Source organism: Streptomyces sp. NPDC031379 (genome assembly GCF_055569615.1).
This window is the reverse complement of record NZ_JBVIIT010000030.1, coordinates 22230-78865: the sequence shown is the minus strand read 5'-3', so window position 1 is coordinate 78865 and position 56636 is coordinate 22230. Positions and strand designations below refer to the sequence as shown.

The following is a 56636-nucleotide window of genomic DNA, read 5'->3' as shown; positions in this document are numbered from 1 at the left end:
AAGCCGGCGCCCCGGTCCGCGAGGCAGCCGAGGACCTCGTCGACCGGGCAGGCCTTCAGGGCGAAGCGGACCTGGAGGCCGGGCAGTTCGCGCAGCAGGGTGTCGTACTGGGTCTCGATGCCGGTGAGGTCGTAGACGACGCGGTCGCTGCGCGCGGCCCTCAGTGCGGCGGCGAGGGGTGTGCCGGCTCCCCCGCCGGGTGCGGTGCTGTCGTTCACGCCGGTCCGCCTCCGGGGGCGAGCGCGGTGGTGCGGGCGGCCCGGACGAGTGCGGGCCAGGACTCGACCAGGTGGGCGAAGTCCGTGATGTCCTGTTCGGCCTGGTCGAGTAACCGGCCGCGCTCCTCGGCGAGCCGGTCGGCGAAGGCCGTGTACCGGCCGCCCAGTTTGCGGTAGGCGGTGTCGAGCCGGTCCAGCCGCCAGGCGTTCTCGGCGCGGTCCAGCCCGGCGCTCTCCCGCAGGAGGGCGGTGATCGTGCCGGGGCGGACGTGTCCCGTCTCGTCCAGGAGCCGGTCGCCCTCGGCCGTCATCCGGTCGTAGACGTGGTGGAAGTAGAGCATGGACAGCAGGAACTTCACGAAGCGCCGCTGGTAGGCCGGGAAGCCGGTGTCGGTGCGGCGTTCGGGGGTGTGGAAGTTCTCGATGTGCCGGTTGTGCAGGATGCCGGGCAGTCCCGCGTCGTGGACCAGGTGGAGGAGGAAGTAGTCGCTGCCGATGGTGTCGGTGGCGGGGGGCAGCGGGATCCGCTCGTACACCGCGTGGTCGAAGGCGACGTTGCACATGTCGACGCGCATCGGGTCGACCAGGGTGAGTGTCGCCCGGTCGCCGGTGAAGGGGGCGGTGCCCGCGCCCGTGAAGGACTCCTCGACCAGGTCGCGTTTGCGCTCCTCCGGCCAGTCGCCCGGCGCCCAGAGGCTGACCACGTCGTGGTAGACGCCCTCGTCCAGCCGCCGTATCTCGGCGATGTCGACGGAGAGTTCACCGATGAAGGAGGCTCCGGCCAGCGACACCGGGCGGTGGGCGTGGGCGGGCTCGAGGTCGGTGCGGGCGACGTCCTGCGAGGCCTCGGCGGCGGGCCGGCCGAGCCAGGGCAGCTCGTGGTGGACGGGGAACACCGGTTGCCCGGCGTGGAGTTGGTAGGTGCTGTCGGAGTCCCTGCGGTGCACGGAGCGGCAGCCGAGTGCGGCGGCCAGCAGGAAGGCGCGGTTGGTGCAGGCGCCGTAGGAGACGGCGGGCGGCAGCATGAGGTGCAGCAGCCGGTCGGGCTCCGGCAGGCCCGCCGATCGGATGACCCGGCGCAGGAAGTCCCGTTGGGGTTCCTCGCCGAGGTGGTGGACGGTGACGGACGGATGGGTCGGCAGGCCGGCGACGACCCGTGTGTGCTCGGCGCGGGTGCTGTCGTCGGAGGAGTCGAGGATCAGCAGCCGGACGTCGGCGCCGAAGCGGCGGGCGGCGTAGGCGGCCTCGTCGTGGATCGCGGTGAGGGTGGCGGAGCAGGCCCGGTTGGTGGGCAGGGTGAGGCAGATGCGGGGTGCGGGGCCGGCCTGGTTCACCGTGCCGTCCCCTTCGTGGTCCAGGGGTCCAGGCCGAGCAGTCTGCGGCCGAGCGGGTTGAGGTCGGCGGGGCCGTAGCGGAGGGCCTCCGGTTCGCGGGCGTCGCCGAGCAGGGTGGCGTTCCAGTCGGGGGTGGCCAGGGTGCGCCAGGAGTCCACGCGGGAGTCGCGCAGGGCCGTGTGCTCCTCCAGTGCGGGCATCATCGACAGGTACTGGACGGCTCGGACAGCGTTGTCAGAGAGGTTCGGGGCGACGCCGTGCGCGAGCAGCCCGTTGAAGATCAGCAGGTCACCGGCCTGGAGGTCGGGGCGGACCACCGGGAACTCGGTGCGGTCGGCGCCCGGGCGGATCGGGTCGCGGCCGGCCGGCTGGGCGACGCGCCACTCCTCGAAGCGGCGGAACAGCTCCGGGGCGCACTGGAAGCCGCCGAGTTCGGGCCGGGTGTCGTTCAGCGCGATGATGCCCTGGACGCGCTGCGGGAGCACGGCGAGGGTGGTGTCGACGTCCCAGTGCAGTTCGATGTCGAAGCCCTCGTCGGTGGGCTCGATCAGGGAGCGGGAACGGGTGCGTATGTTGGGCGGGTTGAGGTTGAGCCGGTCCAGGGTGACCCACAGCTCCTCGCAGTCCCAGACGTCCACGAAGGCGTCGTAGACCCGCTGGGACTGGCGGCTGTCCCAGATGAGCTGGTGGTGGTAGGCCTCGACGAAGCCGTAGATGAACAGGTGCTGGTCCAGCTCGGAGCGGAACTCCGGCTCCGTGTACCAGGTCTCGGGGCGGTCGGGGTCGAGGCCCTGGAACTGCCAGGCGAAGTCGAGCAGGCCCTTGGCCTCGCCGGGGGTGATGGCCTCGCGTACGACGACGTAGCCGTACGTCTGCCAGAAGGCGTAGTCCTCTTCGGACAGCACCCTGAGGGGCCGTGCCTTGTCGATGTCGCGCAGGGGTGTCGGGGCGAGGTAGGTCTCGCCGTCGGCGCTGAAGTAGGGGCGGCCGGTCGCCGCACGGTGGAGGTAGGGGGCGGATGTCTGCATGCGATCACTCCGGGGTGATGGTCGAGCACCTTCGGGTCGGACGTGAGACATGTGCCGGTGGCAAGCGCCAGGGCGCGGGGGGCCACCGAGTTCGCTGAGGAGAAGTTCGCTGACGAGAAGTTCGCTGAGGAGCGGTTCGCCAGGACGAAGAAGGAAGAGGTCGGCCGCCCGCGGGGAGGGGCGGGCGGCCGGTGGGCCGGTGGGCCGGTGGGCCGGTGGGCCGGTGGGCCGGTGGGCCGGTGGGTCAGCCGGCGACGACGGCCTCGGCCGCCGCCGCCCCGCAGACCCGGGCGGCGCCGTAGGTGGCGATGTGCAGGGCACCGCGCGGCGGGGCCTGCGGCAGGCCCATCTCGACCACGACGGTGTCGGGCCGGGCGGCGAGCAGGGTGTCCAGGGCGGAGCCCATCCAGGGGTGCCGGTGCTCGTCGCGGAGCACGGCGACGATCCGGCGCCCGTCGGCCGCGGCGAGCGCGGCGGTGCCCGCGTCGGCGCCGGTGAAGGAGCCGGACGTGCTGCCGGGCAGCAGCCGCTCCAGCTCGGCGGCCACCCCCCAGGGGGTCTGGTCGCCGACGGCGATGTTGGGGGCCGGGTTGAACTGGGCGACGTACACCGGCGCGGTGAGCGGCGCGGCAGCGCCGGCGCGGGTCACGGTCAGGGCGCGGCGGGCCGCGACCAGGCCGATCGCGGGATCCGGCTCGGTCCTGTCCGCGCCGCCGCGTGCCTCGGCGGTCCAGCGGGCCAGCCGGCGCACCCGGGCGGCCGCGTCGGCGAGCCGTTCCTCGGGCAGTTCGCCGGAGCGTACGGCGGCCACGAGCGCGTCGCGCAGGCTGAGCACGGTGCCCTCGTCGCACAGTCCGCCGCCGACGCAGATGGCGTCGGCGCCGGCCGCGATCGCGAGGACCACGCCGTGCTCCAGACCGTAGGTGCCGGCGATCGCCTGCATCTCCATGCCGTCGGTGACGATCAGGCCCTGGTAGCCGAGTTCCTCACGCAGCAGCCCGGTGAGGATGCGGCGGGAGAGGGTGCCGGGGCGGTCCGGGTCGAGGGCGGGCACCAGGATGTGCGCGCTCATGACGGCCTGGGTGCCGGCCGCGATCGCGGCACGGAAGGGCGGCAGTTCGCGTGCGTAGAGGGTTTCGGCGTCGACGTCGATGCGCGGGACGGCGTGGTGGGAGTCGACGTTGGTGTCGCCATGGCCCGGGAAGTGCTTGGTGCAGGCGGCGACGCCGGTGGACTGCAGGCCCTCGACCCAGGCGGCGGTGTGCCGGGCCACCAGGTCGGTGCCGGAGCCGAAGGAGCGGACGCCGATGACGGGGTTGTCGGGGTTGGCGTTGACATCCGCGGACGGTGCCCAGTCGAAGTTGACGCCGCAGGCGGCGAGGCGCCGGCCCAGTTCGCGGGAGACGGCCCGGGTGAGGTCGGGGTCGTCGACGGCGCCGAGGGCGTGGTTGCCGGGGAAGGAGGAGCCGGTGCGGACGTCGAGGCGGGTGACGTCACCGCTCTCCTCGTCGATGGCGACCAGCAGATCGTCCCGTTCGGCGCGCAACTGGGCGGTGAGGGCGGTGACCTGGCCCTCGCTGACGACGTTGCGGCCGAACAGGGCCACGGAGGCGAGGCCTTCGCCGAGACGGCGGCGCACCCAGTCGGGCGCGGTGGTGCCGTCGAACCCCGGCTGCAGCACCGCGAGGGCGTCGCGGGTCAGGGTGTCGCCGGCGGAACCGCTGTCCGATGCGGTGGTGGCGAGTGTGGTCATCGGCCGGGTCATCCCTTCACGGCGCCGTCGGTCAGACCGCTGACAGCCTTGCGTTGCAGGAAGATGAAGAGGATCAGGATGGGCAGCGCGAACAGGGACGAGGCGGCCATCGTGGCGCCCCAGTCGTCGCCGAAGGCGGTCTGGAACTGGGACAGCCACAGCGGCAGGGTCTGCTTCTCGTTGGCCTTGTTGAGGATCAGGACCAGCGGGAACTCGTTCCAGGCGGTGATGAAGCCGAACAGCGAGGTCGCCATCAGTCCGGGGGCGAGCAGCGGGAAGATCACCTTGACGAAGGCCTGGAAGCGGTTGCAGCCGTCGACCATGGCCGACTCCTCCAGCTCCTTGGGTACGGCCGCCACATAGCCGCGCAGCGTGAGGATGGTCAGCGGGAGCACCATCATCGTGTAGAAGACGGTGAGCGGGACGAGGCTGTCGAGCATGTCGTTGTCGCGGACGATCATGTAGATGGCGATGATCATGACCTCCCAGGGGGCCATCTGCGCCAGCATGAAGGTCACGATGAGACCGCGCCGGCCCTTGAACCGCATCCGCGCCAGGGCGAACGCGGCGAACAGGGCGATGACGAGCGAGAACACCACCGACAGCAGGGTGACGGTGACGGAGTTGAGGACCAGGGTCCAGAAGTGGTCGGCGTCGACCGCCCTCTTGAAGTGGCTGAAGGTGACGTCGGTGGGGAACCACACGGGGTCGTCGGAGATGATGTCGCCGGTCGGCTTGAAGGCCGTGGCGAACATCCAGTAGACGGGGAACACGAAGCCGACGAAGAGGATGACGGCGGTCGCGTTGGGCCAGAATCGGCCGAAGACCGAGCGCTTCACAGCTCGTCCTCCTCTTGCTTGAGCACCATGCGCAGGTAGTACGAGGTGATGACGAGCAGCACCAGGATGGTCAGGAACGAGATGGCCGCGCCGACTCCGAAGTGCTGGTTGCCGACGCCCTGGACGTACGCGTAGATCGGCAGGGTCTCGGTGAGGTGGTCCGGGCCGCCCGCGTTCAGCGCGAAGATCTGCGCGAACGACTTGAAGACCCAGATGACCTGGAGGAAGGTCGTCGCGTACAGGAACGGCCGCAGGAAGGGCAGGGTCACCGAGGTGAAGCTCTTCCACGTGGTCGCGCCGTCCAGGGACGCGGCCTCGTACAGTTCCTTGGGGATCGTGGTGGTGGCGGCGTAGAGGTTGATCGCCACGAAGGGGATCGACTGCCAGACGATCAGCAGGGTGACCACCGCGAAGGTGGAGAACTGGGTCTCCAGCCAGTTGTGGTCGGCCATGGAGTGCCAGCCGAGCTTGTCCAGGACCCAGTTGACGACGCCGAAGCGCTGGGCGAACAGCCACTGGTAGACGGTGGTGGCCGCGACGATGGGCACGGCCCAGGCGAGGACGAGCCCCACCAGGAGCAGCAGCCGCATCTTCTTGCCGAGCCGCGCGAGCAGCAGTCCGATCAGGGTGCCGAGCAGCATGATCAGGACGACGTTGGCGGCGGTGAAGAAGACCGAGCGCTCGACGACGTGCCAGAACTCCGCCTCGCTCAGGACCTCCCGGTAGTTGTCGACGCCGTTCCACTCGGTGAGGTGCTGGATGAGCTGCCGCGGGTTGAGGTTCTGGAACGACAGCATGCCGTTCTTGACCAGGGGCCAGCCGAGCAGGACCACTGTGGCCAGCAGTGCGGGCAGCAGGAGCAGGTAGGGGGCGGCGGCGCCCCGGCGGGACGGCGCCCGGGCGGTGCGGTCCTCACCTCGCGGCGGCGCCGGCACCCGGGCCTTGCGGACAGCGGGCTCCCCGGCCGTGTCCGTGCCTTTGGTCTGCACTGACATGAATTGCCATCTCTTCCGTGGCCGTACGAACGACACAGGCGAGCCGGGGGCGCCCGTGCGGCGCCCCCGGCACGGTCATCAGTTCTGCTGGGCCAGGCGCTTGTTGATCTCGGCCTCGACCTGCTTGGCGGCGTCCGCCGGGGACTTACCGTTCAGCACGGCGGTCATGTAGGACTTGATCGGGTTCGGGGTGTTCTCCACCGCGGCCCACTCGGGGATCAGCGGGGTGGTGCCACCGCCCGCGGCGGCGGGAGCGGCGGCCTCGGCGACGGCGTTGCCCTTGAGGTTGCTCTCCAGGGACTCCTTGTTCGGGATGACGCCGTTGAGCTTGGCCAGTTCGCCCTCGTACTGGTCGGACAGGGCGATCTTCAGGAACTCCTTGGCGAGTGCCTGCTTCTTGCTGCCCTGGGCGACGGCCAGGTTGGAGCCGCCGAGGAAGACGCCCTCGGGCTTGTCGGCCGTCTCGCCGGGGATGGTGAAGTAGCCGAGGTCCTTCTCGATGGCCTTGTTGGCCGTGACGGCGGTGCCGGCCTCCCAGCCCATGCCGATGAACGCGCCGGTCTTGCCCTTGGCGAAGACCTCGGCCTGCTGCGGGGTGGCCTCGTCCTTGTCCTTGGGGGCCTTGGAGTAGGAGGCGTACTTCTTGTAGATCTCCATGGCCTTGGCGACCTTCGCGTCACCGAGGTTGGAGACGTACTTGTCGCCGTCCTTCTTCACCAGGTCGGCGCCCTGGCCGATGGTCAGGCCGTCGAAGAAGTACCAGTTCTGGCCGGGCAGGTAGAGCGGCTCGGCGTCGGTCTTCTTGCCGATGGCCTCGAGGTCCTTGAAGAACTCGTCCCGGGTCTTGGGGGTGTCCTTGATGCCGGCCTTCGCCCAGACCTTCTTGTTGTAGATGACGACGCGGTTGGCGAAGTACCAGGGGGCGGCGTACTGCTTGCCGTCGTAGACGGAGGACTTCGAGACCGACGGCGTCCAGTCGGCGCCGATCTCCTGCTTGAGATCGCTCAGGTCGGCGAGGCCGCCGGTGGCCGCGTAGGCCGGGGTCTGGGTGTTGCCGACCTCGATCACGTCCGGCGGGCTGGACTCGGAGAGGGCGGTGGTGATCTTCTGCTGGATCCCGTCCCACTTCTGGGTCTCGAACTTGAGCTTGGCGCCGGTCTTCTTCTCGAACGCGGCCGTCACGTCCTTGACCCACTGGTCCGGCGTGGAGCCGTCCATCGCCCACACCGTCAGCGTCTGGCCCTTGAAACTGTCCGGTCCCGCGTTCTTACCGCTGTCGTCCCCGTCGTCTCCGCCGCACGCCGACACGGAGACCATCATGCCCGCGATCACGATCGCGGCCGCAAGCTTGCGCTTCACGCCACCCTCCTCAGGGATGCCACTAACCCCCCACGCCCTCGGCGGTGACCTGCGTACGACGCTGTTGCACGTAGGGCGGGCCTGGCCACTAATGGTGTAGACCAGTACCGTGGAGCTTGGCCTAGACCTTTCGGGGTGTCAAGGGTGGTCCGGGAAGCCGGTTACGGCCGTTACGAGAACGTCATCGGAGCGCGTCCGTCCCCTTCGTCCGGTCTTCGCCCGGAGCGTTCAGTTGGACTAGACCATAGGGCAGTTGGTCGCTATAACGGGAGCCCACCGACACAGCCGGGAAGGCAGGCATGACCACCGACGTCAGCAGCGCCCAGCCACGCAGGGGGGCGCCCGGCCGCACCGCGCGCGTGCCGAAGTACTACCGGATCAAGCAGCAGCTCCTCGCCATGACCGAGGCGCTCGAGCCCGGTTCGGTCATGCCCGCGGAACGTCTGCTCGCCGTCCGGTTCAGCACCTCCCGGACCACCGTCCGGCAGGCGCTGCAGGAACTCGTGGGCGAGGGCCGCCTCGACCGGATCCAGGGCAAGGGCACCTTCGTCGCCCAGCCCAAGCTGTACCGCACGCTCCAGCTCACCTCGCACACCGAGGACATGCGCGCCCAGGGCCTCACGCCCGCCTCGCAGATGCTGGACATCGGCGAGATCCCCGCCGACGAGAAACTCTCGGGACTGCTCGGCATCGGGATCGGCGAGCGGGTGCTGCGCATCGAGCGGCTGCGGCTCGCCAGCGGCGACCCGATGGCGATCGAGACGACCCATCTGTCCGTGCGGCGCTTTCCCGGCCTGCGCCGGTCCCTGGCCACGTATCCCTCGCTCTACACGGCGCTCGCCGAGGTGTACGGCGTCCATCTCACGGAGGCCGACGAGACCATCGAGACCTCGCTGTCCACCCCGCGCGAGGCACAGTTGCTCGGCACCGACGTCGGGCTGCCGATGCTGCTGCTGTCCCGGCACTCCAAGGACGCGGAGGGCACTCCGGTGGAGTGGGTGCGCTCGGTGTACCGCGGTTCCCGCTACAAGTTCGTGGCCGCGCTGCGCCGCCCGGACCTGCGCCTGTCCCCCGTCGCGGTCCGGCGCAGGAGTGCTCCGCCGGACCGCGACGGGCTCAGCGGTACCTGAGCCAGGAGCGCTCTCACTCCTGTTCGAGCGTGATGTCCTGCTCGGTGACCGCGTGGAAGGCCGGCAGCGGCACCAGACCCGAGGGCCGCAGTTCCATCAGCGTGGCCTGCACGTGTGCCGCACCCGCCGCGAGCGCCTCCGAGGAGACCTCGCCGAAGTTCTGCCAGCGGTGTTCGGCACCGTCGCACAGGGCGTCGCTGCCGCCGATGCCGTGCTTGGTGAGGGGGTCGCTCTGGCTGACCGAGGAACTGACGAACACCGGTCCGGTGCCGCCGGTGCAGCGGTAGCTGCCGGAGAGGGTGATCGTGCCGTCGGACGCGATGCGGCCGACGGGGTCGACGGTGATGGTCTCGGAGGGTTCGGCGCCGGCCGGGCCGACGGTGGCGCAGAGCAGGGCTGCGGCGCCGAGGGCCGCGGCGAGGGCGGGGCGTACGGACATGGGGTGCCTCCCGGTTCCGTGGGGTCGGAGGCCTCCACTGGTACCGGGCGGCCGGGTGGGGGGCGGTGACCGTCACTCCAACGGTGGCGCGTCATGCAACCGTTCGGAAGCCCTACGGGAGTACGGCGAAACCGTCCAGCTCCACCAGCGCCCGCTCGTCCCACAGCCGGACGACCTCCACGACCGCCATCGCGGGATAGTCCCGGCCCGCCAGGTCCCGCCAGATGCGCCCCAGCCGGCGGGCCTGGGTGCGGTAGTCGGCGACGTCCGTGGCGTAGACGGTGACCCGGGCGAGGTCGGCGGGGGTGCCGCCGGCCGCGCGCAGCGCGGTGAGGAGGTTGCCGAGCGCCCTCTCGAACTGCTCGGGCAGCGTGGCGCCGGTGACCTTGCCGTCGGGGTCGAGGGCGGTCTGGCCCGCGAGGAACACCACGCGGGAGCCGGCCGCGACCACGGCGTGGGAGAAGCCCGTGGGCGGGGACAGCTCGGACGGGTTGACGCGCTCGGTCGTCACCGGACCTCCCGGTCGTGGGTCATGGCGTACAACTCCTTCGCGATGATGCCCCGTTGCACCTCGCTGGCACCCTCGTAGATCCGGGGCGCGCGCACCTCGCGATAGAGGTGCTCGAGGAGGTGGCCACGGCGCAGGGCGCGGGCGCCGTGCAGCTGGACGGCGGTGTCGACGACGTACTGCGCGGTCTCCGTGGCGAGCAGCTTGGCCATCGCGGCGCGCCCCGGCACACCAGGGGCGCCCTCGTCGTACGCCGTCGCCGCCGCGTACACCATCAGCCGGGCCGCCTCCGTGCGCAGCGCCATCTCGGCGACCTGGTGGGACACGGACTGAAGGTCCATCAGCCTTCCGTCGAACGCCTCGCGCCGGCGCGTGTGGTCGAGCGTGGCGTCGAGCGCGGCCTGGGCCATGCCCACCGCGAAGGCGCCGACGCTGGGCCGGAAGAGGTTGAGGGTGCCCATGGCGACGGCGAAGCCGCGGTCGGCCTCGCCGAGCACGTCGTCGGCGGTGACGGGCACGGCGTCGAAGTCGAGGGCGCCGATGGGGTGCGGAGAGATCATCTCCAGTGCGCTGCCGGTGAGTCCGGGCCGGTCGGCGGGGACGAGGAAGGCGGTGACGCCGCGCGCTCCCCTGCCGGGCGCGGTGCGGGCGAAGACGGTGTAGAAGTCGGCCTCGGGGGCGTTGGAGATCCAGCACTTGGCGCCGGTGAGCCGCCAGCCGCCGCCGTCCGGCTCGGCGGCGAGGGACAGCGCCGCCGCGTCCGACCCGGCTCCGGGCTCGCTCAGCGCGAAGGCGGCGACCGCGCTGCCGTCCGCCACCCGGGGCAGCCACCGCTCCCGCTGGACGGGGGTGCCGTGGGCATGCACCGGGTGGGCGCCCAGGCCCTGGAGGGCGAGGGCGGTCTCGGCCTCGGTGCAGCCCTGGGCGAGGGACTCACGCATCAGGCACAGGTCGAGCGCGCCGGAGGTGAACAGCCGCGCCAGCAGCCCGAGGCGGCCGAGTTCGGCGAGCAGCGGCCGGTCGACGCGGCCCGGTTCACCTTTGTCGGCGAGCGGGCGCAGCCGTTCGGCGGCCAGCGTGCGCAGCTCGGCACACCAGGCGCTCTGCTCCGGTCCGAGTGAGAATGCGGGCACAGCCGGTCCTCCCTCCGGGGACGCCCGACACGACGCCCCCCGTCACCTTCCGGGGACGCCGACACGGCTCACCCCGTCGCCTCACCGGGCGGACCACGGCGACCCACCCGTTCCCTGACGGTCCGGACCCCCGGGGCCCACCCGTCGCCTTACCGACACGAGCCATCACAGCCCCCCGTCGCCTCACCCGGACGGACCACCCCACCCGTCGCCTGGCGGGGTGGGCCGGCGTGGCCCACCCTCGGCTTATCGGGGCGGGTCGGCGAAGCATCTGTTCCCCGGCGAGGCGAGCCGAGTCGGCCCATCCCGTCACTTCACCGGAGCGGGCCCGCCGCGGCTTGCCTCCTCCTCTCGAGGTTATCGCGCACAGTTGACTGCCGTCACCAACACGATACGCTCGAACGGCGAAGCCACGACGCTCGTCACGGCAAGGGGGCGAACCGCCATGCACCTCTCGGCCCACGTCGACACCTTCGCGCGCGATCACCTGCCCCCGCCGGACGAGTGGCCCGAGCTGTGCTTCGACCTGCCGGAGCTGCACTACCCCGATCGGCTGAACTGCGCCGTGGAACTCCTGGCCGGCGCCGCCCCGGACCGCCCGGCCTTCCACACCCCGACCGGGCCCACCTGGACGTACGGCGAGCTGCGCGGGCGCGTCGACCGGATCGCGCACGTGCTCACCGGCCAGCTGGGCGTGGTCCCCGGCAACCGGGTCCTGCTGCGCGGCCCCACCACCCCCTGGCTCGCCGCCTGCTGGCTGGCCGTGCTGAAGGCGGGCGCGGTCGCGGTCACCGTGCTGGCCCAGCAACGCCCGCACGAGCTGGCGACGACGTGCGAGATAGCCCAGGTGCGGCACGCGCTGTGCGACATCCGGGCGGTGGACGACCTGGCGAGGGCCGGGATACCCGGGCTGGGGATCACGGCGTACGGCGGCGACGCACCCGACGACCTCCTGCACCGCCCGGCGCCCGCCACCCCGTACCCGGCCGTCGACACCGCCGCGGACGACGTCGCCCTCATCGCGTTCACCTCGGGCACCACGGGCCGCCCGAAGGGGTGCATGCACTTCCACCGGGATGTGCTCGCGACAGCCGACACCTTCTCCCGGCATGTGCTGCGCCCCCGGCAGGACGACGTCTTCGCCGGCAGCCCGCCGCTCGGCTTCACCTTCGGCCTCGGCGGGCTGGTCGTCTTCCCGTTGCGGGCCGGCGCGAGCGCCCTCCTGCTGGAACAGGCCGGCCCCAGACAGCTGCTCCCGGCGATCGCCGAGCACCACGTCTCGATCCTGTTCACCGCCCCGACCGCGTACCGCGCCATGCTGGACACGCTGGACGGGTACGACGTCTCGTCGCTGCGCCGCTGTGTGTCGGCCGGCGAGAACCTGCCCGCGGCCACCTGGCGGACCTGGCACGAGCGCACGGGCGTTCGCGTCATCAACGGCATCGGCGCGACCGAACTGCTGCACATCTTCATCTCCGCCGCGGACGAGCACATCAGGCCCGGCACGACGGGTGTCCCGGTGCCGGGCTGGCAGGCGCGCGTGCAGGACTCGGCCGGCGCGCCGGTGGCCGACGGCGAGCCCGGCCTGCTGGCCGTGCGCGGCCCGGTCGGCTGCCGCTACCTGGCCGACCCGCGCCAGCGCGAGTACGTGCGCGGCGGCTGGAACATCACCGGCGACACCTACGTCCGCGAGCCCGACGGCTACTTCCGCTATGTGGCCCGCGCCGACGACATGATCATCTCCGCCGGGTACAACATCGCCGGACCGGAGGTGGAGGACGCGCTGCTGCGCCATCCGGACGTACTGGAGACGGCGGTCGTGGGCCGGCCCGACGAGGCACGCGGCCAGGTGGCGGTGGCGTACGCCGTCCTGCGCGACGGGGCCCGGCGCGACCCCGAGGCACTCCGCGCGTTCCTCACGTCCGAACTGGCCCCCTACAAATGTCCGCGCGAGTTCGTCTTCCTCGACGCGCTCCCCCGCACGGCCACCGGCAAGCTGCAGCGGTTCCGGCTGCGCACCACTGGTGACCGGCAGTGATACCGACGACTTAAAATGATCAACGTGACCGAGCAGCACGCACCCAGGTCCCTCATCGTCACGCTCTACGGCGCGTACGGCCGCTTCCTGCCCGGCCCGATGCCTGTCGCCGAACTGATCCGGCTCCTGGCCGCGGTCGGGGTGGACGCGCCGTCCGTACGCTCCTCGGTGTCCCGGCTCAAGCGGCGCGGCCTGCTGCTGCCGGCCCGCACGGAGTCCGGCGCGGCGGGCTATGAACTCTCCCCCGAGGCCCGTCAGTTGCTGGACGACGGCGACCGCCGCATCTACGCGACGGCACCGCCCGAGGACGCGGGCTGGGTGCTGGCGGTCTTCTCCGTGCCCGAGTCGGAGCGGCAGAAGCGGCACGTGCTGCGATCCCGGCTGGCGGGCCTGGGCTTCGGCACGGCGGCCCCCGGGGTGTGGATCGCCCCGGCGCGCCTGCACGAGGAGGCCCGGCACACGCTGCGCCGGCTGCGCCTGGACCCCTACGTGGACTTCTTCCGCGGCGAGCATCTGGGGTTCGCGCCGACGGCCGAAGCGGTCGCCCGCTGGTGGGACCTGGCCGCGATCGCCAAGGAGCACGAGCGCTTCCTGGACGTGCACGCCCCCGTCCTGCGCGCCTGGGAGCACCGTGCGGACACTCCGCCCGAGGAGGCGTACCGCGACTACCTCCTCGCCCTCGACTCATGGCGCCACCTGCCGTACACCGACCCGGGCCTGCCCGCGCGGCTGCTTCCCGCGCAATGGCCGGGGGTGCGCTCGGCGGCGGTGTTCCAGGCGTTGCACGAGCGACTGCGCGACGTGGGAGCGGAGTTCGTGGGCGGGGTGGCACGGCCCGCCGATGGGTGATCCGCGCCACTTCCGCGTCCGGTAAGGGAACCTTCAGGCGCCTCCGATCCTCTTCTCAGAGTTCGTACCTACGTTCTGGCGCATGACTCTCCTGCGCAGCCTGAACCGGGCCCTCACCGCCACGACCGGCCTCCAGGTGCGGAAGGTTCCCCGCCCGGCCCCGGCCCCGGCCGCGGCGGCCGCCACCCGGCCTCCCGAGCCCCTGTACCGATGTCCGGCGACCGAGGACCTGCCCACCGAGCGGTTGCTGAAGCGACCGGTCTTCATCATCTCGTCCGTGCGGTCCGGCTCGACCCTGCTGCGCATGATGCTGGGCTCCCACTCGCGGCTGCACGCCCCGCACGAGCTGCACCTGCCCCATCTGCGGGTGGGCTGCGCCGGCCAGGTCACCGAGCGTGCCATGGCCGCCCTCGACCTGCGCAGCGGCGACCTGGAGCATCTGCTGTGGGATCGCGTCCTGCACCGCGAACTGGTCAGGTCCGGCAAGGACTTCGTCGTCGAGAAGACCCCGGGGAACGCCTTCGCGTACCGGCGGATCCGGGACTGCTGGCCCGACGCGCGGTTCGTCTTCCTGCTGCGCCACCCGGAGTCCGTCGCCCGCTCCTGGCACGAGAGCGACCCCGTCAAGCGGCCGTACGACAAGGCCGTCGCGGAGTCGCTGCGGTACCTGGAGGCCGTGGAGGAGGCCCGTGCGAGCACCCCCGGCGCCTTCGCTGTGCGCTACGAGGACATCACCGACGACCCCGAGCGGCAGATGCGCCGGGTCTGCGCCCACCTCGGCCTCGACTACGAGCCCGCCCTGCTGCACTACGGCGAGAGGGGCCAGGGCGAACTGATCAGGGGACTCGGCGACTGGCGCGCCGCGATCCGCACGGGCACGGTGCAGCCCGGGCGCCCGCTGCCCGACGAGGAGGGGATCCCCACGCCGCTGCGGGAGATGTGCGAGGCGTGGGGGTACCTCAGCCGCCGAGCGTGAGCCGGGGTCGCGGGGCGTCCGTGCGGCCGGTCCGGGGACGCCGGCTGCCCGCCCGGTACGGCGCGGGCCAGACGACACCGGGGCCGTCGTAGCCCTGCTCGGCCGCCGCGTGCAGGGTCCAGTGCGGGTCGTACAGGTGGGGGCGGGCCAGCGCGCACAGGTCGGTGCGTCCGGCCAGGATCAGGGAGTTGACGTCGTCCCAGGAGGAGATCGCGCCGACCGCGAGCACCGGGACGCGGACCTCGTGCCGGATGCGGTCGGCGAACGGCGTCTGGTACGACCGCCCGAACTCCGGCCGCTCCTCCGCCACCACCTGGCCGGTGGAGACGTCGATCGCGTCGGCGCCGTGCGCGGCGAAGGCGCGGGCGATCTCCACCGCGTCCTCGGCCGTCGTACCGCCCTCGGCCCAGTCGGTGGCGGAGATGCGCACGGTCATCGGCCGTTCCGCCGGCCACACCTCGCGCACCGCGTCGAAGACCTCCAGCGGGAAGCGCAGCCGCTTCTCCGGCGAGCCGCCGTAGGCATCGGTGCGGTGGTTGGTGAGCGGGGAGAGGAAACCGGAGAGCAGGTAGCCGTGCGCGCAGTGCAGTTCGAGCAGGTCGAAGCCGGCCCGGGCGGCCCGCCAGGCGGCCACCGTGAACTGCTCGCGGAGGTCGGTGAGCTGGGCTCGGGAGAGCCGGCGCGGCGTCTGACTGTCCGGCTTGTACGGCAGCGGGGAGGCGGCGACGAGGGGCCAGTTGCCCTCGGGCAGCGGCTCGTCCATGCCCTCCCACATCAGCTTCGTGGAGCCCTTGCGGCCGGAGTGCCCGAGCTGCACACCGATCGCGGTGCCGGGTGCCCGGGTGTGGACGAAGTCGGTGACGCGCCGCCACGCCTCGGCCTGGCGGCCGGTGTAGAGGCCGGCGCAGCCCGGGGTGATGCGGCCCTCCGCGCTCACGCACACCATCTCGGTCATCACCAGACCGGCCCCGCCGAGGGCCCGGGCCCCCAGGTGGACGAGGTGGAAGTCGCCGGGTACGCCGTCGGTGGCGGAGTACATGTCCATCGGTGACACGACGACCCGGTTGCGCAGGGTCAGGCCGCGCAGCCGGAACGGGGTGAACATCGGGGGCGTTCCGGGCGGGCAGCCGAACTCGCGCTCCACGGCCTCGGTGAAGTGGGCGTCGCGCAGGCGGAGGTTGTCGTGGGTGACGCGGCGGCTGCGGGTGAGCAGGTTGAAGGCGAACTGGCGGGGCGGCTGACGGAGGTACAGCCGCAGGTTCTCGAACCACTCCAGGCTGGCCCGCGCGGCCCGCTGCGTGGAGGCGACGACGGGCTTGCGCTCCTCCTCGTAGGCCGCCAGCGCGCTGGGCACGTCCGGCTGTTCCTCGAGACACGCGGCCAGGGCCAGCGCGTCCTCCACGGCGAGCTTGGTGCCGGAGCCGATGGAGAAGTGGGCGGTGTGGGCGGCGTCGCCGAGCAGGACGACGTTGCCGTGCGACCAGCGGTCGTTGACGACCGTACGGAAGGTCGTCCAGGCCGACGTGCCGGAGCGCAGGGTGCGGCCGCCGAGCGCGTCGGCGAAGAGCTTGGCGCAGCGCTCGACGGACTCCTTGGGGCCGGCTTCGTCGAATCCCGCCGCCCGCCAGACCTCCTCGTGCATCTCGACGATGACGGTGGAGGCGTGGGCCGCATACGGGTAGCCGTGCAGCTGTATCACGCCGTGTTCGGTCTCGGCGATCTCGAAGCGGAAGGCGTCGAGGGCGAAGTCGGCGGCGAGCCAGATGTAGCGGCAGTGGTGTTCGGCCACCTGGGGGCGGAACGTCCGGGCGTAGGTCTCGCGGGTGGCGCTGTGGACTCCGTCGGCGGCGATGACGAGGTCGTGGCTCTCCGAGAGCAGGTCGGGGTGCGGCGCGTCGGTGGAGAACCGCAGCTCCACGCCGAGGGAGCGGCAGCGGTCGTGCAGGATCTCCAGGAGGCGGTGCCGGCCGAGGGCGGCGAAACCGTGTCCTTCGGAGGTGTGCCGGGTGCCGCGGTGGACTATGTCGATGTCGTCCCAGCGGACGAAGTCCTTCTGGAGGGCCGAGTAGACCACCGGGTCGGCGTGTTCGATGCCGCCCAGGGTCTCGTCGGAGAGGACCACTCCGAAGCCGAAGGTCACGTCGGGGGCGTTGCGTTCCCAGACGGTGACGTCCCTGGCCGGGTCCAACCGTTTGAGCAGGGCGGCTGCGTAGAGGCCGCCGGGGCCGCCGCCGATGATCGCCACCCGAAGGGGGTGGTCGCGCGTCGCTCGCGGCTGCGGGTTCGTCGTGGCTCGTCGCGCGGTTCCTCGCGCCCCTTGGGTGGGCACGGTCACCGCCCCCTCCATTTGGGAGGTCGCTTCTCGGTGAACGCCGCGTGGAACTCGGCGTAGTCCTCGCCGTTCATCAGCAATGCCTGCGTCGAGGCGTCCAGCTCGACCGACGCCGCCATGGGCATGTCCAGCTCGGCGGTCAGCAGGGCCTTGGTCTGGGCGTACGCCAGGGCCGGGCCGTCGGCCAGGCGGCGGGCCAGGGCGGCGGCGGCCTCGTCCGCGTGGCCCTCCTCCGTCAGTTCGCTGATCAGGCCGATGCGCTCGGCCTCGGGCGCGCGGACCGGCTCGCCGAGCATGAGCAGGCGGGTGGCGTGACCGAGGCCGACGACCCGGGGCAGCAGGTAGGCCGCGCCCATGTCGCCGCCGGAGAGGCCGACGCGGGTGAAGAGGAAGGCGAAGCGGGCCGAGGGGTCCGCGACGCGGAAGTCGGCGGCGAGGGCCAGCACAGCGCCCGCGCCGGCCGCCACGCCGTGCACGGCGGCGATCACCGGGAACGGGCATTCGCGGATCGCCCGGACGACCTGGCCGGTCATCCGGTTGAAGTCCAGCAGCTGGGCGGTGTCCATGGACAGGGTGGCGCCGATGATCTCGTCGACGTCGCCGCCAGAGCAGAAGCCGCGTCCCTCCCCGGCCAGCACCAGGGCGCGCGCCGAGCGCTCCCGGGAGAGTTCGGCGAGCAGATCGCGCAGGTCGGCGTAGGCGCCGAAGGTGAGGGCGTTGAGTTTCTCGGGGCGGTCGAGGGTGACGGTGGCCACCCCGTCGGCGAGCTGGAGGCGCAGGTGCTCCCAGTCACGGGTGCGGGCGGCGGAGCCGGTGAAGGGACTCATGACGTGCGGCCTCCTAGGGCGGCGGTGCCTCACGTTGCAGCGGTGGGTGCCTCACGGTGCTACCCCACGAAGCTATCACCTGTTTGTGACTGTCGTCACGTGCACGCGACAAGCCTGCCCCGATCGGCCGGATCCGGTCACACGCGTCACCGGTCGTCGACAGCGCCGTAACAGTGGGCACCGCGAGGCGAGACGGGCCGTTCGGCGGGGTAAGCCGCCCGGTACCGGGGCCGAAGGTCCCGGGCGAAGCCCGTCGACGGTCTTGCGTGGCCGGGCCCGTACCATTCCTACAGTCGAAAGCAGGACAGCCTGCTCCATGAACGGACTCGCCTTGCACGAACGCCCCACCGAATCGGCCTCCTGGCGCATCGCGCTGCCGCACACCGCCGCGGCGGTACCGGTGGCGCGTGCTCTGGTGCGTACGGCTCTCACCGAGGTGGAGCATCCGGCGGACTGCGACACCGCTGAGCTGCTGACGGCGGAGCTGGTGGCCAACGCGGTGGAGCACACCGCCGGGCGCGGCCCGATAGAGCTGGTGGTGGAGCTGCTGCCGACCGGCTGCCAGGTCGAGGTGCACGATCCCGATCCGGCGCCGCCCGGTCATCTGACCCGGCCCGTGATCGAGGAGCCCGACGTCTGGCAGGAGGGCGGGCGCGGTCTGCTGCTGATCCGCGCCCTCAGTTCGTCCTGCGGTCACCGCCCCACCCCGTCGGGCAAGGCGGTGTGGTTCACACTGCCTGCAGTTCCTGCTCAGCGGCGTCCGGCGTGACCTCGGGGGCGGTGCGGGCCAGCGTGGAGTGCCGGCGCCCGTAGGCGACGTAGACCAGCAGTCCCACCGCGAGGAACACGGCGAACTGGAGCCAGGTCTGCCACCCGGTCTCGTAGACGAGGTACAGGCAGAAGGCGACGCCGAGCAGCGGGCCCACGGGGTAGAGCGGCACGCGGAAGCTGCGGGCGAGGCCCGGTTCGCGGCGGCGCAGGGCGATCACCGTGATGTTGACGACGGCCATGATGGCGAGCGTGCCGATGGTGCACAGGTTCATGACGGCGTCGAGGGAGGCGAAGGCCGCAGGGACCGCGAAGACCACGGCGACGATCAGCGTGCCGGCGACCGGCGTGGAGGTCTTCGGGGACACCTTCTCGAAGACGCGCGGGATCAGGCCGTCCCGGGACATCGACATCAGGATGCGGGTCTGGCCGTACATCACGGCGAGGACCACGGAGGCGATGGCGACGACCGCGCCGAAGGCGATGACCCCGCCGCCGATGCTGGAGCCGGTGACCTCGTTGACGACGTACGACAGCGCGGCGGGCCGGCCGGCCACCTGGTCGCCGCCGATGGCGCCGATGGCGGCGACGGCGACCGCGCAGTACAGCAGGGTGACCAGACCCATGCAGACCATGATCGCCACCGGGATGTCGCGGCGCGGGTTCTTGGCCTCCTCGCCGGCGGTGGTGATCGCGTCGAAGCCGATGTAGGAGAAGAAGGCGGCGGTGGTGCCGGCGCCGATGCCGCCGAGGCCGGCCGGGAAGAACGGGGTGAGGTTGCCGTCCTTGAAGGCGCTGTAGCCGATGGCGCAGAAGGCGAGCAGGATGACGAGCTTCACGGCGGCCATGGCGGCGGTGGCGCGGGCGCTCTCGCGCACCCCGCGCACCAGCAGCAGGGAGGCCATGGCGATGACGATCACGGCGGGCAGGTTCACGACCCCGCCGTCGCCCGGACCGGCGGAGAGGGCGGCCGGGAGCTGCCAGCCGGTGAGGCTGTGCAGCAGTTCGTTGACGTACTGGCTCCAGCCGACGGCGACGGCCGAGATGGAGATGCCGTACTCCAGCAGCAGGCACCAGCCGACCAGGAAGGCGGTGGACTCGCCGAGGCCCGCGTAGGCGAAGGAGTACGAGGAGCCCGAGACCGGGATCGCGCCGCCCAGCTCGGCGAAGGAGAAGGCGGTGAAGACGCAGGTGAGCGCCGCGAGGATGAAGGAGACGACGACGGCGGGACCGGCCTGGGCGACGGAGTCGGAGAGACCGACGAAGATGCCGGTGCCGACGATGGCGCCGACGCCGAAGCAGATGAGCTGGAAGAGGCCCATCGTGCGCTTGAGGCCGTGTCCCTCGCGGTCGGCGCCCGATTCGGCGACGAGCAGGTGGGGGGACTTGATGCGGGGAGCGGGCATGCGGGTGGTGCTCGTTTCTGGTGGTGCGGGCGACCGTCGTACGGTCGCGGCGGCGGCCGCGGAAGGGGTGGCTCCGGGCCGCCGGTCAGAATAAGGCTGCTCAGGATAAGGCTGCTCAGGCGAGTGTGGCTACCAGCACCGCCTTGATCGTGTGCAGCCGGTTCTCGGCCTCGTCGAAGACGATCGAGTGGGCCGATTCGAAGACCTCGTCCGTCACTTCCAGGGACCGCAGGCCGTAGGTCTCGTGGATCTCCCGGCCCACGTCGGTGCCCAGGTCGTGGAAGGCCGGCAGGCAGTGCAGGAACTTCACGCCCGGGGTTCCGGTGGCGCGCAGGACGTCCATGGTGACGGCGTAGGGCGCGAGGGCCTTGATCCGCTCGGCCCAGACCTCCTTGGGCTCGCCCATCGAGACCCAGACGTCGGTGGCGACGAAATCGGCTCCCCGGACGCCCTCGGCGACGTCCTCGGTGAGCGTGATGACGGAGCCGCTGTGCTCCGCCAGCTTGCGGGCCCGGGCCACGACGTCGTCGCCCGGCCAGAACGACCGGGGCGCGACGATCCGTACGTCCATGCCGAGCAGCGCGCCGGTGATCAGATAGGAGTTGCCCATGTTGAAGCGGGCGTCGCCGAGGTAGGCGAAGGAAATCTGCCGCAGCGGCTTGGCGCTGTGCTCGGTCATGGTGAGCACGTCGGCGAGCATCTGGGTGGGGTGCCAGTCGTCGGTGAGCCCGTTGTAGACCGGCACGCCGGCATGGGCGGCCAGCTCCTCGACCTTGGCCTGGCTGTCCCCCCGGTACTCGATGCCGTCGAACATCCGGCCGAGGACACGCGCCGTGTCCTTCACCGACTCCTTGTGCCCCATCTGCGAGCCCGAGGGGTCGAGGTACGTCGTGCGGGCACCCTGGTCGGCGGCGGCGACCTCGAACGCGCAGCGGGTGCGCGTCGAGGTCTTCTCGAAGATCAGCGCGAGGTTGCGCCCCCGCAGGTACTGCTTCTCGGTCCCGGCCTTCTTGGCGGCCTTCAGCTCGGCGGCCAGTTCGACCAGACCACGGAACTCCTCCTCGGTGAAGTCCAGCTCCTTGAGGAAGTGGCGGCCGGCGAGGGCGGTCGGGACTGTCGCCATGGGGGCGCTCCAGGGGTACAGGTGAACGGACCCTTGGAATTCTATACGACGGTCAGCATTTCTATACAGCCTGCTCGGTCACACCGCCTCGCGCTCCACCGGACAGCTCATACAGCGCGGACCGCCCCTGCCCCGCCCCAGCTCGCTGCCCGGGATCTCGATGACCTCGATGCCCTGCTTGCGCAGGTGCGTGTTGGTGGTCGAGTTGCGCTCGTAGGCGATGACGACACCCGGCTCGACGGCGAGGACGTTGCAGCCGTCGTCCCACTGCTCACGCTCGGCGGCGTGCACGTCCTGCGTCGCGGTCAGCACCCGGATCTCGCCGAGGCCGAGGGCGGCGGCGATCGCGCGGTGCATGTGCTCCGGAGGATGATCGGTGACCTTCAGCTCCCGCTCGCCGACGCCCGGTTCGATGGTGTACGAGCGCAGCATGCCGAGCCCGGCGTACTGGGTGAAGGTGTCACCGTCGACCATGGTCATCACCGTGTCGAGGTGCATGAAGGCCCGCCGCTTGGGCATGTCGAGCGCGACGATCGTGCGCGCCGAGCCGGCCGCGAACAGCTTGTGCGCCAGCATCTCCACGGCCTGCGGGGTGGTGCGCTCGCTCATGCCGATCAGCACGGCACCGTTGCCGATCACCAGGACGTCGCCGCCCTCGATGGTGGAGGGGTAGTCGGCCTGCCCCCGGGACCAGACATGGAACGTTTCCTCACGGAAGAGCGGATGGTGCCGGTAGATCGCCTCGAAGTGGACGGTCTCCCGCTGCCGGGCGGGCCAGCGCATGGCGTTGATGGAGACGCCGTCGTAGATCCACGCCGAGGTGTCGCGGGTGAAGAGGTGGTTGGGCAGCGGGCGGAGCAGGAAATCGTCCAGGTCCATGACGTGGAAGCGGACCGAGGTCGGTTCCGCGTGCGCGTCCAGGAACTCCCGCTTGGTCATCCCGCCGACCAGAGCCTCGGCCAGCTCGCCCGGGGGCATCCGGTCGAAGGAGGCGCGCAGATGGTCGGTGGCGAGGGGGCCGTACTCCTTCTCGTCGAAGACCCGGTCCAGGACGAGAGCGCGGGCCGCGGCGACCTCCAGCGTCTCGGCGAGCAGATCGCCGAAGAGATGGACGGCGACACCGCGGTCGCGAAGGACGTCGGCGAACCCGTCGTGCTCGGCGCGCGCCCGGCGCACCCAGAGCACGTCGTCGAAGAGAAGGGCGTCCTTGTTGCTGGGGGTGAGCCTTTTGAGCTCGAGATCCGGCCGGTGCAGGATGACGCGGCGCAGCCGCCCGGCCTCGGAGTCGACATGGAGTCCCATGCCTCCATCCTGACCATCGCGCCCCGGGTTCACCCGCCCCTCCGCGGTTTCCGCGGCCCCCAGTTTTCGTCCCCTTGACGACAAGCCCGCCCTCCGGTTATCGTCGTCGTGACGAAAAAGGGGGGACTCATGGCCGACATCACCCGGCGCCTCGGCTTGCGCCACCTGCGCGGCGCGCCGACCGCACACATCCGGCACCACCGTTCCGGCCGGCTGGTCCACGACGGCCCCGGGCTCAGCTTCTGGTTCCGCTCGCTGACCGCCGCGCTCTGCGAAGTCCCGGTGGACGACCGCGAACTGGCCATGACCTTCCATGCCCGGACGGCCGACTACCAGGACGTGACGGTGCAGGCGACGGTGACCTACCGCATCGGCGACCCGGCGCTCGCCGCCGGCCGCCTCGACTTCTCGATCGACCCGGACACCGGCGCGTGGCGCGGCACCCCGCTCGAGCAGCTCGGCACCCTGCTCACCGAGACGGCCCAGGAGCACGCGCTGGACGTCCTGGCCCGTACGCCGCTGGCGGCCGCGCTGACCGACGGCGTGAGCACGGTGCGCGAGCGCCTCGCCGCCGGACTGGCCGCGGAGCCCCGGCTGCCGGCCACCGGCATCGAGGTGGTCGCCGTCCGCGTGGTGGCGGTGCGACCGGAGCCCGAGGTGGAGCGGGCGCTGCGCACCCCGGCCCGGGAGCGCATCCAGCAGGAGGCCGACCGGGCGACGTACGAGCGCCGGGCGGTGGCCGTCGAGCGGGAGCGGGCGATCGCCGAGAACGAGCTGGCCAGCCGCATCGAACTGGCCCGGCGCGAAGAGCAGTTGGTCGAGCAGCGGGGTGCGAACGCCCGGCGCGAGGCCGAGGAGCAGGCGGCCGCGGACGCCGTGCGCGCCGACGCGGAGGCGGCCCGCGCGGTACGCCTGGCGGAGGCGGAGGCGACCCGCGTCGAGCGGCTGGCCGAGGCGGAGGCGGCCAAGGCGGTACGGCTCGCCGGCGCGGAGGCCCAGCAGGTCCGCGAGGTGGGCGAGGCGCGGGCCGAGGCACGGGCCGCGTGGCTGCGGGTGCACGCCGAGGTCGACGTGGCGACGCTGCACGCCCTCGCCGGGATGGGCCTGGCCGAGAACGTGCCGAACATCGACAGCGTGACCATCTCGCCGGACGTGCTGACCGGACTGCTGGCGAAGCTCGGCGGCTCTGCCGGGGCGGGGGCGGAGACGGGCACGGGGACACGGCCGGGGGCGCGGGCGTGAGCCTCGCCCCGCGTGCGGTGCTCGTGCACCGGACGACCGAGTACGAGGAGCTGGTGGCCCGGCACGGCACGCACGGCCAGGCCGCGTTCTTCCTCGCCTCGCGGGGCCGGGACATCGAGGAGGTCGCCGAGCGCCACCGCCGGGCCCGGCACGCCCTGGCCGAGGTGACGGCGGCGCTGCCCCCGGCCTGGCGCCAGGCCCGGGTCGAGCGTGGCGACCTGGACCGGTTCCTGTTCGCACCCGAGGACGTGGTCGTGGTGGTGGGCCAGGACGGCCTGGTCGCGAACGTCGCCAAGTACCTGACGGGGCAGCCGGTCGTCGGCATCGACACGGACCCCGGCCGCAACCCCGGTGTGCTCGTACGGCACCGCCCGGGGGACACGGCGAAGCTGCTGCCGGCGGCGGGAACGGGGTGCGACGAACTCACCATGGTCGAGGCGGTGGCCGACGACACCGAACGGCTGGTCGCGCTCAACGAGATCTGCCTGGGCCCGCCCGGTCACCAGACCGCCCGCTACCGCCTGGGCCTCGACGGCGACGGGGGTGTCGTCGAGGCCCAGGCCTCCTCCGGGGTACTGGTGGGGACCGGCACCGGCGCGACCGGCTGGCTCCGCTCGGTGTGGCAGGAGCGGGGCAGCCGGCTCGCGCTGCCCTCCCCGACCGAGGACCGGCTGGTGTGGTTCGTCCGGGAGGCGTGGCCGTCACCCGCCACCGGTACGAGCCTGGTGGCGGGCGAACTCCGGAACGCGGCGGCGCTGACGGTCACCGTGGAGTGCGACCGGCTCATCGCCTTCGGCGACGGCATCGAGACGGACGCGCTCCAGCTGACCTGGGGACAGACGGTCCGGATCGGGGTGTGCGCGCAGCGGCTGCGGCTGGCCGGCTAGGGGGGTTTCGTTCGGATCGGGCCGGATCGGGCCGCGGCGTGCGGTGCGGTGCGTCGCAAGGCGGGGGATCACCCGCGTACGAAGCCCCCGGGCCGTCAGATCGCGGTGCAGGGCACGGGCCACTGCCGGACGCGCGGGGGCAGGGCCACCGCCCAGCCGCCGCAGACCAGGACCAGCCGCTCGGCGGCCAGCAGTTCGGCGGCCTCCCGCTGGGTGGCGTCGAGGACGTCGAGGGGCGTGGGCTCGAGGAGCCGGAGGAAGGCCGCGTGCAGAGCGGGGTGGTCGAGGGTGAGCCGGACGGCCGTGCCCTCCTTCCTCCGGTCCAGGACCGTCACGAAGCCGGGGCCGCGCCGGTGGTAGAGGCTCTCGCCCCACCAGCAGCCCCGGGCGCCCTCCACGACCAGCTTCGGGTGGACGTGCTGTTGGACCGGGGAGGCGTCCAGGGCGGTCTGCCACTGGTCGTAGTCGGGCGAGGGGATGTCGGCGGGCGCCACGGTCCGCCGGGTCTCCGTGTTGGCGCGGGACCGGGTGCCGTCCCACCAGCACAGGCCCGGCACGTCCACGGGCGCTGTGCCCGCGTCCAGGTGGCGTAAGAGGGCCGGGAAGGCGTCCTCGGCCTCGCCGCGCACCACGTGGTCGACGAAGACGTGGTTGCGGTGCAGGGCGTGGCCCATCGGGCCGTCGCAGTTGCCGCCGCCGAAGACGATCACCGACTCCGGGCGTCTTCGCTTGAGTTCGCGGGCGAGCGCGAGCGAGGGGACGTTCTGCATGAACGTGCTGGTGAACCCGATCACGTCCGGCTCGGCCGCCAGCACCTCGGCCGCGCACTCGGCGATGAAGGCGGCGGCGTACGGGCGCATGGCGACGGCGGTGTCGACGAAGACGTCCCGGCCGGCCGCGTAGTCCCGCAGCCGGGCCAGGCCCCAGCCGGGGTCGTCGTACAGGGCGCCGGAGAAGACCCAGTCGCCCAGGCCGTGGAAGATCGTGTCGCTGCCGACGGCCACATAGTCGCCCGGCCGCAGGCGGCCGCCGGAGCGTTCCAGCAGGAACTCCGCCCAGCGCAGGGAGCCGTGGAACTCGCTCACCGCGTCGCCGGGGCGGGCCCGGCGCACGATGCGGTTCAGCAGGCCCAGTTGCAGCGAGGGCAGGTCGATCGGGTGCCACGGCATCGTGACCAGGTGGACGCGCATGCTCAGCGGGTCGGCCGCTTCTCCAGGATCGCCGGCCGGCGGGCCGTGCCCGGCTGGTCCTCGCGGACCACGACCTTCTTGATCTCCACGTCCACCACTCCCGTCGCGGCCGACGAACGCCCTTGTGCCGTACGGCTGTCCACCATATGGACAGCCTGTGTGCGGCACAAGGGCGTGGTGCGAGGAGGCCTACAGACGCGGGTCCACCGGCTCCGACTCCAGCGCCAGCACCCCGAACACCGCCTCGTGCACCCGCCACAGCGGCTCCCCCTCCGCGAGCCGGTCCAGGGCCTCCAGGCCGAGGGCGTACTCGCGCAGCGCGAGGGACCGCTTGTGGTTCAGGAACCGCTTCCGCAGCCGGGCGAGGTTGTCCGGCCGGGTGTACTCGGGACCGTAGACGATCCGCAGGTACTCGCGGCCCCGGCACTTGATGCCGGGCTGCACCAGCCGCCCGTCCGGGTTGCGGACCAGCGCGCCGACCGGCTTGACGACCATGCCCTCGCCGCCCCGGCCGGTCATCTCCAGCCACCAGTCGACACCCGCGCGCACCGACTCCGGGTCGCCGGTGTCGACGTACAGCCGCCGGGTGGTCTGCAGCAGTCCGCTGCCGTCGTGCTCCACCATGCGGTCGATGAGGGCCAGTTGCTCGTCGTGCGGCAGCGCGGCGAGGCTGCGGCCGGGGGCGGCCAGGATCTGGAAGGGGGCCAGGCGGACGCCCTCCAGGCCGTCGGTGGTCCAGCAGTAGCGGCGGTAGGCCTCCGTGAACGCGGCCGCGTCGGACGCCCGGTCGCGCTGGCGGGCCAGCAGGCCGGTCACGTCGACCCCGCGGGCCGCCGCCCCCTCCAGCGCGGCCAGCGCACCCGGGAACACCGCCCCGGAAGCGGCGCCCACCGCCGCGTACTGCGACCGCAGCAGCCCGGTCGCCTTCAGCGACCACGGCATCAGCTCGGCGTCCAGCAACAGCCAGTCGCCCGCGCCGGAGGAACCGCCGGACCCGGCGAGTTCGTCCCACAGACCGGCCGCGTCGATCGCCGAGCGCAGGCGCCCGAGGATCTCCTCGGTCACCTTCTCGTCGTCGAAGAACGGCCGCCCGGTACGGGTGTACAGCGAGCCCGTGGGGCCCTCCACGCCGAACCGCTCGCGTGCCGCTCTCGCGTCCCGGCAGACCAGGGCCACGGCCCGTGAGCCCATGTGCTTCTCCTCGCACACGACCCGTGTGACACCGTCCCGCGCGTACTGCGCGAAGGCCTCGGCGGGGTGCTCCAGGAACTGCCCGTCAGCGGCTGCGCCGGGGGCGTCGGCCTCGGAGGTCGCCGTGGGTGCCATGGTCGGCGGCAGATACGGCAGCAGGCGGGGATCGGTCGCGAAGCGGCTCATGACCTCCAGGGCCGCCGCCGCGTTCTCCTCGCGGATGGCCACCCGGCCCGCGTGCCGCGTCTCCACGGCCCCGCGGCCGCGCACGTCCGCCAGGGCCAGTGGGCGTCCGTCCTGCCCGCCGGGGGCCTCGCTGCGCAGTGGCCTGGCCGGCTCGTACCAGACCCGCTCGGCCGGTACGTCGACCAGCTCGCGCTCCGGCCAGCGCAGCGCGGTCAGCTTGCCGCCGAACACGGCTCCGGTGTCCAGGCAGATGGTGTTGTTGAGCCAGGTGGCCTCCGGGACGGGGGTGTGGCCGTAGACCACGGCCGCCCGGCCCCGGTAGTCCTCCGCCCACGGGTAGCGCACCGGCAGCCCGAACTCGTCCGTCTCACCGGTGGTGTCGCCGTACAGGGCGTGCGAGCGCACCCGGCCGGAGGTGCGGCCGTGGTACTTCTCGGGCAGACCGGCGTGGCAGACGACCAGCTTGCCGCCGTCGAGTACGTAGTGGCTGACCAGGCCGTCCAGGAAGCGGCGCACCTCGGCCCTGAACTCCTCGCTCTCGCCCTCCATCTGCGCGATGGTCTCGGCGAGCCCGTGGGTGTGCTGGACCTTGCGGCCCTTGAGGTGACGGCCGTACTTGTTCTCGTGGTTGCCGGGCACGCACAGCGCGTTGCCCGACCCGACCATCGACATCACCCGGCGCAGCACGCCCGGGCTGTCCGGGCCGCGGTCCACCAGGTCGCCGACGAAGACGGCGGTACGGCCGTCCGGGTGCACGCCGTCGGCGTAGCCCAACTCGGCCAGCAGCGACTCCAGTTCGGAGGCGCAGCCGTGGATGTCGCCGATGATGTCGAAGGGGCCGGTGAGGTGGGTCAGGTCGTTGAAGCGCTTCTCGGTGACGACGGTGGCGTTCTCGGCCTCCTCCACCCCGCGCAGGACGTGCACCTTGCGGAAGCCCTCGCGCTCCAGGTGCCTGAGGGAGCGGCGGAGTTCCCGGATGTGCCGCTGGATGACCCGGCGGGGCATGTCGGCGCGGTCGGTACGAGCCGCGTTGCGCTCCGCGCACACCTCCTCGGGCACGTCCAGCACGATGGCGATGGGCAGCACGTCGTACTTCTTGGCCAGCTCGATGAGCCGGCGCCGGCTGTCCTGCTGCACGCTGGTGGCGTCGACGACGGTGCGGCGGCCGGCGGCCAGCCGCTTGCCGGCGATGTAGTGCAGGACGTCGAAGGCGTCGCTGCTCGCGCTCTGGTCGTTCTCGTCGTCGGAGACGAGGCCGCGGCAGAAGTCGGAGGAGATCACCTCGGTGGGCTTGAAGTGCTCGCGGGCGAAGGTCGACTTGCCGGAGCCGGAGGCGCCGACGAGGACGACCAGGGAGAGGTCGGTGACGGGGAGGACCCGTCCCGTGGGGGTCTCGGTCATGCTGCCTTCGCCTCCTTCTCGGTGTCGTTGCGGTGGAACAGGGCCATCTGGGTGGGCGGCCCCACCTCGGGGTCGTCCGGCCCGACGGGGGCGAACTCGACCTCGTAGCCGTGCCGTCCGGCCACGGCCGTCGCCCAGGTGCGGAACTCCTCGCGGGTCCACTCGAAGCGGTGGTCGCCGTGCCGGACGTGTCCGGCGGGCAGGGTCTCCCAGCGGACGTTGTACTCGACGTTCGGGGTGGTCACGAGGACCGTGCGCGGGCGCGCGTGCCCGAACACGGCGTACTCCAGGGCGGGCAGCCGGGGCAGGTCGAGGTGTTCGATCACCTCGCTGAGCACGGCGGCGTCATAGCCCCTCAGCCGGTTGTCGGTGTAGGCGAGCGAGCCCTGGAAGAGCTTGACGCGGGCCGCCTGCCGCTCCCCCATGCGGTCGAGCTTCAGCCGGCGCGAGGCGATGGTGAGGGCCCGCACGGAGACGTCGACGCCGAGGATCTCGGTGAACCGCACGTCCTTGAGCAGTTCCTGCACCAACTGGCCCTGACCGCAGCCCAGGTCGAGTACGCGCGTGGCACCGGACTCGCGCAGGGCGGCGACGACCGCCTCCCGGCGCTGCACGGCGAGCGGCGTCGGCTTCTGCTCCGCCTCCGTCTCCTCCTCGACCGCGTTGTCGATCTCCTCGACCTCGCTGTCGTCGGCCTCGGCCAGCCGTACCAGCTCCAGCCGCTCCATCGCCTGCCGGGTCAGCGACCAGCGGCGGGAGAGATAGCGGCTGGTGATGAGCTTCTGCTCCGGGTGCCCGGGCAGCCAGCCCTCACCGGCCCGCAGCAGCTTGTCGACCTCGTCGGAGGAGACCCAGTAGTGCTTGGCGTCGTCGAGGACGGGCAGCAGGACGTACAGGTGGCGCAGCGCCTCGGCCAGGGTCAGCGTCCGCGACTCCAGGACGAGGCGGACGTACCGCGAGTCGCCCCATTCCGGGAACTCGCTGTCCAGCGCGACGGGTTCGGCGCTCACGTCCCAGCCGAGCGGTCCGAAGAGCCGTCGTACCAGCTCCGGGCCGCCCCGGGCGGGCAGCGCGGGTACCTCGACGCGCAGCGGCAGGGGGGCGGCGGCACGCTCCGGACGGGCGGTGCACACCCCGCGCATGGCACTGGAGAACACGCCGCTCAGCGCGACCGCGAGCAGCGAGGAGGCGGCGTAGGGACGGTCGTTGACGTACTGCGCGAGCGCCGCGTCGGGCGCGCCGCCCCGCCCCTTGCCCTTGCCGCGCCGGACCAGTGCCACCGTGTCGATCTCCAGCAGCAGCGCGGCCGTGCAGTGTTGGTCGTCCGCCTCGGGGTAGAACACGTGGGCGGTGCCGTAGGACGTGGAGAACTTCTGCGCCTTGTCGGGGTGCTTGTGCAGCAGGTACCCGAGGTCGGTCGCCGGGTGCGCGGCGTCGCCGCTCGTGGAGATCGTCAGGAACACGTGTCCGAGTCTCCCGGCCTCCAGGCCCGGTGACCACCGGTTTTCGGCGGCGCGGCACTAGCGGCCGGTGTCGTCCTTCTTCCACGGGCCGACGCCGAGTCTGCCCGTCGTGCCGAGGTCCAGCTCCGGTGTCACGGTCACCGGGCGGGCGTCCGGCCTCGCGCGCACGCGCACGTACGGTGCGTCGACGGGGCCGAGGCCGTCGCCGGCTTCGGTGGTGTTGCGCCAGGTGAGCACGGCGTGGGCGCGCTCGCCCGGGGCGAGGGTGAGGGGCTGGGGTGTGCCGTCGGCGCCCGTGCCGGTGGCGATCTCCTCGCCGTGCACGATGCGCACAGCGGTGACGGGTTCGTGGTCGGCGTCCAGGACCTGGAGCGTGGGACGGCCGTTCAGGCCGTACGCGCGCGTGCCGCAGTTCTCCAGGTGCAGGCTCACCACGCGCAGTCCCATGGCGGCGTCGCCCTGGTCGGCGTACAGACGCACCCCGGAGGCCGGGCAGCGGCCGCCTGCCACGGGGGCCTCGTCGACGGGGACGCTCCGCACCTTCAGGATCGACACGCCGGTCACGGCCGGGGCCCGCGTGGGCAGCTCCCCCATGACAGCGGTGCCCTTCACCGTTCGCCCCGGCGGGACGGCGGCAACGGTCTTGTCCACGGTGTCGACGGCGCCCCGGGACGCCGACAGGAAGCTGACGGTGACCGTGTAGGTCATCGCCGTCCTGGCGTCGTTGGTGACGGTGAAGTCGGCGGCGAACCGGTCGGACGCGCAGTCGTCGCGGCGGCCGGACGTCCAGCCGGACAGGCCGGTGAGCCGCACACCGTCCTGGGCCGCCGGGGTGCCGGCGGGCAGCGGGGTGCGGGAGGCAGGAGGGGTGCCGTCCGCGGGCGGCGCGCTGCCGGCCGGGGCGGTGCCGTACCGGGGCATGCCGGACGGGCACAGCGGGTCGGCGGTCACGGCCCCGGGGCCGCCGGCACCGGCTGCGCCCCTGCCGGAGCCGGCCTGCTCCGAGCCGCAGCCGGTGAGGACGAGGACCGCGGCGGTGGCGGTCAGCGCGGCGCTCCCGGCGCGGACCGCCTTGCTCACGACTGCTTGCCGATGATCGTCCGGGCGTTCTGGACGGCCCGCTCGTCCGCTGCGCGCAGGTCCTCCAGAGCCTTCCTGCGCTTGCCGATGACCGTCTTCTGGGCGCCGGCCTCGATGGCGTGCACGGTGCCGATGTAGTCGGTGTCGAGCTTGCAGCGGGCGTCCGCGGCCGCGGTCTTCTTCTCCTTGGCCGACGGCCCCTCGGTCCGGTACCAGGCGGTGTCGAGCGAGGCCTTGTCCGGGTCGGAGTAGCGGAAGCCCTCCTCCTTCATGCAGGCCGCCCACGCACGGTCGGCCTTCTTCCAGGCCGGGTCCTTGCGCGCCGTCTTGTGGGACTCGTACCACAGCTCCAGGGCCAGCGAGTAGTAGCCGGTGAGCTTCACGCCGTTGACCTTCGTCGCCTTGGGCGCAGGGCCGTAGATCTTCCGTGTCGCCTGTCCCAGGCAGCCGCCCGCGGGGATGGGGTGCCCGTGGGCGAAGTGGCTGTCGCCGGAGCCGAACGTGCCGGTGAGGGCGACGTACTGGTCGGCGGCCCATTCCTGGGGCTGGGAGGAGTCCTCCTCATGGCGGTTGTGGTAGCCGCGCTCGGCCGCCTGGTCGGGGTCGTCGACCCCGTAAGGGCTGTCGTCACCGGTCGTGCCGCGGCCCGCGAGGGTTCCCTGCCGGACCGGGTACGTCGACTCGACGGACCTGGTGTTGAGCGTCGCGAAGCCGGCGAAGCCGAGCCGGACCATGCACTGCTTCGCGAGGATCCACTGCGCCTTGCCGATCGTCCTGCCGCCCTCGGACGACGGATCCGGTATGTAGGCGTGCAGCGGGAACGACTTCATGGTGTTGAGACGATGGGCCTCGGCGGCGGGATCGTCGTGGTCGCCGAACTGGCAGGCCGACAGGGCCAGCAGGCCGGTGACGGCAAGAGGGAGCACTTTACGCACGCGGTCATCCGACCAGGCCGGGATCATGTGCGCTGTGATGGAGCCCACAGTTCCGGCACATGACGTTCACAGTCGGGTCACGCCGCCCACGTGATCCACGGTTCCTGTGATCTCCACCATGGCCCGGGGAGCCGGGACCTGATGAAGTGAGCCCCCGTCAACTGACCACTGACAGAAGGGGGAACCATGAACATCGGCCAAGGAGGCGTCCGCAGGAGAGCCGTCGTCGCGGTGGCGGCCGGTGTCGTCCTGAGCACGGGGGCCCTGGCAGCCGCTCCGGCCCAGGCGGCCCCGGCCCGTGCCGCCGCGGCGGCGCCGCAGGTGTCGGCTCAGGGCGCGTTCGCGATGAACGCGGCCTCGGGGAAGCAGCTCTTCGGCAAGGCGCCGGACGGACGGCTGCGGACCGGCTCCACGACGAAGATCATGACGGCACTCGTGGTGCTGTCGCAGCGGAACCTGGACCTCGACAAGAAGGTGAAGATCAAGAAGACGTACACGGACTACGTCATCGACCCGGCCACGCAGACCCAGCGCTACTCCAGCGCGAACCTGATCCTCGGTGACTCGATGAAGGTGCGCGACCTGCTGTACGGGCTGCTGCTGCCGTCGGGCTGCGACGCGGCCTACGCGCTGGCGGACACGTACGGAACGGGCTCGACGACGGCGGCGCGGACCAAGTCGTTCATCGGGAAGATGAACAGCAAGGCGCGGGAACTGGGTCTGAAGAACACCCACTTCGACTCCTTCGACGGGGTGTCCAACGGCAAGAACTACTCGTCGCCCCGTGACCTCTCCAAGCTGGCCGTGACCGCGCTGAAGAACAAGACGTTCAAGAAGGTCGTCGGCACCAAGGAGTACGACGACATGCAGTCGTACCGGCCGGGCGGCGGCACGCACGCGATGGCCGCGTGGAAGAACAGCAACAAGCTGCTCACCTCCTACCCGGACGCGATCGGCGTGAAGACCGGTTCGGGGCCGGAGGCGAAGTTCTGCCTGGTGTTCGCCGCGGCCCGCGGGTCCCGGACGGTCGTGGGGACCATCCTCGCGGACACGTCGGCGGACCAGCGGTTCAAGAACGCGGCGAAGATCCTCGACTACGCCTTCACCCAGCGCGGCTGAGAACCGCCGGGGGGACCACCGGGTCCCCCCGGCGCGCCCGTCAGCTGAAGTCCGCCCGGGCGAAGTGGGTGTCACAGACCTGGCAACGGAAGAGATAGGCGGTCGGCGAGCCGTCCTTGTCCAGCGCGGCGAGGAAGTCCTCGCTCTGCGCGGTCCCCCAGCCCCACTCGGCACACAGCCCGCGCAGGTGGTCGAGCGCGTCCGGACGGTGCCGCAGTTCCTTCGCGCCGACCGCGCCGAGATACACCCCGGCGTCGCCGCAGTGCGCCGGCCAGCCCCAGTCCTGCCAGGTGGCGAAGCCGGGCGTGCGCTCACGGATCCGGCGGGCCGCCTCGTCCGGCATCCGGCGCGCCTCGACGTCGTTGAAGAACGCGCCGTACCGCTTGGCGGCGGTACCGAAGGCGATGCAGTACGGGCAGACCCGGCCGTCGGGTACGTCCGCGCCGTGGACCGGTCCGGTGTGGATCCAGCCCTGGTCGTGCCCGCAGCACACGCATGTCTCGTCGGCGGCGATCACCGACCCGGTGGCCACCGGGTCGGGATGGTAGGGGAACGGCGGCAGCGCGGGCCTTCGCCTGGGCTCCGGCCGCGGCCTGACGACCTGTTCGATCGCGTTGCCGGTCAGGGAGGCGGGCGGGACGACGACGGCGTCCTCGCGCAGGCTCTCCTCCAGATGCGCCCGGTCCTCCTCGCTCGTCACGATCGCGGTCGCCGGGTTCCCGAGCAGCAGGACGGCCGCGCCGGTACGGCGGGCCACCTCGGCGACGAGGTCCAGTACGCCGCGGCCCGGCCGGTCGAACGACACCCCGTGGCTCACGTGCACGTCGGCCTCGCTGCCGTCCGCGGTGCGTACCCACTCGACCGGCTCGCCCTCGGGGACGTCGTAGGGCGCGTACGGTTCCAGCACCTCGCGGACCGTGGAGGCGTCCACCGGGACGATGTCGCCGTGGCGGAATCTGTAGACGTGGACACCGAAACCCATGCCGGTCACTTCATCATACGAGGGCGGGGCGGCGGGACCCGCCGGCGGGCGCAGGCAACCCGGGCGGCGTGAGAGCCCTCTCACCGGGGGGAGAGGCAAGGACCGGGCCAGGATCTCGAGGGGGAATCACGTCGTGCGCTCGACCGGCCGGACCGGCGGACACCTGCCTGCGTGGGCGCCGGCCGCCCTGGCACTGCTCGCGGTGGTGTCCTGCGACACCGGCGCGCGGCGGCCGCCGTCCGCGTCACCCCCGGCCGCACCGGCCCACGTCGCGGCCTACGACGCCGGCCGGCAGACCGGCAGACGGCTCTACGCCGTCGGCGGCAAGGGCACGGCCGTCCGCGAGGTGGTCTGGGGCGGCTGTGTGCGCCGGTCGCTCACGGCCCGGCCGCGGGAGGTCGTGGAACGGGACCGCGGCGCCTGGGTGCTGGGCTGCCGGCACGGGGTCGGCGGGGAGCCGCACCGGCGCCCGCCGGACCGTCCGCTGACCCGCCGCGAAGCCGACCCCGGCCTGCTGAAGCGCTTCCGGACCTGGGCGGAGGACAACGGTCGGGCAGAGTCCGCCGCCGCGGTGACCCGGGTCGTCCTCGTCCATCTCGTCGGCAGCGAGTACGACATCGAGCTGACGGCCGGCGGCGGCACCGCCGGCCGGAGGACGGACGCGGAACGGCTGGCCGGAGCGTTCGCCGACTGGTGGGACGGCGACGACGGGGACGGCACCGCCTGGAACGTCCTCGTCCGCTCCACGGACGGCGACCGTCTCACCGTCCGCGACCTCTGACGGCCGGCACGGTGCGGCCCCCGCCCTTCCCGGCGCGCCCCTCGCCCCGGCTCGCCCCTCGTCGTTACGACAGCTGCGACTGGACCTGGGCGGAGATCAGCTCCAGGTGGTCGAGGTCGTCGAGGTCCAGGATCTGCAGGTAGACGCGCCGGGAGCCGATCTCGGCGTACCGGCCGATCTTGTCGACGACCTCGGCCGGGGAACCGGCCAGCCCGTTGGCCTTCAGTTCGTCCACGTCACGGCCGATGGCGGCAGCGCGCCGGGCGACCTCCTGGTCGTCCCTCCCGACGCAGACCACGAGCGCGTTGGAGTACGTCAGGTCGTCCGCGTCGCGGCCGGCCTCCGCCGCCGCGGCGCGGACCCGGCCGAACTGCCGCTCGCTGTCCTCGACCGAGGCGAACGGGATGTTGAACTCGTCCGCGTACCGGGCGGCGAGCCGCGGAGTACGGGTGGCACCGTGGCCGCCGATGAGCACCGGCACCTTCTTCTGGGCGGGCTTGGGCAGCGCGGGCGAGTCGGTGAGGTCGTAGAACGCGCCGTGGAAGTCGAAGGTCTTGCCGACCTCGGTCGCCCACAACCCGGTGACGATCGCGAGCTGCTCCTCCAGCCGCGCGAACTTCTCCTTCGGGAACGGGATGCCGTACGCCTTGTGCTCCTCCTCGAACCAGCCCGCGCCGAGGCCCAGCTCCACCCGGCCGCCGGACATCCGGTCGACCTGGGCGACCTGGATGGCGAGCACGCCGGGCAGGCGGAAGGTGCCGGCCGTCATCAGCGTGCCGAGCCGGATGCGCCGGGTCTCGCGGGCCAGTCCGGCCAGCGTGATCCACGCGTCCGTGGGGCCGGGCAGGCCGTCCGCGCTGCCCATGCGGAGGTAGTGGTCGGAGCGGAAGAAGGCGTCGAAGCCGAGGTCCTCGGTGGCCTTCGCCACGGTGAGCAAGGTGTCATAGGTGGCCCCCTGCTGGGGCTCGGTGAAGATTCGAAGGTCCATACACCTATCCTGCACGCCGGGTGTCCCGTCGACCTCGCCGGTCCCGTCCGGCACGGCCGTCCACGGTCGGGGGAAAATCATCCATTCCGGCCGGGGACCGTGGGGCGGGCCGGTGACCGGCCCCGGTGATGATCGTCGGGCCGTCGGAGCCGGACCGCCCGGCGTCCGCGCCGGACGGTGGATGCCGTCGGGCGTCACCGCGCCGGCCTCGCCGGGCCGGGCCGGGGGCCGAGGAGGCCGGCCTGGGCCGAGGTGCCGTCCTGGGGAGCCGCCCCAGGTACTTCCGCCTCGGTCCGAACGCCTCGTGCTCGGCGCCGGACGCGCCGTCCTGCTCGCGCTCGTCGTCACAAGGCGCCGGAGGGGCTGCTCTCGTTGCCGTTCTCCGGCACCGCCTCCTCCCGCGCCGCCAGCTTGCGCAGCATCTCCAGGACGCGGTCGCGGGACTCGTCGGCCGCGTCGATGGCCTCCATGCACTGCCAGTACGTCGTCTCGTCGGCCGCGGCGCTGGCCATGCCGACCAGGGCGATGCCGACCTCGCCGAGCAGGCCGCCGAGGCAGAGCAGGGTCTCGCGGGCGTCCTCCAGCTCGGTGAGCTGGGCGGCGCGCAGGTCACCGGGGTCGAGTTCGGGCGGGTCCAGGACCCCGCAGCCCCGGCCCGCCAGCTCGGTCAGCCCCAGCGCCTCGCCGCGCAGCTCGGGAGGCCCGGAGACCGCGAGGCGGCTGCCGATCGCCTGGGCCAGGGCCTGCGCCTGCCACACCTCCGCCATCATCTCGGCCGCGTCGGCGCCGCCCGCCAGGGCACGCCTGCTGGTGAGGATGAGCCGTATCGCGTCCATCCGTTACCCCCGTCCGTCCGCGCGCTCTCCGCACGTCTGTGTGAACTTCCTTGTTCACTACCCAGAGTGAGGGCCTGTGGGACGAAAAGCCAGAGGAAGGGGGAAATCTGTGGACAACAATTCGGATTCGGTGAGCATTTTGACTACGAAGAGTAATAACGGAGCACTTGCGTCCGCCCGTTGAGGGAGCCGGCCGGACGCGGCCCGTCAGGCGCGGTCCTCCGGTCCCGGCAGCGGGAAGCGGTGTTCGTTGCGGTCGATCTTGGCGGCCAGGGCCGCCAGCGGGTCGACGCCCAGGACCTCGCAGAACTGCAGAAGATAGGCGAGTACGTCGGCGACCTCGTCCGTGACCCGGTGCGCGCGCCCGGGATCGTCCATCACTCGCTCGGACTCCTCCGGCGTCAGCCACTGGAAGATCTCGACCAGTTCGGAGGCCTCCACCGAGAGGGCCGCGACGAGGTTCTTGGGGGTGTGGTAGGGCTGCCAGTTCCGCGCGGCCGCGAACTCGGCCAGTCTGCGCTGGAGTCGGGCCAGGTCGAGAGGTTCGGTCACGCCTCCAGGTGTACCACCGTGACGCCCTCGGCTCCGGCGGCCCACGAGGCGTCGCTGACCGCGGCCACGCAGCGGATGTGCCCGCGCTCGCCCATCCGGGCCGCCGTCGCGAGCAGTTCCCGGCGCTGGGCGGGGTCGAGGGCGCGGTCGAAGCCGTCGGCGAGGACGGTGAGGCTGCGCAGGGCGTCGGGCACCTCGCCCGGGACGTCCATGGCGAGGACGCCGGGGCCGGTCAGCAGGACCAGGGTCAGCGCCAGGAAGCGCAGTTCGCCGTCGCCGAGCCGGGCGAGTTCGGTGCGCCAGCCGTCGCCGCGGTCGAGCAGCGCCCGTACCGTGCCGTCGGACAGCGGCTCGGCGAGCAGGTCGGTCACCGGGCCGGCGCAGCCCGCGCGCAGCGCCTCGACCAGCAGGCCGTGCCGGCGGGCACACTCCGCGCGGGTGCGCCACAGCACGTCGGCGAGGTTGTCGCAGCCGGGCAGCAGCCGCCCGGAGCCCGTGGGGACGGGGGTGCGCATGTGGTCCGGGCGGGGGTCGCAGGGGAAGACGGAGCGCAGGGCGACGACCATCTGCTCGGCCGCGGCCAGCACATGGCGCTGCCCGTCCGTCTTGCCGGCCACGCGCAGCGGCAGCAGGGCGGTGCCGAGGCGGTCGTCGGGGAGCGGGGCGCGGGTCACCGGGGCGGAGCCCGCGGTGTGCCAGGCGGCCTGCACGGTGCGGCGCCCCGGGTCACGCAGGGCGGTCTCCAGCAGGACGACCCCGCCCGCGGTCAGCCGCTCGCCCACGATCCGCAGGACCGGCTCGGCCTGTACGGCGACGTCGAGCCGGACGGGGCCCTCGGCACCGTCGGCCGTGCACCCGATCCGGAAGCCCCGCCGCCCCTCGGCGTCCGGGCGGGCCCGCGCCGGCACACAGGCGACCGGGTCCGGGAAGGCCTCTCCGAGCGGGGCGCCGCCCCCGAGCCGCGCGAGCGCCTCGAACGCCGCGAGCGCGGTCGTCTTCCCCGTGCCGCTGGGTCCCGCGAACAGGGTCACGGCCCCGAGCGGAAACCCGGCCCGCCGGTGCCCGGCGAAGGCGGACAGCCGCAACTCGGTGACCCGGGCGCGCCTGTCGGGGCTCCTGCGGGACTGCGGGGGGACGGTCGCGGTGGACGCGTCGGCCGCCGAGGGCCCGGCGGACACGGAGGGCACGGCCATAGGCGGACCGTAGGGCTCCGCCGCCGCGGCGAACCGTTCAGCCTCCGGTCCTTCCCACGATCGGGGGACGGGCCGGGAGGACGCCGGTATGAAGAACGCCGTCGGGACGGACGCCGACGCTCAGTCGGCCGGCCGCGGGGCGCGGGACGCCGCCGTGTGTGTCAGCCGGTGCCCGGCGGGCCGCGGCACCCCGGCTCTCAGCGTTCCGAGACGCCCGCGCCCTCCATCAGTCCGCTGACCTCCGTGCCGGGCGGGGTGAGGAGGAACACGTTGCGGTCGACGCGGTGCATTCCGCTGCCCAGGCCGAAGACGACGCCCGTGCTGAAGTCGAGGACGCGTTTGGCGACCTCGCCCTCCGCGCCGGACAGGTCGAGCAGTACCGGCACTCCGGCCATGAGCGTCTCGGCGACGTCCCGGGCGTCCGCGAAGACGTTGACGCGCAGGACCACGAACCGGCGCCGGGTCTCGGTCTCGGCGTCGGGCAGCGAGCGGTGGCTCACCGCGGACGGCCAGGCGTCCCGGCCCCGCAGCGGCACGACCTGGGCGAGCCCTTCCCACTGTTCATCGGTGACGTCGTAACGGCTCACCGGCTCCCCCCGACCTGACTCGCACTGATTGCCTGCACCGGCCAATTCTTACGCCAAGTCACCCGTTCGGCCCAACAACGACACGGTGTGCGACCGGCCCACGGGCCCCGACGCCCGTGCGAGCCGGTCGACATGTACGAGTTCGCCCGCTTTTCTGTTGTGCCGCGCTCCTGGTGCCCGGCGTGCTCGCGCGTGCGCCGGCGACGATGGTCCGCCTGGGCTTCGGCCCCCTGCCGGTGTGCCGGCCCGGCTCGGTGCGGGCGGCCGGCCGAAGGGGTGCGGCCGCGCGAGCGTGCTGCCCGTCGCGGCCCTGCCGGTCCTGCTCCTGCTGCTCCTGCTGCTCGCGCGGCGGGCGCCCTCCGGCCGGTTCCCGCTGCCCGCCGGGGAGGGCGCCCGCGCGCGACCGCGTGGCTTCACGGCGGCCCTGCGGGCCCTCTCCACGCGGGACGTGCGCCGCGGTCGGCTCGGGGGCCGGCCTCAGGCGCCCGCGCGCGTGAACCGCAGCCTGGTCGCCACCGTGGACTCCTTGGCGACCATGCCCAGCTGGTTCCAGGTGATGCCGAACTGCGTGCGGTCCACGGTGAACTCCGCCTCGAGGACGAGCGCGTCGGCGCGCACCTCGGCCAGACGGCCGGTGAAGGAGAGGGGCTTGGTGACACCGCGCAGTGTCAGCCGGCCGGTGACGCGGACGGCGTCGCCGTCGAGACGGTCGGCACCGGTGACCGCGAAGGTGATCTCCGGGTGGCTGTCGACGTCGAAGAAGTCGGCCGTGCGCAGGTGGGTGTCGCGCTTGGCGTTCTTCGTGTCCAGGGAGGCCGCGTCCAGGGTCAGGGAGCCCGTGGCCGAGCCGTCGGGCTTCACCTCGCCCTCGCCGTGGACAGCGGTGAAGGTGCCCTTCACGGCGGACAGGCCCCAGAACGCCTTGTGCCGCAGGTTCACGGTGGACGCGGCGGGGTCGAGCTGCCAGAGACCTGTTTCCACGGCGACGGTCATCGTCGTACTCCTGAATCAGTGGTCCAAATTTGGATGATCACCACGCTAGCGACTGCCCCGATGGCGAACAAGCCCACCCATCCAAAATTGGACAACGGGCTTACACTCGCCACATGTCCGCCTCCGACCTGCACCCCAGCGACCAGCCCGAATGTCCCGCCGCGGGCTCCGGACTCCTGCCGGACGAGCTACGCGCCTGGATGCTATTGCTGGCCGCTACAGGAACGGTCGAACAGCGGTTGAGGTCGGTCGTGAAGGAGAACCTCGACGTCTCCCACGACGAGTTCCTGATCCTGTGCCTGCTGGCCGAACAGGACGGTGCCGGACTGCGGATGAGCCGGGTCGCCGAACTCCTCGGCCGCCCCAAGACCCGCCTGACCTACCAGATCGCCTGCCTCCAGCACGCCGGCCTGGTCACCCGCAGGTCCGTGTGCGGCGACAAACGGGGCGTGCAGGTCGCCCTCACCGACGAGGCGCGCGAGCGGCTGCGGGAGGCCTCCGCCCTGCTCGCCGAGACCGTCCGGCAGGCCCTCGCCGACTCCATGGGCGCCGAGCAACGCGCGGCCATGTGCGCGCTCGTACCGGCCCTGGACGAAGACGTACGCTGACCTCCGGAGGGCGCCGCCACGCGCGGAAGAGGCACAGGTCACAACGGCAAGAGGAGAAACCTCACAGCGCTCGCTCTGCACGCGCTCTAGGTGCCTGCCCTAGCATCCGAGCCATGACGGTCCTGCCTGACGACGGGCTCTCACTGGCCGCCGAGTTCCCTGACGCGACACACGAGCAGTGGCAACACCTCGTCGAAGGTGTGCTGCGCAAGTCGGGCAAGGAAGTCTCGGGCGCGGCAGCTGAGGACGCTCTGTCCACGACGCTGGAGGACGGGCTGCGCACCCGGCCCCTCTACACCGCGCACGACGACGCGCCCGACCCCGGCCTGCCGGGCTTCGCCCCGTTCGTACGGGGCAGCCGCCCCGAGGGCAACATCGCGGACGGCTGGGACGTACGGCAGCGGCACACCACGCTCGTCGACGGTACGGCGAGCGCCGTACTGGCCGACCTGGAGAACGGCGTCACCTCGCTGTGGCTGGTGCTCGGCAAGGGCGGCATCCCGGTCTCCGAGCTGGGCCGGGCCCTGGACGGCGTCTACCTCGACCTGGCGCCGGTCGTGCTCGACGGGCGCCGGGAGACCGAGGCCGCCGCCGAGGCGCTGCTCGGGCTGTACGAGGAGCGGGGCGTCGACCCCGAGGCCGCGCGCGGCAACCTGGGTGCCGACCCGCTCCGCTACGAGGCCCGCACCGGCACCGCGCTGGACTTCGCGCCGTTCGCCGCCCTGGCCGCGCGCTGCGCCGAGACGTACCCGGGTGTGCGCGCCCTGACCGTGGACGCGCTGCCGTACCACGAGGCCGGCGGCTCGGCCGCGCAGGAGCTGGGCGCCTCCCTGGCCACCGGTGTGGCCTACCTGCGGGAGCTGACCGCGGCGGGGCTCTCCGTCGGACAGGCCGCCGGACAGCTGGAGTTCCGCTACGCGGCCACCGCGGACCAGTTCCTGACCATCGCGAAGCTGCGCGCCGCGCGCCGGCTGTGGGCGCGGGTCGCCGAGGTGTGCGGGGCGCCGGGCGCGGGCGCCCAGGTGCAGCACGTGGTGACCTCGCCGGTGATGATGACCCGCCGCGACCCGTGGGTGAACATGCTCCGCACGACGGTCGCCACGCTGGCGGCCGGGGTCGGCGGCGCCGACTCCGTCACCGTGCTGCCCTTCGACCACGCGCTCGGCCTGCCGGACGCGTTCGCCCGCCGTATCGCGCGCAACACCTCCACGATCCTGATCGAGGAGTCCCACCTGGCCCGGGTGATCGACCCGGCGGGCGGCTCCTGGTACGTCGAGCGGCTCACCGACGAACTCGCCCACGCGGGCTGGGAGTTCTTCCGGTCCATCGAGCGCGACGGCGGCCAGGCGGCCGTCCTGCGCTCCGGCCGGCTGCGCACGGACCTGGCGACGACCTGGGCGGAGCGCTCCAAGCGGCTCGCCAAGCGGCGTGAACCCGTCACCGGTGTCAGCGAGTTCCCGTTCCTCGCCGAGAAGCCGGTGCAGCGCGAGCCCGTCCCCGAGCAGCCGTCCGGCGGTCTGCCCCGGGTGCACCGCGACGAGGCGTTCGAGGAGCTGCGGGCCCGCTCCGACGCGCATCTGGCGGCGACCGGCTCCCGGCCCCGCATCCACCTCGCCACGCTCGGCCCGGCGGCCGAGTACACCGCGCGCTCGACCTTCGCGGCCAATCTGTTCCAGGCGGGCGGCATCGAGCCGGTCACCGAGGGCGGCTTCGAGGACAGCGGCGCCACCGAGGCCGTGCTGTGCTCCAGCGACGCCCTGTACGCGGAACAGGCCGAACAGGCCGCCGCGTCGCTGCGCGCGGCCGGCGCCCGGCACGTGTTCCTCGCGGGCCGCCCGGCCGAGTACTCCGGCATCGACAGTTACGTCTTCGCGGGCTGCGACGCCGTGGCCGTGCTGTCCGCGACCCTCGACCGCATGGGAGTGTCCTGATGGGAATCCCCGACTTCTCCGGCATCCAGCTGGGCACCCCGGTCGCCGACGGCGGTGCCGAGGAGTGGCGTACAGCCGTCAAGCGGGCGACCGGGGGCGCGGAACCGCTGTGGGAGACCCCGGAGGGCATCGGGGTCAAGCCGCTGTACACCGGCCGTGACCTGGAGGGCCTGGACTTCCTGGGCACCTACCCGGGCATGGCGCCGTACCTGCGCGGCCCCTACCCGACGATGTACGTCAACCAGCCCTGGACGATCCGCCAGTACGCGGGCTTCTCCACGGCCGAGGAGTCCAACGCCTTCTACCGGCGCAATCTGGCGGCGGGCCAGAAGGGCCTGTCGGTCGCCTTCGACCTGCCCACGCACCGCGGCTACGACAGCGACCACCCGCGGGTGACCGGCGACGTCGGCATGGCGGGCGTGGCGATCGACTCGATCTACGACATGCGGCAGCTGTTCGACGGGATCCCGCTGGACAAGATGACCGTGTCGATGACTATGAACGGCGCCGTGCTGCCGGTGCTGGCGCTGTACATCGTGGCGGCGGAGGAACAGGGCGTACCGCCCGAGAAGCTGGCCGGGACCATTCAGAACGACATTCTGAAGGAGTTCATGGTCCGCAACACCTACATCTATCCGCCGAAGCCGTCGATGCGGATCATCTCCGACATCTTCGCGTACACCTCGCAGCGGATGCCCCGCTACAACTCCATCTCGATCTCCGGCTACCACATCCAGGAGGCGGGTGCGACGGCCGACCTGGAGCTGGCGTACACGCTCGCGGACGGTGTCGAGTACATCCGCGCCGGACGCGAGGCGGGCCTGGACGTGGACGCGTTCGCGCCCCGGCTCTCCTTCTTCTGGGCGATCGGAATGAACTTCTTCATGGAGATCGCCAAGCTGCGGGCCGCGCGGCTGCTGTGGGCGAAGCTGGTCTCCCAGTTCGACCCGAAGAACAACAAGTCCCTTTCGCTGCGCACCCATTCGCAGACCTCGGGCTGGTCGCTGACCGCGCAGGACGTCTTCAACAACGTCACCCGCACCTGCGTCGAGGCGATGGCGGCGACCCAGGGCCACACCCAGTCGCTGCACACCAACGCCCTCGACGAGGCGCTGGCCCTGCCGACGGACTTCTCGGCGCGCATCGCCCGCAACACCCAGCTGCTCATCCAGCAGGAGTCGGGCACCACCCGGGTCATCGACCCGTGGGGCGGCAGCGCCTACGTGGAACGGCTGACGTACGACCTCGCCCGCAAGGCCTGGGCGCACATCCAGGAGGTCGAGCAGGCCGGCGGTATGGCGCAGGCCATCGACGCCGGCATCCCCAAGCTGCGCGTGGAGGAGGCGGCGGCCCGCACCCAGGCCCGCATCGACTCCGGGCGCCAGCCGGTGATCGGCGTCAACAAGTACCGGGTGGACAGCGACGAGCAGATCGAGGTCCTCAAGGTCGACAACTCCTCCGTGCGCGCCCAGCAGATCGAGAAGCTGCGGCGGCTGCGGGCCGAGCGGGACGAGACCGCCTGCCGGGACGCGCTGGACGCGCTGACCCGGGCGGCCGACGGCGACGGCAACCTGCTGGAGCTGGCCGTGCGCGCGGCCCGCGCGAAGGCGACCGTCGGTGAGATCTCCGACGCCCTGGAGAAGGTGTACGGCCGGCACGCGAGCCAGATCCGTACGATCTCCGGCGTGTACCGCAACGAAGCAGGCCAGTCCCCGTCCGTGGACCGCACCCGTGCCCTGGTGGACGCCTTCGAGGAGGCCGAGGGGCGCCGGCCGCGCATCCTGGTCGCCAAGATGGGCCAGGACGGCCACGACCGCGGCCAGAAGGTGATCGCGACCGCCTTCGCCGACCTCGGCTTCGACGTCGACGTCGGCCCCCTGTTCCAGACGCCGGAGGAGGTCGCCCGGCAGGCGGTCGAGGCGGACGTGCACGTGGTCGGCGTGTCGTCGCTGGCCGCCGGTCACCTCACGCTCGTCCCGGCGCTGCGCGAGCAGCTCGCCGAGGAGGGCCGCGAGGACATCATGATCGTGGTCGGCGGGGTGATCCCGCCGCAGGACGTGCCGACCCTGCTGGAGATGGGCGCCACGGCCGTGTTCCCGCCCGGGACGGTGATCCCGGACGCGGCGTACGACCTGGTGCAGCGGCTGTCGGCCGACCTCGGCCACGACCTGTAGAGCCCGATGGCCGCGATCGATCTCGACACGTATGTGAAGGGTGTGCTCGACGGCAAGCGGGCCCTGGTGGCCCGCGCCATCACGCTCGTGGAGTCCACCCGTCCGCAGCACCGGGCGCTGGCGCAGGAGTTGCTCACCGAGCTGCTCCCGCACAGCGGCCGGGCGCGGCGGATCGGCATCAGCGGAGTGCCGGGCGTCGGCAAGTCGACGTTCATCGACGCGTTCGGCACCCTGCTGACCTCGCTGGGCCACCGGGTGGCGGTCCTCGCCGTGGACCCCTCCTCGACCCGTACCGGCGGCTCGATCCTGGGCGACAAGACCCGGATGGAGCGGCTCGCGGTGGACCCGGACGCCTTCGTCCGGCCCTCCCCCAGCGCGGGCACGCTGGGCGGGGTCGCGAAGGCCACCCGGGAGTCGATGGTGGTCATGGAGGCGGCGGGCTACGACGTGGTCCTCGTGGAGACCGTCGGCGTCGGCCAGTCGGAGACCGCGGTCGCCGACATGGTCGACTCCTTCCTGCTGCTGACCCTGGCGCGCACCGGAGACCAGCTGCAGGGCATCAAGAAGGGCGTCCTGGAGCTGGCCGACGTGATCGCCGTCAACAAGGCGGACGGTCCGCACGAGCGCGACGCGCGGGCCGCCGCCCGGGAACTGGCCGGGGCGCTGCGCCTGATGCACGGCAAGGACGCCTTCTGGACGCCCCCGGTGCTGCACTGCAGCGCCCGGGAGTCGACCGGCCTGGACACGGTGTGGGAGCGGCTGGAGCAGCACCGTACGCTGCTCGACTCCACCGGGCGGCTCGCCGCCAAGCGGCGGGACCAGCAGGTCGGCTGGACCTGGGCGATGGTCCGCGACGAACTGCTCGGCCGGCTGCACGCCGACCCGGCGGTGCGCGAGGCCGCGCCGGACCTGGAAGGGCAGGTCCGGGAGGGCCGGTTGACCGCGACGCTGGCCGCGGAGCGCATCCTGGCGGCGTTCGAGGGGCGTACGACTCCCCCGGCCGGCGCCTGAGGGGTCAGTTCGGCCCGCCGTGTTCGCAGATCCGGCGGGCCACCTCCCGGAGTTTGACGTTGTGCTCCTGGGAGTAGCGGCGCAGCACGTCGAAGGCCTGGTCCTCGGTGAGCCGGTGGCTGCCCATGAGGATGCCCATGGCCTCCCCGATCACGTGCCGGGTGGCGACGGCCTCCTCCATCTGGGCGTGCGTGCGGGCGCTGGAGAAGGCGACCGCGGCGTGCGAGGCGAGCAGCCAGCCGGCCGTCTCACTGACCTCGGTGAACGCGCCCGGGCTGCGGGAGTACAGGTTCAGCGCGCCGAGGTCCTCGTCCTCGGTGAAGAGCAGGAAGCCCATCATGCTGCCGAGGCCCAGCTCCCGGGCCCGGGTCACGTAGGCGGGCCAGCGCGGCTGCTCGGTCCGGAAGTCGGCGATCCGGAACACCCGCTCCTCCTGCTGCCGGCGGGCCGCGTCGAAGCAGGGGCCTTCTCGCAGGCGTTCCTGCAGCCGGTCGCTGTCGATCACGAGCTGGTGGGTCGGGGCGAGGGTCCGCGCGCCCTTTCCGTGCAGGATGAGGATGCCGGCCGCGTCACAGCCGGCGACGAGCCGGGTGGCGGAGGCGGTGATCCGCTCCAGGGTGGCGGTCACCGAGTCCTGCGCCAGCAGGTCGCGCGCAAAGGCCGCCAGCTGTTCGGCGAACGTGCGCCAGTCCATCGCGCCTCCTGAGTCCCGGCCGCCGTCCACCACGTCGCCTGCCCACTCCCCACCGTCTCCTGCCCACTCCCTACCATCGCATCCGCCCACCGCGCCGACGACGCGCGGCTCGACCGCCCCGCGGCGCGGCGGAAGGGCGGCGCAACCGCCCGGACGAGGCTGCCGGGCCGCCCGCGCCGGGTCCGGGTTGCGCATACCCGGCCACGACCGGGCATCACCCGCTAGGCTGACCCGTGCAGCTGGTTCGCCCCGTCCGCCAGGCGGGAGCGTCGCAAGAGGGAACCCGGTGGGAATCCGGGACTGCCCCGCAGCGGTGAGCGGGAACGACCGCCGTCATACGCACTGGGCCCGAGAGGGCCTGGGAAGCGACGGCCAGTAGGTGTCCTCCATTCGTGAGGACGTGCCCGCGAGTCCGAAGACCTGCCAACTGCCCGCGTGCGAACACTCGTACGCGGACATCCCGGTGACCTCGAGGGCGGGTCGGCGTACACCACCGCACGGAACGGCCGTGGGCCGCCGCCGTCCGGTACGTCACCCCTTCGCGCTCTCGTCCCGTCCCCGGGATCTCAGGGATTCATCTCGCGAAGGAGATCTCCGTGACCACCACGTCCGCAGCCGCGGCAGCACGGGCCACCGTGTACGGCTACCCCCGACAGGGGCAGGGCCGGGAACTGAAGAAGGCCGTCGAGGGCTACTGGCAGGGCCGTGTCGGCGCCGACGCCCTCCGGCGGACCGCGGCCGAACTGCGCCGCGCCAACTGGCGGCAGCTGGCCGAGGCCGGCCTCGACGAGGTCCCGACCGGCGACTTCTCGTACTACGACCATGTCCTGGACACCACCGTCATGGTCGGCGCGATCCCCGCACGCCACCGGGAGGCCGTCGCCGCCGACCCGCTCGCCGGGTACTTCGCGATGGCCCGCGGCACCCAGGACGCGGCGCCGCTGGAGATGACCAAGTGGTTCGACACCAACTACCACTATCTCGTCCCGGAGCTGGGCCCGGACACCGTCTTCACGGCCGACTCCGCCAAGCAGGTCGCCGAACTGGGGGAAGCCCTCGCCCTGGGGCTCACGCCCCGGCCGGTCCTCGTGGGCCCCGTCACCTACCTCCTGCTGTCCAAGCCCGCCCCCGGCGTGGCCGGCGGCTTCGACCCGCTCACCCTGCTCGACCGGCTGCTGCCCGTCTATGCCGAGGTGCTCGCCGACCTGCGCGCGGCCGGCGCGGAGTGGGTCCAGCTCGACGAGCCCGCGCTGGTCCAGGACCGCACCCCGGCCGAGCTGAACGCCGCGGCCCGCGCCTACCACGGCCTCGGCACCCTCACGGACCGGCCCAAACTGCTGGTCGCCTCCTACTTCGACCGCCTCGGCGAGGCCCTGCCGATGCTCGCCAAGGCGCCGGTCGAAGGGCTCGCCCTGGACTTCACGGAGACGGCCGCCGCCCACCTCGACGCGCTCGCCGCCGTCGGCGGACTGCCCGGCAAGCGGCTGGTCGCCGGCGTGGTCAGCGGCCGCAACGTCTGGGTGAACGACCTGGGGAGGTCCCTCGCCACCCTCGGCACCCTGCTCGGCCTGGCCGACCGGGTCGACGTGTCCGCCTCCTGCTCCCTGCTGCACGTCCCCCTCGACGCGGCGGCTGAGCGGGACATCGAGCCGCAGATCCGGCGCTGGCTCGCCTTCGCCCGGCAGAAGACCGCCGAGATCGTCACGCTCGCCAAGGGCCTGTCCCACGGCACCGCCGCGATCACCGCGGAACTGGCGGCGAACCGGGCCGACCTGGCCTCCCGCGCGACCTCACCCCTCACCCGCGACCCCGCCGTCCGCGCCCGTACCGCAGCCGTCACCGAGGCGGACGCCCGCCGCTCCCAGCCCTACCCCGAGCGGGCCGCCGCCCAGCGGGCCCAGCTGCGCCTGCCGCTGCTGCCCACGACCACCATCGGCTCCTTCCCGCAGACCGGCGAACTGCGCACCGCCCGGGCCGACCTGCGCGCGGGACGGATCGACACGGCCGGCTACGAGGACCGCATCCGGGCGGAGATCCAGGAGGTGATCGCCTTCCAGGAGAAGGCCGGACTGGACGTTCTGGTGCACGGGGAGGCCGAACGCAACGACATGGTCCAGTACTTCGCCGAGCAGCTCACGGGCTACCTCGCCACCCGGCACGGCTGGGTCCAGTCCTACGGCACCCGTTACGTCCGCCCGCCGATCCTCGCCGGCGACGTCTCGCGCCCCGAGCCGATGACCGTGCGCTGGACGACGTACGCCCAGTCCCTCACCGGCCGCCCCGTCAAGGGCATGCTCACCGGCCCCGTCACCATGCTCGCCTGGTCCTTCGTCCGCGACGACCAGCCCCTCGCCGACACCGCCCGCCAGGTCGCCCTCGCCCTGCGGGACGAGGTGAACGACCTGGAGGCGGCGGGCACTTCGGTCATCCAGGTCGACGAACCCGCCCTGCGGGAGACGCTGCCGCTGCGTGCCGACGACCACCGCGCCTACCTGGCCTGGGCCACGGAGGCCTTCCGGCTCACCACCGCCGGCGTGCGCCCGGACACCCAGGTGCACACCCATATGTGCTACGCCGAGTTCGGCGACGTCGTCCAGGCCATCGACGACCTCGACGCGGACGTCATCAGCCTGGAGGCGGCCCGCTCCCACATGCAGGTCGCCCGTGAACTCGCCGCCCACGGCTACCCGCGCGAGGCCGGACCCGGCGTCTACGACATCCACTCCCCGCGCGTACCCGGCGCGGACGAGGCGGCCGGCCTCCTGCGCACCGGCCTGCGGGCCATCCCGGCCGAACGCCTGTGGGTCAACCCCGACTGCGGGCTGAAGACCCGCGGCTGGCCGGAGACCCGGGCCGCCCTGGAGAACCTGGTCACCGCCGCCCTCACGGTACGAGCGGAGCTGTCACAGGACTAGGGGGCTCCGTTTGGATCAGCCCGGTTCCGGGAGGTTCCCGGAACCGGGCCCTTCGCCGGCCCATGGAAGGCCTATGCCTCGAACACCTCACGCACCAGCTGCTCCTGCTCGGCCTGGTGGCGCTTGGCCGAACCGACCGCCGTGGACGAGGAGTGCGGGCGCGAGATGCGCCGCAGCCGCTCGCCCGCGGGGATGTCCGCGCCGACCGCCAGGTCCAGGTGGTCGATCAGGTTGAGCGCGATGAACGGCCAGGCACCCTGGTTCGCCGGCTCCTCCTGCGCCCACAGGTACTTCTCGGCGTCGGGGTACTTGTCGACCTCCGCCTGCAGCTCCGCACCCGGCAGCGGGTACAGGCGCTCGATGCGGATGATCGCCGTGTCCGTGGCACCGCGCTTGACCCGCTCGGCCTCGAGGTCGTAGTAGACCTTGCCGGCGCAGAAGACGACCTTGCGGACCGCGGCCGGGTCGACGGTGCTGTCGCCGATGACCGGGCGGAACTCTCCGCTGGTGAACTCCTCCGCCTTCGAGGCCGCGGCCTTCAGGCGCAGCATCGACTTCGGGGTGAAGACGATCAGCGGCTTGTGGTGCGGGTTGTGCACCTGCCACCGCAGGAGGTGGAAGTAGTTCGACGGGAGCGTGGGCATGGCCACCGTCATGTTGTCCTGGGCGCACAGCTGGAGGTAGCGCTCCGGGCGGGCCGAGGAGTGGTCCGGGCCCTGGCCCTCGTAGCCGTGCGGCAGCAGCACCACCACTCCGCTGGTCTGGCCCCACTTCTGCTCCGCCGAGGAGATGAACTCGTCCATGACCGTCTGGGCGCCGTCGGCGAAGTCGCCGAACTGGGCCTCCCACATCACGAGCGCGTCGGGGCGGGCCAGCGAGTAGCCGTACTCGAAGCCCATCACCGCGTACTCGGAGAGCAGGGAGTTGTAGACGTTCAGGCGGGCCTGGTCCTCGGAGAGGTACTGCAGCGGGGTGTACTCCTCGCCGGTCTCCCGGTCGATGAGCACCGCGTGGCGCTGGCCGAAGGTGCCGCGCTGGGAGTCCTGGCCCGACAGCCGCACCGGGACGCCTTCCAGCAGGAGCGATCCTACGGCGAGGGTCTCGCCCATGCCCCAGTCGATCGTGTCGTCCTCGACCATCGCCGCACGGCGCTGCAGCTGCGGCAGCAGACGCGGATGGACCGTCAGCCGGTCCGGCAGGTCGATCTGCGACCGGGCGATGCGCTTGACCGTCTCGGTGGAGACGGCCGTCCGGACCGGTGCCGTGATCCCGGGCCGCGGTTCCGGGGGGCCGGGGGTGCCGGGGGCCGCGTCACGGACCTCGACGAAGACCTTCTCCAGCTGGCCCTGGTAGTCCTGCAGGGCCTGCTCGGCCTCTTCCGGGGTGATGTCGCCGCGACCGATCAGGGACTCGGTGTACAGCTTGCGCACCGAGCGCTTCTTGTCGATCAGGTCGTACATCAGCGGCTGCGTGAAGGCCGGGTTGTCGGTCTCGTTGTGACCGCGGCGGCGGTAGCAGATGAGGTCGATCACCACGTCCTTGTTGAACGCCTGGCGGAACTCGAACGCCAGACGCGCGACGCGGACGACGGCCTCGGGGTCGTCGCCGTTCACGTGGAAGATCGGGGCCTCGATCATGCGGGCCACGTCCGTCGCGTACATGGACGAACGCGAGGACTCGGGAGCCGCGGTGAAGCCGACCTGGTTGTTGATGACGATGTGGACCGTGCCGCCGGTGCGGTAACCCCGCAGCTGCGACATGTTCAGCGTCTCGGCCACCACGCCCTGGCCCGCGAAGGCCGCGTCGCCGTGCAGCGCCACCGGCAGGACCGTGAAGTCCGTGCCGCCCTTGTTGATGATGTCCTGCTTGGCGCGGGAGACACCCTCCAGGACCGGGTCGACCGCCTCCAGGTGCGAGGGGTTCGCGACCAGCGAGACCTTGATCTGCTCGCCGTCCAGGCCCGTGAAGGTGCCCTCGGCACCCAGGTGGTACTTCACGTCGCCGGAGCCGTGCATCGACTTCGGGTCGAGGTTGCCCTCGAACTCACGGAAGATCTGCGCGTACGACTTGCCGACGATGTTCGCCAGCACGTTCAGCCGGCCGCGGTGCGCCATACCGATGACGACCTCGTCCAGGCGCGACTCGGCGGCGCTGTCGATGACCGCGTCCAGCAGGGGAATCAGGGATTCTCCTCCTTCGAGGGAGAACCTGCGCTGGCCCACGTACTTGGTCTGCAGGAAGGTCTCGAAGGCCTCCGCGGCGTTCAGCCGACGCAGGATGCGCAGCTGCTCCTCGCGCTCCGGCTTGGTGTGCGGGCACTCGACGCGGTCCTGGATCCACTTGCGCTGCTTGGGGTCCTGGATGTGCATGAACTCGATGCCGACGGTGCGGCAGTACGAGTCGCGCAGCACGCCGAGGATGTCGCGCAGCTTCATCAGGGACTTGCCGGCGAAGCCGCCGACGGCGAACTCGCGCTCCAGGTCCCACAGGGTGAGGCCGTGCTCGACGATGTCCAGGTCGGGGTGCTTGCGCTGGCGGTACTCCAGCGGGTCGGTGTCGGCCATGACGTGGCCCCGGACCCGGTAGGAGTGGATCAGCTCGAAGACCCGGGCGGCCTTGGTGACGTCGTCGTGCGCGTCGGTCACGTCGGCGACCCAGCGCACGGGTTCGTAGGGGATGCGCAGGGACCTGAAGACCTCGTCGTAGAAGTCGTCCTCGCCGAGCAGGAGTCGGTGGACGGTACGCAGGAACTCGCCGGAGGCGGCACCCTGGATCACCCGGTGGTCGTAGGTCGACGTCAGGGTCATGGTCTTCGAGATGCCGAGCCCGTTCAGGGTGTCCTGGCTGGTGCCCTGGAACTCCGCCGGGTACTCCATCGCTCCGACGGTCACGATCGTGCCCTGGGCGCGTGGCAGGCGGGGCACCGCGTGGACCGTGCCGATGGCGCCGAGGTCGGCGAGCGACAGGGTGGCCTCGGGGCCGCCCTCCGGGGCCGGCTCGTCCGCCCGGGCCCGCGCCACGGCGGCCTCGCACGCCTGCCAGAACGTCGCGAAGTCCATCGTCTCGGCCTGCCCGATGACCGCGACGTCCATCCGGTGCTCGCCGTTCGGCTGCACCACGTCGACGGCCAGGCCGAGGTCGAGGTGCTCGGGTATGACCAGGGCGGGCTTGCCGTCCCGCACGGTGTAGCCGTGGTTCATGCCCGGGTGGGCCTTCGCCGCTCGCACCAGCGCGTAGCCGACCAGGTGTGTGACGGACACCTTGCCGCCACGGGCCCGCTCGAGATGGTTGTTGATGACGATCCGGTTGTCGATCAGCAGTTTGGCCGGAACGGCACGTACCGATGTCGCCGTGGGAATGTCCAGCGAGGTGTCCGCGGCGGGGGCCGGCTCCGGTGGCGCGGCGGGGGCGGGCGCGGGGGCCGGGGCGGAAGCCGGCGCGGGGGCCGGGGAGGGGATCAGCCTTCCGCCGGGAGCGCCGGCCGGTGTTCCGGTGTCGACTCGCTCCGAACCGAAGAATTCTCGCCAGGACGGGTCCACCGAGTCGGGGTCTTCGCGGTACTGCTGGCGGAGTTCGTCGACGACCCACTCATTGGCGCCGAAACTCTGAATCGGGACTGATCCCTCGGACATGGGTATTCAACTTCCCTCGGCAATGAGAAACTCCCCGCGGAGGCTACTCCGCGAGTCCGACTGTTTGCAGTAATTCGCCAGCAAAATAGGCCTGGTTCGGGCTAGCCTGCAACTGCCAAATTTCGCGGCCCATAGGGAGCATCCGATGACTTCTGCAGCGCTGGACCATGACTCCTGGATACGAACCTTCGACGCGGGAGTGGAAAAAGGACCCGTGGTCGACGGATTCCGCCTCGTATGCTTCCCGCACGCCGGGGGTTCGGCCAGCTTCTACTTCCCGTACGCCAAACTCCTGAGGCCGGAAATCGAAGTGCTGGCGGTGCAGTATCCGGGGCGGCAGGACCGGCGGGGAGAGCCCTGCCTGGACGAGATCGCCGTGCTGGCGGACCGGGCGGCCGAGGTGCTCAGGGGTCGCCGCCCGGACGAGCGACTGGCGTTTTTCGGCCACAGCATGGGTGCGGCGGTCGCCTTCGAGACGGCCCGCCGGCTCGAAGGGGGCCCGGGTCCGCGGGTGCTGCGCCTCTTCGCCTCGGGCCGGCGGGCGCCGAGCGTCTTCCGCCCCGAGTTCGTTCACCTCAAGGACGACGACGGGCTGGTCGCCGAGTTGCAGGCGCTCAGCGGTACGGATCCCGCGCTGCTCGCGGATCCCGAGGTGCGGGCCCTGGTGCTGCCCACGATCCGCAACGACTACCGGGCGATCGAGACCTATCGGTGCGAGCCGGGGGCCTCGGTCGCCTGCCCGGTGACCGTCCTGATCGGGGACGCCGACCCCCGGGTCTCGGTGGCGGACGCCCGCCCCTGGGAGGAGCACACCAGCGGGGATTTCGACCTGCGGGTGCTGCCGGGTGGCCACTTCTACCTGGAGGAGCAGCGGGACGTCGTCGTCGCGGGGGTCCGGGCGGCGCTGCGCGAGCATCCGTGAGCCGGCCCGGGTGACGCGCCCGCCCGTCATGTCGCGTCCGCCGCGAACTCGGGCGGCCGGGCGGGCGGCCGGCGCCGCCCGCCGCCGCGGGGCGGCGGGGCCGATGCCGGCCCGGTCCGCCTCACCGCGCGCTCCCGCGCATGCCGCCCCCCTGTTCCGCATGTCTGCGCCCCGCCGTGCACGTCACTCCCCCCGTGCGGGGCCGCCACCGGCCCCGCTCGTTCACCCCTCGACGGCCGGACCGCCCCCGCCGCGCAGGCCGTCGCAGTAGACGGCGAGCATGCGGCGCGGCAGCTGCGGGTCGCCGGTGCGCTGGGCCGCGATCAGGGTGCTCGCCATGACGGCCATCAGATCGGCGACGGCCACGTCCTCGCGGACCCCGGCCTCCTGAGCGCGGGTCAGCAGCACCCCCAGGGCCTCGTTCAGGCCGAGGGCGGCCGGGCCCGTCACCTCGCCCACGTCGACCCCCGCCCCGATCAGCGCGTCCACCAGGTCCTTCTTGGCGCGGCCCTCTTCCAGTACGTCGAAGAGGAAGCCGAACAGCGCCTCGACGGGGTCGTCCGGGCCGGTCAGTTCGCGGGCCTTCTGGGTCAGCCGCTGGATCCGGGTGATGATCACGGCTTCGAACAGCGCTTCCTTGGTGGGGAAGTGCCGGTGCACGGTGCCCGCCCCGACGCCGGCGCGGCGCGCGATCTCGTCCAGCGAGACCGCGTGCCCCTCGACCGCGAAGGTCTCCAGCGCGGCGGCGAGGATCTGGTCGCGGTTGCGGCGGGCGTCGGCACGCAGTGGCCTCGGTGGCGGTGGCGCGTAGGGAATGGCGGAGTCCAGTCCTGACGACTTGCCGACTGCCATGGTGCCTCCCCATCGTCACAAGCCCCGCCAGAACCCCCCAGGGCGGCGGAGGCCTCCGATTGTAACCGCACTTCCGCAACAACCGGGGCGGCGGCCCCGCATGCGGGCGTACTTCGTTGACAACCGGGGCGGCGGCCCCGTATCGTCCGTAACCGGGTCCATGGGCCCGGTTAGCCCGACTGGTATCTCCCGTTCCTTCCAATCCGGGGAGTCCCCACCGTGTCATCTTCAGCGGCGCCAAGCCCCAACGCCGGCATCCGCAGTGTGCTGCCCGGGCTGATGCTCGCGCTCCTGCTCTCCATGCTCGACGCGATGATCGTCACCACCGCACTGCCGACCATCGCGGGTGACCTCGGCGGATTCAACCGCCTCTCCTGGGTCATCACCGCCTACATCCTGACCTCGACGGTCTCCACCCCACTCTGGGGCCGTATGAGCGACTTCTTCAGCCGCAAGCAGCTGCTCCTCGCGTCGATCGCGATCTTCACGCTCGGCTCCGTGCTGTGCGGCGTCGCCCAGTCGATGGACACCCTGATCGCCTTCCGCGCCCTGCAGGGCATCGGTGCCGGCGGTCTGATGGTGGGCGTGATGGCCGTGATCGGTGTCATGGTCGCCCCCAAGGAGCGCGGCAAGTACCAGAGCTACATCGCCGCCCTCAGCGCCGTCGCCACCGTCGGCGGCCCGCTGCTCGGTGGCGCGCTCACCGACCACGCCTCCTGGCGCTGGGCGTTCTACCTCAACGTGCCGATCGCCGCCGTCGCCGTCTGGTACGTGGCGGCCCGCCTCAACCTGCCGCACAACCGGGGCGCCGGCCGCATCGACTACCTCGGTGCCGTCCTGCTGAGCGTCGCCAGCACGGCCGTGGTGCTCTTCACCACCTGGGGCGGCAACGAGTACGCCTGGGGCTCGGCCACGATCCTCGGCCTGATCGCCCTCGCGGTGGTCGCCGTCATCGGCACCGTGCTGGTCGAACGCCGGGCCGCCCAGCCGATCCTGCCGCCGCACCTGTTCCGCTCCCGCAACTTCGTGGGCAGCCTGGTGCTCGGCTTCCTCGTCGGCATCGCGCTCTACGGCACCATCACCTACCTGCCGGTCTACCAGCAGAGCGTCCAGCACCTGTCCGCCACCAGCAGCGGCCTGCTGCTGCTCCCCGTGCTCGGCGGCATGCTGGTCGCCTCGATGTACAGCGGCCGGCTGATGAGCGAGTCCAGCCGTCACCGGCCGATCCTGCTGGCCGGCGGGGCGTTCCTGAGCGTCGGCTCGTTCCTGCTGTCCATGCTCGACGTGGACACCTCCCGTGTCGTCTCCTCGCTCTACATGGTGATCTTCGGTATCGGTCTGGGCCTGCTGTTCCAGAACGTCATGGTGATCACCCAGAACAGCGTCGAGCTGAAGGACATGGGCGTGGCCAGCGGCACGCTGACGTTCTTCCGCTCCGTCGGCGGCTCGTTCGGTACGGCGCTCTTCGCGACCGTCTTCACCAGCCGGCTCACCGACTCCCTCGACTCGAAGCTCTCCGCCGCCGAACTGCAGTCCGTGCACGACAACGGCGGGCGCGCGGGTTCGGGTGCGATCGAGTCCCTGTCCCACTCGGCCCGGGCCGCGTACGTGGACGCCGTGGCCGGCGGCACCCAGAGCATGTTCCGCTGGGCCCTGCCGTTCTTCGTCATCGCCTTCCTGGTGGCCCTGTTCCTGAAGGACAAGAGCAAGCCGGCACAGGCGGCCCAGGCGCCCGCGCCGGCCAAGCCGCAGCAGGCCGGGTCCGCGAGCTGAGCCCACGGGCCGGCGATGTGTGACCTGACAGCAGTCGGGCCCGGGGGGGGGGGGGGGGGGGGGGGGGGGGGGGGGGGGGGGGTGGGGGGGTGGGGGGGGGGGGGGGGGGGGGGGGGGGGGGGGGGGGGGGGGGGGGGGGGGGGGGGGGGGTGGTGGGGACG

General features: G+C 72.2%; 47 protein-coding genes and 1 riboswitch (1 of these 48 only partly in view). Of the genes, 16 read left to right on the top strand and 31 right to left on the bottom strand.

The genetic code is table 11. From position 1 onward, the window contains the following. The 7 genes from ACZ5CW_RS34770 to ACZ5CW_RS34740 all read right to left on the bottom strand — a co-directional run. Nucleotides 1–218, bottom strand: partial view of a type III PLP-dependent enzyme gene (locus tag ACZ5CW_RS34770; protein ID WP_468608604.1) — the 5' end (the start) only. 1009 nt of this gene lie to the left of the window's left edge; the window shows 218 of its 1227 coding nt (coding positions 1–218); its start codon is at nt 216–218; its stop codon lies off the left edge, out of view. Beyond that, the gene (locus ACZ5CW_RS34765; RefSeq protein ID WP_468608602.1) at nt 215–1552 is read right to left on the bottom strand and encodes a DUF6271 family protein; all 1338 of its coding nucleotides are present in this window, start codon (nt 1550–1552) and stop codon (nt 215–217) included. Before ACZ5CW_RS34765 ends, ACZ5CW_RS34770 begins: the two co-directional genes overlap by 4 nt. Then, complete coding sequence (locus ACZ5CW_RS34760; RefSeq protein ID WP_468608600.1) at nt 1549–2580, bottom strand: phytanoyl-CoA dioxygenase family protein; 1032 nt, start codon at nt 2578–2580, stop codon at nt 1549–1551. The genes ACZ5CW_RS34765 and ACZ5CW_RS34760 overlap by 4 nt, the downstream gene beginning before the upstream one ends. Before the next feature lie 244 nt (nt 2581–2824). Continuing rightward, nucleotides 2825–4333 carry a glycoside hydrolase family 3 protein gene (locus ACZ5CW_RS34755; protein WP_468608598.1) on the bottom strand — a complete coding sequence of 503 codons (1509 nt, stop codon included), beginning with the start codon at nt 4331–4333 and terminating at the stop codon, nt 2825–2827. Nucleotides 4334–4341: 8 nt separating this feature from the next. Then, entirely contained in the window at nt 4342–5172 is an 831-nt protein-coding gene (locus tag ACZ5CW_RS34750) for a carbohydrate ABC transporter permease (protein ID WP_468608596.1), read from the bottom strand. Then, the gene (locus ACZ5CW_RS34745; protein ID WP_468608594.1) at nt 5169–6167 is read right to left on the bottom strand and encodes a carbohydrate ABC transporter permease; all 999 of its coding nucleotides are present in this window, start codon (nt 6165–6167) and stop codon (nt 5169–5171) included. The genes ACZ5CW_RS34750 and ACZ5CW_RS34745 overlap by 4 nt, the downstream gene beginning before the upstream one ends. Before the next feature lie 78 nt (nt 6168–6245). After that, nucleotides 6246–7526 (bottom strand): extracellular solute-binding protein, encoded by a 1281-nt coding sequence (locus ACZ5CW_RS34740; RefSeq protein ID WP_468608592.1) that lies wholly within the window; start codon nt 7524–7526, stop codon nt 6246–6248. Nucleotides 7527–7825: 299 nt separating this feature from the next. Between ACZ5CW_RS34740 and ACZ5CW_RS34735 the strand changes: the two genes are divergently transcribed. Further along, nucleotides 7826–8656 carry a GntR family transcriptional regulator gene (locus ACZ5CW_RS34735; protein WP_468608590.1) on the top strand — a complete coding sequence of 277 codons (831 nt, stop codon included), beginning with the start codon at nt 7826–7828 and terminating at the stop codon, nt 8654–8656. Nucleotides 8657–8669: 13 nt separating this feature from the next. Here the strand turns inward: ACZ5CW_RS34735 and ACZ5CW_RS34730 are convergent, their stop codons facing one another. The 3 genes from ACZ5CW_RS34730 to ACZ5CW_RS34720 form a co-directional block, all read right to left on the bottom strand. Then, nucleotides 8670–9095 carry a DUF6299 family protein gene (locus ACZ5CW_RS34730; protein ID WP_468608588.1) on the bottom strand — a complete coding sequence of 142 codons (426 nt, stop codon included), beginning with the start codon at nt 9093–9095 and terminating at the stop codon, nt 8670–8672. A 112-nt stretch (nt 9096–9207) separates the two neighbouring features. Further along, entirely contained in the window at nt 9208–9606 is a 399-nt protein-coding gene (locus ACZ5CW_RS34725) for a RidA family protein (RefSeq protein WP_468608586.1), read from the bottom strand. Continuing rightward, the gene (locus ACZ5CW_RS34720; protein ID WP_468608584.1) at nt 9603–10736 is read right to left on the bottom strand and encodes an acyl-CoA dehydrogenase family protein; all 1134 of its coding nucleotides are present in this window, start codon (nt 10734–10736) and stop codon (nt 9603–9605) included. Before ACZ5CW_RS34720 ends, ACZ5CW_RS34725 begins: the two co-directional genes overlap by 4 nt. Nucleotides 10737–11181: 445 nt before the next feature. On the opposite strand from ACZ5CW_RS34720, the gene ACZ5CW_RS34715 reads away from it, so the two are divergent. The 3 genes from ACZ5CW_RS34715 to ACZ5CW_RS34705 all read left to right on the top strand — a co-directional run bounded on the left by ACZ5CW_RS34715 (nt 11182) and on the right by ACZ5CW_RS34705 (nt 14599). After that, the gene (locus ACZ5CW_RS34715; RefSeq protein WP_468608582.1) at nt 11182–12774 is read left to right on the top strand and encodes an AMP-binding protein; all 1593 of its coding nucleotides are present in this window, start codon (nt 11182–11184) and stop codon (nt 12772–12774) included. 15 nt (nt 12775–12789) lie between these two features. Then, nucleotides 12790–13623: a PaaX family transcriptional regulator gene (locus ACZ5CW_RS34710; protein ID WP_468608580.1), complete on the top strand. Its 834-nt coding sequence runs from the start codon at nt 12790–12792 to the stop codon at nt 13621–13623. 82 nt (nt 13624–13705) lie between these two features. Continuing rightward, the gene (locus tag ACZ5CW_RS34705) at nt 13706–14599 is read left to right on the top strand and encodes a sulfotransferase family protein (RefSeq protein ID WP_468608578.1); all 894 of its coding nucleotides are present in this window, start codon (nt 13706–13708) and stop codon (nt 14597–14599) included. On the opposite strand, the gene ACZ5CW_RS34700 is transcribed toward ACZ5CW_RS34705, so the two are convergent. Then, nucleotides 14583–16946, bottom strand: coding sequence for a bifunctional salicylyl-CoA 5-hydroxylase/oxidoreductase (locus ACZ5CW_RS34700; RefSeq protein WP_468608576.1), 2364 nt, complete (start codon nt 16944–16946; stop codon nt 14583–14585). The genes ACZ5CW_RS34705 and ACZ5CW_RS34700 overlap by 17 nt on opposite strands. After that, entirely contained in the window at nt 16931–17758 is an 828-nt protein-coding gene (locus tag ACZ5CW_RS34695; protein WP_468608574.1) for an enoyl-CoA hydratase family protein, read from the bottom strand. Before ACZ5CW_RS34695 ends, ACZ5CW_RS34700 begins: the two co-directional genes overlap by 16 nt. Nucleotides 17759–18074: 316 nt before the next feature. Here ACZ5CW_RS34695 and ACZ5CW_RS34690 point away from each other — a divergent pair, with 316 nt between their 5' ends. Then, nucleotides 18075–18527, top strand: coding sequence for an ATP-binding protein (locus ACZ5CW_RS34690; protein WP_468608572.1), 453 nt, complete (start codon nt 18075–18077; stop codon nt 18525–18527). On the opposite strand, the gene ACZ5CW_RS34685 is transcribed toward ACZ5CW_RS34690, so the two are convergent. From ACZ5CW_RS34685 to ACZ5CW_RS34675, 3 genes are all read right to left on the bottom strand, one after another. Beyond that, a complete protein-coding gene (locus ACZ5CW_RS34685; protein WP_468608570.1) occupies nt 18487–19932 on the bottom strand; it encodes an amino acid permease in 1446 nt (481 codons plus the stop codon). The two genes, ACZ5CW_RS34690 and ACZ5CW_RS34685, sit on opposite strands and share 41 nt — an antisense overlap. Before the next feature lie 115 nt (nt 19933–20047). Further along, nucleotides 20048–21055: an ornithine carbamoyltransferase gene (gene argF / locus ACZ5CW_RS34680; protein WP_468608568.1), complete on the bottom strand. Its 1008-nt coding sequence runs from the start codon at nt 21053–21055 to the stop codon at nt 20048–20050. Nucleotides 21056–21133: 78 nt separating this feature from the next. After that, the gene (locus ACZ5CW_RS34675) at nt 21134–22357 is read right to left on the bottom strand and encodes an arginine deiminase (RefSeq protein WP_468608566.1); all 1224 of its coding nucleotides are present in this window, start codon (nt 22355–22357) and stop codon (nt 21134–21136) included. A gap of 129 nt (nt 22358–22486) precedes the next feature. Here ACZ5CW_RS34675 and ACZ5CW_RS34670 point away from each other — a divergent pair, with 129 nt between their 5' ends. Together ACZ5CW_RS34670 and ACZ5CW_RS34665 are read left to right on the top strand one after the other, a co-directional pair. Beyond that, the gene (locus tag ACZ5CW_RS34670; protein ID WP_468608564.1) at nt 22487–23599 is read left to right on the top strand and encodes an SPFH domain-containing protein; all 1113 of its coding nucleotides are present in this window, start codon (nt 22487–22489) and stop codon (nt 23597–23599) included. Then, complete coding sequence (locus ACZ5CW_RS34665) at nt 23596–24486, top strand: hypothetical protein (RefSeq protein WP_468608562.1); 891 nt, start codon at nt 23596–23598, stop codon at nt 24484–24486. The genes ACZ5CW_RS34670 and ACZ5CW_RS34665 overlap by 4 nt, the downstream gene beginning before the upstream one ends. Nucleotides 24487–24581: 95 nt before the next feature. Here ACZ5CW_RS34665 and ACZ5CW_RS34660 read toward each other — a convergent pair whose 3' ends face one another. The 6 genes from ACZ5CW_RS34660 to ACZ5CW_RS34635 are packed head-to-tail and all read right to left on the bottom strand — an operon-like array spanning nt 24582 to nt 31932. Next, on the bottom strand, nt 24582–25676 hold the full coding sequence (locus ACZ5CW_RS34660; RefSeq protein ID WP_468608560.1) for a DUF5825 family protein: 1095 nt from the start codon (nt 25674–25676) through the stop codon (nt 24582–24584). A 2-nt stretch (nt 25677–25678) separates the two neighbouring features. Beyond that, entirely contained in the window at nt 25679–25822 is a 144-nt protein-coding gene (locus tag ACZ5CW_RS34655) for a hypothetical protein (RefSeq protein WP_468608559.1), read from the bottom strand. A 43-nt stretch (nt 25823–25865) separates the two neighbouring features. Further along, nucleotides 25866–28454, bottom strand: a complete 2589-nt coding sequence (locus tag ACZ5CW_RS34650; protein WP_468608557.1) for a polynucleotide kinase-phosphatase — start codon at nt 28452–28454, stop codon at nt 25866–25868. Next, nucleotides 28451–29917 carry a 3' terminal RNA ribose 2'-O-methyltransferase Hen1 gene (locus ACZ5CW_RS34645; protein WP_468608555.1) on the bottom strand — a complete coding sequence of 489 codons (1467 nt, stop codon included), beginning with the start codon at nt 29915–29917 and terminating at the stop codon, nt 28451–28453. The genes ACZ5CW_RS34650 and ACZ5CW_RS34645 overlap by 4 nt, the downstream gene beginning before the upstream one ends. Nucleotides 29918–29974: 57 nt before the next feature. Then, on the bottom strand, nt 29975–30997 hold the full coding sequence (locus ACZ5CW_RS34640; protein WP_468608553.1) for a DUF4232 domain-containing protein: 1023 nt from the start codon (nt 30995–30997) through the stop codon (nt 29975–29977). Then, the gene (locus tag ACZ5CW_RS34635; RefSeq protein WP_468608551.1) at nt 30994–31932 is read right to left on the bottom strand and encodes a hypothetical protein; all 939 of its coding nucleotides are present in this window, start codon (nt 31930–31932) and stop codon (nt 30994–30996) included. The genes ACZ5CW_RS34640 and ACZ5CW_RS34635 overlap by 4 nt, the downstream gene beginning before the upstream one ends. 186 nt (nt 31933–32118) lie before the next feature. Here ACZ5CW_RS34635 and ACZ5CW_RS34630 point away from each other — a divergent pair, with 186 nt between their 5' ends. Beyond that, nucleotides 32119–33051, top strand: a complete 933-nt coding sequence (locus ACZ5CW_RS34630; protein WP_468608549.1) for a D-alanyl-D-alanine carboxypeptidase family protein — start codon at nt 32119–32121, stop codon at nt 33049–33051. Nucleotides 33052–33091: 40 nt separating this feature from the next. Here ACZ5CW_RS34630 and ACZ5CW_RS34625 read toward each other — a convergent pair whose 3' ends face one another. After that, nucleotides 33092–34033 (bottom strand): CbrC family protein, encoded by a 942-nt coding sequence (locus ACZ5CW_RS34625; protein WP_468608547.1) that lies wholly within the window; start codon nt 34031–34033, stop codon nt 33092–33094. Between the two features lie 133 nt (nt 34034–34166). On the opposite strand from ACZ5CW_RS34625, the gene ACZ5CW_RS34620 reads away from it, so the two are divergent. Further along, nucleotides 34167–34814, top strand: coding sequence for a hypothetical protein (locus ACZ5CW_RS34620; protein WP_468608545.1), 648 nt, complete (start codon nt 34167–34169; stop codon nt 34812–34814). A 64-nt stretch (nt 34815–34878) separates the two neighbouring features. Here ACZ5CW_RS34620 and ACZ5CW_RS34615 read toward each other — a convergent pair whose 3' ends face one another. The 6 genes from ACZ5CW_RS34615 to ACZ5CW_RS34590 all read right to left on the bottom strand — a co-directional run bounded on the left by ACZ5CW_RS34615 (nt 34879) and on the right by ACZ5CW_RS34590 (nt 39963). Next, the gene (locus ACZ5CW_RS34615; protein WP_468608543.1) at nt 34879–35802 is read right to left on the bottom strand and encodes an LLM class F420-dependent oxidoreductase; all 924 of its coding nucleotides are present in this window, start codon (nt 35800–35802) and stop codon (nt 34879–34881) included. Between the two features lie 344 nt (nt 35803–36146). Further along, entirely contained in the window at nt 36147–36638 is a 492-nt protein-coding gene (locus ACZ5CW_RS34610) for a DUF6099 family protein (RefSeq protein WP_468608541.1), read from the bottom strand. A 207-nt stretch (nt 36639–36845) separates the two neighbouring features. Continuing rightward, nucleotides 36846–37190, bottom strand: a complete 345-nt coding sequence (locus ACZ5CW_RS34605) for a nucleotide pyrophosphohydrolase (protein WP_468608539.1) — start codon at nt 37188–37190, stop codon at nt 36846–36848. Next, the gene (locus ACZ5CW_RS34600) at nt 37187–38383 is read right to left on the bottom strand and encodes an AAA family ATPase (RefSeq protein ID WP_468608537.1); all 1197 of its coding nucleotides are present in this window, start codon (nt 38381–38383) and stop codon (nt 37187–37189) included. The genes ACZ5CW_RS34605 and ACZ5CW_RS34600 overlap by 4 nt, the downstream gene beginning before the upstream one ends. 197 nt (nt 38384–38580) lie before the next feature. Further along, complete coding sequence (locus tag ACZ5CW_RS34595; protein WP_468608535.1) at nt 38581–38970, bottom strand: cell division protein SepF; 390 nt, start codon at nt 38968–38970, stop codon at nt 38581–38583. A gap of 477 nt (nt 38971–39447) precedes the next feature. Next, nucleotides 39448–39963, bottom strand: a complete 516-nt coding sequence (locus tag ACZ5CW_RS34590) for a YceI family protein (RefSeq protein ID WP_468608533.1) — start codon at nt 39961–39963, stop codon at nt 39448–39450. Between the two features lie 113 nt (nt 39964–40076). Between ACZ5CW_RS34590 and ACZ5CW_RS34585 the strand changes: the two genes are divergently transcribed. The 4 genes from ACZ5CW_RS34585 (at nt 40077) to meaB (ending at nt 45687) form a co-directional block, all read left to right on the top strand. Further along, complete coding sequence (locus tag ACZ5CW_RS34585; protein ID WP_468608531.1) at nt 40077–40571, top strand: MarR family winged helix-turn-helix transcriptional regulator; 495 nt, start codon at nt 40077–40079, stop codon at nt 40569–40571. Between the two features lie 113 nt (nt 40572–40684). After that, nucleotides 40685–42502 (top strand): methylmalonyl-CoA mutase family protein, encoded by a 1818-nt coding sequence (locus ACZ5CW_RS34580; RefSeq protein ID WP_468608529.1) that lies wholly within the window; start codon nt 40685–40687, stop codon nt 42500–42502. Continuing rightward, nucleotides 42502–44676, top strand: a complete 2175-nt coding sequence (gene scpA / locus ACZ5CW_RS34575) for a methylmalonyl-CoA mutase (RefSeq protein ID WP_468608527.1) — start codon at nt 42502–42504, stop codon at nt 44674–44676. Before ACZ5CW_RS34580 ends, scpA begins: the two co-directional genes overlap by 1 nt. Nucleotides 44677–44682: 6 nt before the next feature. Next, entirely contained in the window at nt 44683–45687 is a 1005-nt protein-coding gene (gene meaB / locus ACZ5CW_RS34570; protein ID WP_468608525.1) for a methylmalonyl Co-A mutase-associated GTPase MeaB, read from the top strand. Nucleotides 45688–45691: 4 nt separating this feature from the next. Here meaB and ACZ5CW_RS34565 read toward each other — a convergent pair whose 3' ends face one another. Continuing rightward, nucleotides 45692–46381 carry a GAF and ANTAR domain-containing protein gene (locus ACZ5CW_RS34565; RefSeq protein ID WP_468608523.1) on the bottom strand — a complete coding sequence of 230 codons (690 nt, stop codon included), beginning with the start codon at nt 46379–46381 and terminating at the stop codon, nt 45692–45694. A gap of 223 nt (nt 46382–46604) precedes the next feature. Further along, a riboswitch (cobalamin riboswitch) is annotated at nt 46605–46823 on the top strand. Between the two features lie 154 nt (nt 46824–46977). On the opposite strand from ACZ5CW_RS34565, the gene metE reads away from it, so the two are divergent. Next, nucleotides 46978–49296, top strand: coding sequence for a 5-methyltetrahydropteroyltriglutamate--homocysteine S-methyltransferase (metE, locus tag ACZ5CW_RS34560; protein WP_468608521.1), 2319 nt, complete (start codon nt 46978–46980; stop codon nt 49294–49296). 71 nt (nt 49297–49367) lie between these two features. On the opposite strand, the gene ACZ5CW_RS34555 is transcribed toward metE, so the two are convergent. Beyond that, on the bottom strand, nt 49368–52928 hold the full coding sequence (locus ACZ5CW_RS34555; protein ID WP_468608519.1) for a multifunctional oxoglutarate decarboxylase/oxoglutarate dehydrogenase thiamine pyrophosphate-binding subunit/dihydrolipoyllysine-residue succinyltransferase subunit: 3561 nt from the start codon (nt 52926–52928) through the stop codon (nt 49368–49370). Between the two features lie 145 nt (nt 52929–53073). Between ACZ5CW_RS34555 and ACZ5CW_RS34550 the strand changes: the two genes are divergently transcribed. Continuing rightward, nucleotides 53074–53850, top strand: a complete 777-nt coding sequence (locus ACZ5CW_RS34550; protein WP_468608517.1) for a thioesterase II family protein — start codon at nt 53074–53076, stop codon at nt 53848–53850. A gap of 222 nt (nt 53851–54072) precedes the next feature. Here the strand turns inward: ACZ5CW_RS34550 and ACZ5CW_RS34545 are convergent, their stop codons facing one another. Continuing rightward, nucleotides 54073–54702, bottom strand: a complete 630-nt coding sequence (locus tag ACZ5CW_RS34545) for a TetR/AcrR family transcriptional regulator (RefSeq protein WP_468608515.1) — start codon at nt 54700–54702, stop codon at nt 54073–54075. Between the two features lie 219 nt (nt 54703–54921). On the opposite strand from ACZ5CW_RS34545, the gene ACZ5CW_RS34540 reads away from it, so the two are divergent. Then, nucleotides 54922–56475 carry an MDR family MFS transporter gene (locus ACZ5CW_RS34540; protein WP_468608513.1) on the top strand — a complete coding sequence of 518 codons (1554 nt, stop codon included), beginning with the start codon at nt 54922–54924 and terminating at the stop codon, nt 56473–56475. Nucleotides 56476–56636: the final 161 nt, after the last annotated feature.

Coding starts and splice junctions, on each gene's coding strand:
- ACZ5CW_RS34630 (WP_468608549.1), top strand. CDS start 32,119: ATGAACATCGGCCAAGGAGGCGTCCGCAGGAGAGCCGTCGTCGCGGTG.
- ACZ5CW_RS34705 (WP_468608578.1), top strand. CDS start 13,706: ATGACTCTCCTGCGCAGCCTGAACCGGGCCCTCACCGCCACGACCGGC.
- ACZ5CW_RS34715 (WP_468608582.1), top strand. CDS start 11,182: ATGCACCTCTCGGCCCACGTCGACACCTTCGCGCGCGATCACCTGCCC.
- ACZ5CW_RS34545 (WP_468608515.1), bottom strand. CDS start 54,702: ATGGCAGTCGGCAAGTCGTCAGGACTGGACTCCGCCATTCCCTACGCG.
- ACZ5CW_RS34760 (WP_468608600.1), bottom strand. CDS start 2,580: ATGCAGACATCCGCCCCCTACCTCCACCGTGCGGCGACCGGCCGCCCC.
- ACZ5CW_RS34615 (WP_468608543.1), bottom strand. CDS start 35,802: ATGGACCTTCGAATCTTCACCGAGCCCCAGCAGGGGGCCACCTATGAC.
- ACZ5CW_RS34590 (WP_468608533.1), bottom strand. CDS start 39,963: ATGACCGTCGCCGTGGAAACAGGTCTCTGGCAGCTCGACCCCGCCGCG.
- ACZ5CW_RS34745 (WP_468608594.1), bottom strand. CDS start 6,167: ATGTCAGTGCAGACCAAAGGCACGGACACGGCCGGGGAGCCCGCTGTC.
- scpA (WP_468608527.1), top strand. CDS start 42,502: ATGGGAATCCCCGACTTCTCCGGCATCCAGCTGGGCACCCCGGTCGCC.
- ACZ5CW_RS34710 (WP_468608580.1), top strand. CDS start 12,790: ATGATCAACGTGACCGAGCAGCACGCACCCAGGTCCCTCATCGTCACG.
- ACZ5CW_RS34650 (WP_468608557.1), bottom strand. CDS start 28,454: ATGACCGAGACCCCCACGGGACGGGTCCTCCCCGTCACCGACCTCTCC.
- ACZ5CW_RS34660 (WP_468608560.1), bottom strand. CDS start 25,676: ATGCGCGTCCACCTGGTCACGATGCCGTGGCACCCGATCGACCTGCCC.
- ACZ5CW_RS34700 (WP_468608576.1), bottom strand. CDS start 16,946: ATGGAGGGGGCGGTGACCGTGCCCACCCAAGGGGCGCGAGGAACCGCG.
- ACZ5CW_RS34655 (WP_468608559.1), bottom strand. CDS start 25,822: ATGGTGGACAGCCGTACGGCACAAGGGCGTTCGTCGGCCGCGACGGGA.
- ACZ5CW_RS34585 (WP_468608531.1), top strand. CDS start 40,077: ATGTCCGCCTCCGACCTGCACCCCAGCGACCAGCCCGAATGTCCCGCC.
- ACZ5CW_RS34600 (WP_468608537.1), bottom strand. CDS start 38,383: ATGGCCGTGCCCTCCGTGTCCGCCGGGCCCTCGGCGGCCGACGCGTCC.
- ACZ5CW_RS34675 (WP_468608566.1), bottom strand. CDS start 22,357: ATGGGACTCCATGTCGACTCCGAGGCCGGGCGGCTGCGCCGCGTCATC.
- ACZ5CW_RS34730 (WP_468608588.1), bottom strand. CDS start 9,095: ATGTCCGTACGCCCCGCCCTCGCCGCGGCCCTCGGCGCCGCAGCCCTG.
- ACZ5CW_RS34685 (WP_468608570.1), bottom strand. CDS start 19,932: ATGCCCGCTCCCCGCATCAAGTCCCCCCACCTGCTCGTCGCCGAATCG.
- ACZ5CW_RS34670 (WP_468608564.1), top strand. CDS start 22,487: ATGGCCGACATCACCCGGCGCCTCGGCTTGCGCCACCTGCGCGGCGCG.
- ACZ5CW_RS34735 (WP_468608590.1), top strand. CDS start 7,826: ATGACCACCGACGTCAGCAGCGCCCAGCCACGCAGGGGGGCGCCCGGC.
- argF (WP_468608568.1), bottom strand. CDS start 21,055: ATGGCGACAGTCCCGACCGCCCTCGCCGGCCGCCACTTCCTCAAGGAG.
- ACZ5CW_RS34610 (WP_468608541.1), bottom strand. CDS start 36,638: ATGGACGCGATACGGCTCATCCTCACCAGCAGGCGTGCCCTGGCGGGC.
- ACZ5CW_RS34555 (WP_468608519.1), bottom strand. CDS start 52,928: ATGTCCGAGGGATCAGTCCCGATTCAGAGTTTCGGCGCCAATGAGTGG.
- ACZ5CW_RS34695 (WP_468608574.1), bottom strand. CDS start 17,758: ATGAGTCCCTTCACCGGCTCCGCCGCCCGCACCCGTGACTGGGAGCAC.
- ACZ5CW_RS34690 (WP_468608572.1), top strand. CDS start 18,075: ATGAACGGACTCGCCTTGCACGAACGCCCCACCGAATCGGCCTCCTGG.
- ACZ5CW_RS34565 (WP_468608523.1), bottom strand. CDS start 46,381: ATGGACTGGCGCACGTTCGCCGAACAGCTGGCGGCCTTTGCGCGCGAC.
- ACZ5CW_RS34625 (WP_468608547.1), bottom strand. CDS start 34,033: ATGGGTTTCGGTGTCCACGTCTACAGATTCCGCCACGGCGACATCGTC.
- ACZ5CW_RS34580 (WP_468608529.1), top strand. CDS start 40,685: ATGACGGTCCTGCCTGACGACGGGCTCTCACTGGCCGCCGAGTTCCCT.
- meaB (WP_468608525.1), top strand. CDS start 44,683: ATGGCCGCGATCGATCTCGACACGTATGTGAAGGGTGTGCTCGACGGC.
- ACZ5CW_RS34550 (WP_468608517.1), top strand. CDS start 53,074: ATGACTTCTGCAGCGCTGGACCATGACTCCTGGATACGAACCTTCGAC.
- ACZ5CW_RS34755 (WP_468608598.1), bottom strand. CDS start 4,333: ATGACCACACTCGCCACCACCGCATCGGACAGCGGTTCCGCCGGCGAC.